Genomic DNA, 57,671 nt, shown 5'->3' with positions numbered 1-57,671 from the left:
AGTTGCTGCAGCTGAACGACTTCGGCACCAAAGGCACGATGAGCGCTCCCGATTACCGGCTGGCGGAAACGTACCGGTACGTGACGGAGGAGAGGGCCGATTACAGTCGGTTCGATGGCAGCGCGATGGCGGGTGTCGTCTTGCCGCATACGGATTTCGATTATTACAAGCCGGAAGAGCTGACGGCCTTGGGCGTCGAACCGGCCGATTACGAGCAGTTCGCGTGGGCCGATATCGACAACATGTACGTGTCGGTGAAGGACGGCGACCTCCGCATCCTCGGCTCTCTTTTCTATCGCAATCGAGGCATGGCCGCGAACGGGCGGCTGCACGTCATTACCGACGAATACGACCATATCGTGCAGATCGCGACGAACAACCGGTTCCGGTATGAGGATTATTATTTGCGGGAGGCCACGATCAATTGGGATTTCCAATCCGACCGCGAAGACGTCTGGAGCGGGGCGCCGCAGGCGCTGGCGGGAGAGGCGCTGCCGTCCTCCTATCAGCCGGGCGTCGGTACCGTGAACCGCGACAATTTCGAGACGGATCATCCTTACGCCGGCTATCCGGAGCTGCAGACGTCGCGATACGAATCGTATTTTATCGTGTTCAATACGACCCGCGCCGAATACGGCAACGAGACGACGTTCGACGTGGAGCTGCCGGCCGATTATTCGGGCAGCGCCGTGCTGGACTTGATTACAGGTGCGTCCATTCCGGTCGCGGACGGGAAGGTGACGATCGCTCCGAAATCCGCGATGGTGCTCAAGCTGGCGACCGACATCGAGCTTGCGCCGAAGCCGTATCATGTCGACTTCGTTCATGCGCTGGCGGGCAACGATTACGTCGGTTTGTCTTGGAAAACGACTTCGGGCGGAGAGTCCTACGCCATCAAACGGTCCGAGTCGGAGGAAGGTCCTTATGAGATCATTGCTGAAGGCGTGACAGGAAACTTCTACAAGGATACGGAAGCCCGGAACGGCAAGACGTACTACTATAAAGTTTCCGCAGTGAACGCGAATGGCTCGGGCTGGGATTCCTATCGCGCAATTACGGATTTGTCGATGCCGGTATCCGGGTTAGATGTCACGGAATGGCGCGACGACCGGATCGGAACGACGGAGGGCAGCGCAACGGTTGAAGGTTCAAGCATCGCGGTCGAGTCGGCCGACGGTACCGGCTTTGGCAGCGGCGACGATTATCACCTCTATCAGCGGGACATTAACGATTCGCTGCATTTCGTGAGCAAGGCCGCGGCCGGCAGCAGCGCGATCAGCGCTAGAATCGACAGCGCTTCCGGCGAAGCGAACGGGCTCATGCTGCGGGATCGGCTTACGCCGGACAAAGCGCGCTACATTTATTTCGGCGCGGACGAGAACGGCAATCTGGTGCTGCAGAACCGGACGCGCGTTTCGATCATCCAATGGTCGAACAAGGTCGCAAGTCCGAAGAAGGCGGACATCGATACGTTAACCGTCGCGGAATACCCGTACGTCAAGCTGGTGCGCGACCATGATTCGCAGACGGCGTACGCCTTCGCGTCCAAGGACGGCACGGATTGGCGTTATGTCGCGAAGATGTCGACGCTGCTCCCTTACGGGTATTATGCAGGGATTGCCGCATCGGATTCGGCGGCGTTCAGCGAGGTTTCCCTAACGGAGACGCCGCAGGGCAGCTTAACTCCGTTCGTGTCGAAAGAGCGGGACCTGGCCACTCTCTATTGGAACAAGCCGAAGCAGGCGTCCTGGTTCCACGTATACCGGACCACCGATGAAGCGGCGGGACTCGCCGATCCGGAGCTGAAGCCGGGCTCCGCGGAGCCGGTGGACGGTTCGCCTTGGGAGCTTGTTCTGGCCGGCACGAGAGCGACCTCCAATGAGGAGCAGGGGCTGAGGTATGGCAAGGTGTTTTACAAAATATTGCCGGTTCACGGCGACGGAACGCCGCAGTCGTTCTATGGCGCGTCAATCGCGGCGGATTCGATCGATGCCGTGCTGGAAACCGCGGAGAGCTTGCCGGCCGCCGAATATACGAAGGCTAGCTACTACCTGTACCAGCAGGAGCTGGCGCGTATCCGGGCCGCGAAGGATGAAGCGGAAGCAGACCTCGAAGCCTTGATCGAGCAAATTTACGACGCAGGCGACATGCTCGTATCCGTCCGGACGCTCCTGTCTAAAGTCGGGATTGAACCATCGATGGCCAGGGCATCCGAGAAATTTTGGGGCAACGACAATATCGGGGAAGCGCAAAATGCCTGGTTCCTGTTCGACGGGAATCCGGACACCATCGCGCATACGAGATCGGCCGTGAGCTGGGTCGACGTCGATTTCGGCGAGGGGAACGGGAAGGCGATCGATACGATCCGCTACCTGCCGCGGAGGACGCATGTGAACCGCGTGAACGGCACCGTCTTCCAGGGCTCGAACGATAAGCAGAATTGGACGGAGCTCTATACGATTCCTTCGACTTCGGCCTATCAGTGGTACTCGGCTTCCAGCGCGGACGGGACGCCATACCGGTATATCCGGATTTATGACGGCCATAACGGCTTCGTTAATTTCGAAGAAATCGAGTTCTACGAGATGCCTGAGGATAGGACGCTGCTGGCGTATTGGCTGAATGAAGCGGGCAGCTTGGACGCCGGGCATTACACAGCCGAAAGCATAGAGCTGCTCGAGCAGGCAGTCGCAAGCGCGGTGACGGTTCATGAGCAAGAGGACGCTTCGCAAAACGATATCGATACGGCGGCCGAGGCGCTGAGGGAAGCGATTCAAGGCCTGCAGTATGCGGACGGCATTCCGGTACTGGCGCCGATCGGCGACAAAACGGTAATCGCGGGGAATGAGCTGGGCTTCACGGTACGCGAGGAAACGGAGCTGATCGGAGCGATCATTAGCGCCGCCGGATTGCCGGACGGAGCTGCCTTCGATGCGGAGACGGGCGTATTCGCCTGGACGCCGGCGCCTTCGCAAGGCGGCGTTCATACGGTCGTGTTCACGGTGACGGCCGGCGAGGCTTCGACCTCGAGAACGGTCGCGATTACGGTCAAAGGAGAGCCTGTATTCGATGCGGTCGGGACAGTAATGGCGGAAGCCAAGAAGGAGCTTGTATACAATCTGGCTGCTTCCGATCCGACGGGAGAGCCGCTGACGTACAGCGCCGGCGTGCTGCCGGAAGGGGCGGCGTTTATGGCCGGAAGCGGTCAGCTCCGGTGGACGCCGGAATATGACGATTACGGCAGCCATCCGATCACGTTTACCGTCAGCAACGGCCGATTCTCGGTGAGCCGGACGATCGATTTCACCGTCACGCTCCCCGAACAGCCGGCGGCCGATTATACGAAAGGCAGCTATTATTTGTACGCGCGTGAGTTGAACCGGATCAAGGAGGAAATCGGAAAGCCGGAGGCCGACCTCGACAAGCTGATCGCCGAGCTGGAGGCGGCGGAGGGAATGCTGGTGCGCAATCCGCTCTCGCTCTATTCGTTCGAGAACAACGCCGACAATGCTTATGGCTCTACGCACGGAGCGGTTACCGGCATCCCGGTATACGCGGAAGGCAAGACGGGGCAGGCGATCGACTTGAACGGCAGCAACCAGCACGTCACCTTGCCGGCAGGTCACGCTTTGTCCGGCTACGAGGAGATGACGGTGGCGGCTTGGGTCAACTGGAGAGGCGGCAATCAGTGGCAGCGCCTCTTCGACTTCGGCAACAGCACGACTCAATATCTGTTCCTGTCGCCGAGATCGGGCAATAACACGCTGCGCTTCGCGATCAAAAACGGCGGTGCCGAGCAGCTCGTGCAAACCTCGCAGCTTGCGGCGAACGAGTGGGTGCATGTGGCAATAACGCTCGGAGACGGCACGGCCAAATTGTACGTGAACGGCGAAGAGAAGGCTTCGGCCGCCATTACGCTGAAGCCAAGCGATTTCAAGCCAAGCGTCTTGTATATCGGCAAGTCCATGTTCAACGACCCTTTGTTTAACGGGCAGGTGGATGACTTCCTCATCGCCGGTTCCGCGTTAAGCGCGGACGAGATCAGGAGTCTCTACGCCGGCGACTCGTTCTGGACGGACGCCAGCTTGCTGGACTACGCGCGGAATGAAGCGATGGCCGTCAATCCGGAGCCGTATACGGCGGAAAGCTATGCCGCTCTGCAGCAGGCGGTTGAGGCGGCGCTGCAGCTGCCGGACGGCGCGCCGCAAGCGCAAATCGACGAAGCGGCGGAAGCTTTATTGGCCGCGCTTGAGGGGCTGCAGCCGATCGGCGGGACCGAGCCGATGGCCGCGACGCTGGAAGGTACGGAGATCTTAACGGCAGGCATACCTATAGAATTGACGATCGGCCTTGGCGAATGCGAGGTTAAACCGTTCACGGTGCTCGATCTCATCGTCCAGTACGATCCGGCACGGCTGGAATTTCCGACGAGACTTGGCGAGGAAGGGCAGCTGTTCTTGGCCGATGAGGCGCTCGAATCGCTCCGCGAAACGTTCCAGCCGATCGGAGCGATCAAGCCGGAGCAAGGCCAGATCCGCATCACCGGCTTCGCGACCGAGGAAATAACCGATTCCGGCGATTTGTTCCGGCTTCGCGGGGCGGTGAAGGGAGACGCGCCGTCAGGCGAAACCACGGTTTCCTTGAACGGCTTCAGCGTCGCGCATGACGGAGAGGCCTATGAGGTCGATACAAGCCATGCGTCGGTTGAGCTGCATGTACACTTGGCCGATAAGACCGCGCTGCGCGATCGAATCGGTCAGGCGGAGCATGTGGCAGGAAGCGCCGTACCGGGCTCCGCTCCGGGGCAATATCCGCAGCAGGCGATCGACCGGTTGAACGAAGCGATCGCGGCAGCCGAAGCCGTTCTCGCCGACGCAAGGGCAACGGCAGAGACGGTATCCGGTGCGGCTGAGTCGCTCCAAGCGGCCATTACGACGTTCTTACAATCCGTTGTACCGACGCCTCACGATCCGCTCGACAAATTGCAGCTAAACGCGGCGATCGCCGAAGCGGAGTCGGTCTACGGAAGCACGAAAGCCGGCAGCAAGGTCGGCCAATATCCGGAGGCAGACCGGACGGCACTGCGGGCCGCTATCGATGCGGCTGTTCAAGCCGGCAGCGCCGCGGTCAGCCAGTCCGCGATCGATCAGGCAGCCGAGACGCTGCGCGCGCAGCTGGCGCAGTACAGGCAGAAGATCGTGACGCTCGTGCCGGGACAGTCCGGTATTACGATTCGCGATCTGTCCATCGTTGCCAGGTATATGGGAACGAAGCTCGGCGATGCCGGTTGGAACGAGATCGAGAAGGCCGACGTTCTGGGTGCGGAGGAAATCGATATTCGTACGCTGGCGGCCATTGCGCGCATGATTTTGGAGGATTGGCTGGAAGGAGAAAAAAGAGAGTAACGGGTATGGAGCGGAGGAAAGCCGAAAGGCTTTCCTCCCGCTTCGACTGTTAGAGAGAGGAATGGAGAGAAGGCATGCATACTCAGACGCATTAATTATCGATTAGGAGGGAAATGAAGATGAACAAGAAAGCTTGGACGATCGCCATCGTGTTCAGCCTTATGGCCGGACTGCTAGGAGGTATCGGAGCGGAGAAAGCGACCGCCGCTCCCGCATTTAACCATCCGGGGCTGCTGCATACGCAGGCCGATTTCGACCGAATGACGCAGATGGTGAACGCGGGGACGCAGCCATATCTGGACGGCTGGAACGAGCTGGTGAACAGTCCATACTCGCAATCCGGATGGACCCCTCGCGCCACCGCAACTATTATACGAGGCGGAACGGGGCAGAACTACGCCTTGTTGTACAACGATATCGCCAGGGCCTATCAGAACGCGCTGCGGTGGAAAATTAGCGGCAGCGCGGCGCATGGCGATACGGCGCGCGATATTTTGAACGCCTGGTCGTCTACGCTGACCACGATTACGGGCAATGCCGACCGATACTTGGCCTCCGGATTGTACGGTTACCAAATGGCCAACGCGGCGGAAATCATGCGGGATTATCCGGGCTTCGACGTGGCCGGGATGCAGGATCTGCTTCTAAACGTGTTCTACAAGCCGCTTAGCGAGCGGTTTCTCATCGGCAATGAATTCGGCGGCGATCATAACGGCGCTTATATCCAGAACTATTGGGCGAACTGGGATCTCGCCAATATGGCGGCCACGGTGGCGATCGGCATCTTCTGCGACCGCCGCGACATTTACGACATTGGCATCGAATACTTTAAGCACGGCGCCGGGAACGGATCGATCTACAACGCGATTCCGTTCCTGCATCCAGGCGGCCTCGCGCAGTGGCAGGAGTCGGGCCGCGATCAGGGGCATACGCTGCTTGGCATCGGGCTCATGGCCACGATCGCCGAGATGGCGTGGAATCAGGGCGACGACCTGTACGGCTGGGCGAACAACCGGTTCCTGCGCGCCGCCGAATACGCAGCCAAGTACAACAACGGAGACGATGTGCCTTTCGCCGCTTATGAATGGGGCAACGGGACGAACGGGGCGGTTCAGACGCAGACGGTTATTTCGGATGCCAGCCGCGGCCAGATGCGCCCGATCTGGGAAATGATCTATAACCATTACGCCAACCGAAGGGGACTGCCGGTTCCGAATATCTCGGCCTGTGCCGGTCTGGGAAGACCGGAAGGCGGTCCGAATTCGTCGCATGCTTCTACCTTCGATCAGCTCGGCTTCGGCACGCTGCTATACACGCGTCCGGCCGGCAGCGGCGGAACGGCGGCTCTCCCGGGCGGCAACATTCCGGACGGCATCTATCGCTTTACCGTGCGGCTGGACGGCAAGGCGATGGAAGCGGCCGGCGCGTCGAACGGAGCCGACGTGCGGAAGTCGACGTATACGGGCGGCGCCAATCAGCAATGGACGGTTACCCATCTCGGCGGCGGGCAGTACAGCATTCGGAACGTGCAGAGCGGATTATATCTGGACGTGGCAAGCGGCTCTCTGGCGCACGGCGCCTCGTTTCAATTATGGAGCGGCAACGGCGGGGACAATCAGCGGTTCGCCTTCATTCCGACGGGGGAAGGGTACTTCCGTATCACGCCCGTACACTCGAACAAACCGGCAGACGTGACGGGGGTCTCCACCGCGGAAGGCGTGCCGATCCAGCAGTGGCGCTACATTCTCGGCAGCCATCAGCAGTGGAGGCTGGAGCCGGTGTCGGTCGCCGTCCGCCTGCAGTCGCATAATTTCGCCGACCGTTACATCCGGCATAGCAATTACCGCGCGCGCATCGATTCCGCCGTGTCGCCTGCCGGGGATGCCCAGTTCAAGCTCGTCCCCGGATTAACCGACGCGAACGGCGTTTCGTTCGAGTCCGTCAACTTCCCCGGCCGCTTCCTGCGCGTGCGCGCGAACGGCGAAGTATGGCTCGATCCGAATGACGGCACAGAGGCATTCAAGAACGACGCGACGTTCCGCCGCGCGGCGGGCTTAGCGGATCCTCGGAAGTATTCTTATCAGATGTGGAGCGATGCCGCGCGCTACTTGCGGCACTCCAATTATTTGCTATACGCCCAAGCAGGCTCCGGCGCGACGTTTAACGGCGATGCGACGTTTCAGGAGGTTTCGCCTTAGGCTCTCCCTGTGCTCAAAATCCGTTGAAGACCAGCCGGTTAGATTAAGCGATAAAGTCAGCTAAGTACTTCTTGCATCGCCATGAACGGAACGGAGAGCCTTTATTTCGGCTATATTCGCCTCATATTAACCCTAAGGGAACGGAGAGCCTCTATTCGCCTGTTTTCAATGTGATTTGATCAGAATCGACAAGAATAGAGGCGCTCAGTTCCGCTACCCTAGCAAAAAGCCCTGTTTTTCGATGAATAAAGTCGCTCCGTTCCGTAAGCTTCAGCTCTATTCGGGATATGAACCGATGGTTCGGGATGTGAATGGACTTCCGTTTCGGTATAGGACCACGGTTCGGCGTTTTAGAAAATCCTGGTTTTTTTCTCTTGACGAACTGGAAGGAATTGCATTACAATCGTTCTATACTGATCAGTACAGAAAGAGTGAATGCAAATGGCAAGACCGCGGGAATTCGATGAACGGGAAGCGTTAACGGCAGCGATGCAGGTATTCTGGGAGAAGGGATACGAGGCGACCTCCATCGGCGATCTCACCGCCCGGATGAACATTCAGCGACCAAGCTTGTATGCGGCCTTCGGCGGGAAGGAAGAGCTGTTCGAGGCGGCGCTGAGAGCCTATTCGCAGATGAGTCTGGCGTACGTCGAGAGGATGCTGGGCAGCGGCGAGTCGACAAAGGCGGCTTTGCAAGCCTTCTTGCAAGGCATTATCGACGGTCCCGGGGGCGGCAATCCGTCCTATGGCTGCCTATGCGTGAATACGATGGTCGAGCTGGGGCCTCATGAACCCAAATTCGCGGCCATCACCAACGATTATCAGGCGAAGCTGACGGATTTGTTCCGTGAAGCGGTGGAGAGAGGCGTTCGTTCCGGGGAGCTGCCGGCTCGATTGAACCCGGCCCTCATCGCGAGCGTGCTGAGCGTAACGGCGATCGGACTATCGGTTTCGATGAAGTCGAATACCGAACGATCGCGGGTTGAACCGGTAATAAAGGAAATCCTTACTCTTATAGAGTAAGGATGACCTAGCGTCTAGTAGTCCTTACTCTAATCGAGTAAGATTTTTTTTCAATATTATGTACCGATAGGTACAGAAAGAGGGAGATCGAATATGGAGAAGAAGATCGCATTGGTTACGGGAGCAGGCAAAGGCATCGGATACGAAATCGCGCGCCAGCTGGGCAAGCAAGGAATGGAGGTGCTGATTGGAGCACGAAGCCTGCCGAAGGCCGAAGAGGCGGCTGCGCGTCTGCAAGCCGAACAGATTGAAGCGAAACCGATCGAGCTGGATATCACGAACGCCGATCATATCCGTTCCGCGGCGGAGTTCATCTCGCGGAAATATGGCAAGCTGGACGTTCTCGTCAACAATGCGGGGACTTTCCTGGATCACGAGGGTACGGACGTCGACGTCATGCGGAGAAGCTTCGAAACGAATTTTTTCGGCGCGTACGCCTTAACGAATGCTCTGCTCGACCTGATCAAGGCAAGCCCGGCCGGACGAATCGTGAACCAATCCAGCATTCTGGGCTCGATGACGACCATCTTAACCAACGAAATGTTCGGGCGGGCTTCAGCTCCGGCCTATACGGTATCTAAAGCAGCATTAAACGCTTGGACGGCGCAGCTGTCCATTACGCTGAGAGGCACTCCGGTTAAAGTGAACGCCTGCCACCCGGGGTGGGTGAAAACCGACATGGGGGGCAAGGATGCGATCATGGAAATCGAGGAGGGAGCGGAGACCGCCGTTTATTTGGCCACGCTGCCAGCCGACGGGCCGTCCGGCGGATATTTCCACAAGACGGAAGCTCTGCCTTGGTAACGCCTGTCCGGTATCCGAACAGACTTATTATATAAACAAAAAAGAGAGCTCCGACAGAATAGTCTCGGTGCTCTCTTTTTGGCTGGAAAGAGGCTTTAAATGGTTATTGTACCGTAACCTGCACGACGTTGCCGTTCCCGGCGGGTCCTATCACTTGCCCGTTCTCGTCGACGCGCTCTAAGGTTGCGAATACGCCGAAGCTGCCGGTTTCCCGTAAGGTTAGGACCAGATTAAAGGTAATTCCGTTCGCGAGCTCTGCCTGAAGCTCCTCGAGCCGGAAGTGCTTATCGAACTGGATGATCTTAACATCGCTGCCGTTAAACGCAATATTAGCGTGGCCGAACTTTGCAAGGTCTTCAATCTGTATGTCGGCGGCGCCGAGGACCTGGCTGTTGTCCAGTATGCGTACTTGCACGGCAGCCAAATCGGATAGCTGCTCGACGCTTACGTTTCCTTGGATCGTGACCGGTATCGTAATTTGCTGGTTCAACTGGGCTGGCCCGGGTTGTCCCATCTGAACGGTAATCCCGGATTGGCTCTTTGGAGGCCCGATCGGAGCAAGCTCACTCGTCAGAATCAGTCCAGTCGATGCAAGACTGGTTGTGGCAGGCCCCGCCGTACGCAGCTCGAATTGAGTGGAATACCATCCCCTATTGTTTAGCTTAATAGGAATTTCAACGAGCATGTTCAAATAAGCTTCGTGTTGCAGCCCCGAAGAAAGTTTCACTCCTTGGGGGGCTCCCCAAGCGACGATAAGCGGCTGTGTGCCGTTGCCTTCCTGGATAATTTCCGGCGCTCCAAGCTCGGAGGCGTTGCCGAACGTAATATCCTTGCTCGTCGCATTGTTAAACGTCGCATAGAGCCGGGTGCGTCGCAGCTGGTCCGCCAGCGTGATGTCGCCGCTAATCCATAGCTTCATCGTTTGTTCTACATTATGCGTAAAGGATCTAAATTCAGGACGCAAGGTCAATTTGGTTTGTTTGACCGCCACGTACCGGTATTCATTCGATTTGGCGGATAAACGTCCTTGCTTGTCCTTCGCTCTCACGTAAAACACGGCATCAGTCATTTGGGGCTGCAGATCTTCGAACGTGAAAGTGGAGGCTGTCGTCGAACCGATCTTGTTATTATCCCCTTCAAGAAAAATATCGTAGCCCGCAATGTTGTCGCCATTCGATGGCGCATTCCACGTGAAGGTTAGGCTATTCTCTGTAAACTCTGAAACGGTAAAGCCGGTTGGAGCCTGCAGCAGCGGCGATGCTTGAGTCCCAGGAGGATCGGACGGCGCATTACCGTCTAATGCTTGCAGCGCATTCAGGAAATTAACGCACATGACGGCCGCCATCTCCCGATTGGCGATGCTCTTCGGATCGAAATTGCCGTCCGGACGCCCCGTAATAAGGCCTTGTTCTTCGGCTATTGCCACGTAGGGGATTGCCCAATCGGAGATGGAGCCGGAATCCGCGAAGGAGGGAGTGGCATACTCATCGAAAGTAATAGCCGAGTTCGAACGAATCAGCGCGGCAACTAGCAGCTTAGCTGCTTGCTCGCGCGTCACTTGTCCGTCCGGATCGAATCGGCCGTCGCCAACTCCGTCGACTATTCCGGCGTCGCGGGCGGAGGCGATGTAGGAAGCTTCCCAGCCGTTCACGTCGGAAAATTCAACAGATGAAGTAATGGCCGGATCGATCGGCAGCTGAAGCGAACGCACAAGAATAGCCGTGAATTCTGCCCGGGTCAACGATCCTTTCGGATTATAATGCGTCTCGTCTACCCCTTGCACGACCCCTTCCTCGACTAGCCGTTTAATGGCGTCCTTGGCATAAGACTGATCAATATCCGTAAATATATATCCGTTTGCTTCCACGGCGGGCGCAGCGGCGTTCAAGCTGCTCGCAAGCAACATGCCGCACAAAACCTTTGCTGCAAAAGTCCTCAAGAGTGATCACCTTCCAATTTATTTTTCCCTATCATTCCTCCCACATCCTACCATAATTCTCTAAAACTATCATTACATTTCTTACTTATGCAGCCGGTGCCCAAGTGAACGGTTTCATTCAGGAAATGTAAAATATATTTGACATTATGTAACTTACGTTTTACTATAAGTAAAACGGAGTGTACTCAACCAAGTGACGGGAGGACGCGCATGAGAGCAGTGGTATATAAGCAGTATGGGCCGCCGGATGTTCTACATCTTGAAGAGGTGAAAAAGCCGATCCCGAAGGACAACGAAGTATTGGTTCGCATTCACGCGACGACCGTTACGCCGGGGGATTGGCGCTTGCGGAAGGCGGATCCGTTTCTGGCGAGGCTGTTTAACGGGCTGACGCGTCCGCGCAAAGTCAACATATTAGGCTTCGAGCTGGCGGGCGTCGTGGAGGAAGTCGGTCCCAAGGTGAGCCGATTCAAGGTTGGCGATTCCGTCTTCGCCTCCTGCGGCACGGCTTATGGCGCTTATGCCGAATACGCCTGCTTGCCGGAGGATGGAGCGGTAGCCGTCAAGCCGGCGGGGTTGTCTTACGAGGAGGCGGCCGCCGTTCCGATCGGGGGGCTGACCGCATTGCATTTTCTGAGGAAAGGCGGCATACGCGGCGGGCACCATGTTCTCATCTACGGCGCCTCGGGCAGCGTGGGCACGTATGCGGTCCAGCTTGCGAAGTGTTTCGGCGCGGAAGTGACGGCCGTCTGCAGCAGCGCGAACGTGGAGATGGTGAAGTCGCTGGGCGCCGACAGGGTTGTGGATTACACCAAGGAAAGCTTTGACCGAGGCGGGGAAGCTTACGATATCATCTTCGACACGGTGGGCAAAAGCGGCTTCCAGGCATGCGTGAAGGCGCTGAAGCCTAACGGCTATTATTTGAGAGCCCAGCACATCGAGCCGGGGGCAATCGTTCGGGGGTTATGGACTTCCTTGACAAGCGGCAAAAAGGTGATCGGCGGAAATGCGGTCATTAACCGTCCCGACGCGCTGCGCGAGCTCGCAGAGCTGATCGATAGCGGAAGGCTGAGACCAGTCATCGACAGACGATACCCCCTCGAACAAATCGCCGATGCCCATCGGTATGTGGAGAGCGGACGCAAAAGAGGGAATGTCGTGATCGCCGTAGAGCGGCCGGCTGCGGAATAAAGAAGCGGTGCAGGGGCAGCCCCTGCACCGCTTATTCGTGTGCGCGGCGCCGAAAGCGGCCGCAAGCACGTTAATGCAGATTACGCTTGGCCGCCCGCCGCATGCTCCGCGCTCTTCTTCGCGAAGACGACGCCTTGCCCGGCGAGCCGCTCGTGCAGCGCGGGAATGGAGATGTCCGCGAGCTCGGCTCCTGACTCGATCGCAAGCGCGGCGGCGGCACCGGCCGCCTGGCCCAGCGCGTAGCAGGTGGCCTGCACCCGCATCGACGACATGGCGACATGCGTGGCGGAGATGCTGCGGCCGGCGACGATCAGGCCTTCCACGCTCTGAGGCAGCATGCAGCGGTACGGAATGTCGTAGCCGTCCAGCTTGCGCTCGTCCGTGTTCGCCCCTCCGGTCGGATTATGAATATCGATTTCGTAGTTCGTCTGCGCGACGACGTCTTCGAATCGGCGTCCGCTTGTCAGGTCTTCCTCCGTCAGCGTGTACCGGCCCTCGATCTGGTTCGTCTCCCTGACGCCGACCTGGCCGGGGACATGGGACAGAATATAATTCGGATGATTCGTCCGCTGCAGATAGTTGGCGACGGACAACGCTTGCCGCAGCGATTCTTTCTCGGCGTAGTTAATATCCTTGATTTTGGCCCCGTTGCCCTTGACGCGCGTCATGTTGACAAGCAGCGTGCCGTCGCCCATGCCTCCCCAGTATAGATGGCGGCCTTGCGGCAGGTCTTGGACCGATTCGTACTTGTAGCAATCATCCGGCAGCTTCTGGCTGACCGGCTTGCCGGTATCCTGCATCATGAACATCAGGGTCATCGGCTGCGTCAGCCCGTCTTCGTCGCGTCCCGAACGGGTCGGCACGCCGGCATCCTGAGCGACCCTCGCGTCTCCCGTACAGTCAATGACGATGCGTCCCGCGAACGCCCGGAGCCCCTCCCGCGTGTTGGCGACGACGCCGGTCACCCGGCTATCCTCCATGACGGACGAGACGAAGCTGACATGGTAATACACCTCGACGCCTTCCTTATCGAGCTTGCCGTTCAAATAATGCCGCAGCTCGAACGGCGAATATTGCGGCCAGATCGATTCGTGATGCGAGCTCGGCAGCGCCTTGGGCAGAAACTCCGAAATAATCTCCCGGTAAATGCCCGTCACGTTGCCGACGCCCATGAACACGCTTACGTTGCCGAGCGTTCCCATGCCTCCCAGCTGCCCCGACTGCTCCAGCAAAATCGTTTTTTGCCCGCTGCGCGCGGCGCTGATGGCCGCCGCCGTTCCTGCGGGACCTCCCCCGACGACGATTACGTCGGCTTCGTCGAATACGGGAACGCTGCGCTCCAGCTTGATTTCGCGATTGGACATCATGACCACTCCTAGCTTCAATTTTGTGCTTCTTGGCTTTTATTGTAGGGAAAATGAAACCTGTTTTATAGTTTCATTTTTGTTACAATTAGAGCAACGATGAAACTCTTAAGGAGGAGCAAGCATGTCCATGAGGAAGCAGGTGACCCTGCAAACGATAGCCGATGAGCTCGGATTGACGATCCATACGGTATCCAAGGCGCTGCGCGGCTTGCCCGGCATGTCGGAGGCGACGCGCAAGGCGGTGGTCGAGCTTGCCCGCGAGCTGGGCTACCGGACGAAGGAGCAGGAGGCGGGCATCGCGGCGGAACGCATCCCTTGGTCGAACGCGAAGCCTCGGCGGTTCGCGATGCTGATCGTCGGCGACTCGGCCTTTCACCGCATCCAGCTCGAAGGGGTGCGCGTTCGCCTGAACGAGCTGGGGCATTCGCTTTATCCGCTGCTTGTTCCCGCCGGGATATCCGAGGCGGACGGGCTTCGGGATTGGCTGGACGGCAACGGGCTGTTTTTTGCGGACGGATTGTTCCTGACCGCGGTCATCCCGGAGTGGATGGAGTCCGTCCTGCTGGAGCTTCCGATGCCCAAGGTGCTTCTCAATTATCCGCCGGACGTGACCGCGGTCGACAGCGTCATCTGGGATGTGGAATTCGCGATCCACCAGTCGATGGATGAGCTGTACCGGGCGGGGCACCGCGATATTTTATATATTGGGGAGATCGGGCGGCTAAGAGGGTTTCGCTTAAGATGGAGCGCGTTCGCGGCGGCGGCGGAACGGCTTGGGCTGCACGGTCTGGCGAATCATGCAGAGCACGTGACGGGAGACTTCTCCGACCGCGCCGCATGGATGGAGCAGCTGAGCGCGAAGCTTGGCTCTGGCAGGTACACGGCCGCCATCGCCGCAATCCCGGGCACGGCGGAATGGGTATACGTCGCGGCGGGGTTTCTGAAGCTAAGCATTCCGGAGGAGCTTACTCTGGTTGGGATGGAGAACGAAGCGCATCCCCGCTATGAAAGCATGTCGCGCCCGCTTCTGCTCATCCGGGAAGCAGGCGAGCGGGCGGCGGAGCTGATGCTGCGAAGAATAGCGAACCCGCTGCTGCCTTACGAGCAAGTGAGGCTGAGGGGAGCCTTCCATTCGGGGGAGACGATTATTAGGCGCAAGCCATAGAGGTGCTTAAAGTCATGATTGTTCGCATGGAGGTCATGACTGTCCTCTAACGATCAGTAAAGTAAGCGTTTACAATTGGAGGTGGACGATCGCGGGGGAATCCCTGCTTCGTCTGCCTTTTCAGTGCTTCATGATTCATGATTACAGCTCGAAAGGAGGGAGGGAAATGATGGTTGCCGGTAAGCGCAAATCGGCCGTCGTAATGGCGGCGGCCTGCTGCCTAGGGGGGCTGCTGGTATGGTTCGGGTATGCGGCATGGCACGCCGAACGGACGGATGCGAGGCCGGATAACACCGTCGTCGCCGAGGTCGACGGCGAGCCCGTGACGGAGGAGGAATTCCGATGGGCGCTCGGGAGGGAGCGGACCGCCGTCATCGAGCAGTTCAAGCGGAAGCGCGGAGCTGTCGTCGACGAAGAGTTCTGGCAGCGCGAATATGACGGCGCAACGCCGCTGGAGACCGTCAAGAAGAGGGCGATGGATACGGCGGTGCGCCTGAAGGTCCAGCTTCGGCTGGCCGAACGGTATGGCTTGATTGCCGACGCTTCGTACGAAGGCGTCTTGCTGGAGATGGAGCGGGAGAACGTCAGAATGGAAGAGGCGCTTGCGGCTGGGCTTCCGGTGTACGGCCCGGCTCGGTTCGAAGCGGATGACTTCGTCGACTTCTATCTCGGACGGCTGGCAGTCGAGCTGAAGGACAGACTTCTCGAGAATGAGCTGGCGGTGACGGACGAGAAGCTTAAACGCCATTACGAGGAGGTAAAGGGGGAGCTGTTCCGACAGGAAGGCGAGACGCGGTTCTATGCCTTTTCCGCCGCGTATCGCAGGGGCGGGGTGGAAGAGAAGGGGCTGAAGCGGGAAGCGGCAGCCGCGATCGAAGAAGCGAGCCGCCGTCTGGCCGCGGGCGAATCGGTGGGCGCCATTGCGGCGGAGTGGAACGCCGGCGAACGGAGCGGCGAAGACAGCGAGGGAGCCTCCGCCGCGCAAGGCGGTACTACGGGCACGCCGGACATTGCCGACGCAGGTCCTCTGCTGCAAGCTGCCGAGGAAAGCTTCGATGCCGAGTCGGCGCGCTATTACTACCGAGCGCTCCCGCCCTTGTACGACCTGCTGGCCCGTCAGCCGGAGTCCGGCCTGATTGGGCCGGTCATCGACGACGCGGCGAACGGCCGGTACGTACTAGCCGTCGTCATCGGCAGCAAGGAAGGGAGCTACGCCGGCTTCGAGGAGAGTAAGGCTATCGTGCGCCAGCATTATGCGGAGTTCGCCTATGCGGATTACGTGAACAGGCTGGCGAAGAATGCTCGGGTTGTTACGGTGGACGAGGTCTACGATGACCTGACAATGAACTAATGGGGAGGTTGAGGAAATTGAATAGAAGGAACAAGCTGGGCGCTAAGCTGGCCGTTATGGTGCTGGCGTGGACGATGCTCGTTGCGCTGATCGCGCCGATGGCGCCTGTCGGGGCAGCCGCGGAGGAGACCAGCGCGGATTCGGCTGTCAACGAACCAGTTGCAATCGCTGCAATGGGAACGGTGTATTACGTCGACGATTTGGCCGGCGACGACGCCAATACGGGAATGAGTCCGGAGGAAGCTTGGCAGACGCTCGGCAAGGTGAACACGGTCCAGTTCCAGCCGGGCGACGCGATCCTGTTCAAGGCCGGCGGCTCCTGGTCGGGTATGCTGAGCCCGCAGGGCTCGGGAAGCGACGGGCAGCCCATCGTCATCGACAAGTATGGCGAAGGGGAGAAGCCGCTGATCGCGGGAGACGGCGCGGACGCGGCGATCTACTTTTACAATCAAGAGTACTGGGAAGTCCGGAACCTGGAGATTACGAATTACGCCGAGCTGCCGGGGCAGCGGCGGGGCATTCACGTGTCCGGCGACAGCGGCAATGACTGGAACAACATGCGGGAATACAAGCATTTCGTGTTCGAATATTTGGACATTCACAGCGTGAAGGGGCAGCAGGGCGGCGGCTGGCACAGCGGCGGTATTATCGTCTGGGGGCCCGCTTGGAATTATGCCGTATCTGACGTCGTCGTACGCAACAACAAAATTTATTCCTTGGACAGCGTCGGCGTCTACTTGAACGGAGCGACGCGCAATTTCTCGTCCAATAACAAGATCGAGAACAACATGATTTACGATATTTCGGCGGACGGGGCGATCCTGCTCAATACGACGAACGGCATCATTCAACATAACGTCGTGTTCGACACGCACAAGCGGGCGGGCGGCTACCACGTGCCGCTCTGGACATGGGGCACGCAGGACGCGCTCATCCAATACAACGAGGTGTTCAACACGTATCCGGGCGGCGACGCGATGGCCTACGATTCGGACTACAACAGCGTCGGCACGATCATACAGTACAATTACAGCCATAACAACGCGGGGGGCTTCGTCCTGGCGATCAACGACGGCACGAACGCCGCCAACTACAACAAGGATACGATCATCCGCTACAACATCAGCCAGAACGACAAGCACACCGTGTTCACGATCGGCGGACCGGTGCAGAATACGCTGATCCACAACAACACGGTCTATTTGCCGGAGCATTCGACGACGAGGGTGGTCGGCAGCGGCGAATGGGGCGGCTACGCGAAGGACACGTATTTCTACAATAACCTGCTGGTCAATCTGGGATCGGGCGGATATTCGTTCGGGCAAAGCACGAACAACGTCTTCGACAGCAACCTGTTCTACGGGAATCATCCGGCGAGCGTGGTGGCGATGGACGCGAACGCGGTCACGGCGGATCCGCTGCTCGCGTCGCCCGGCTCGGCCACGATCGGCCGGGATACGACGGACGGCTACCAGCTGCTGCAAGGCTCTCCGGCGATCGGCGCGGGGCGGGTTATCCCGGGCAACGGCGGGCTCGATTATTGGGGCAACCCCGTGTCGGCCGCCGCGAGTCCCAATATCGGCGCTTACGAGGGTCCCGGCCTTGATCCGGCCAATCTTCCGCCGCTGCCGCCGACGCCGGAGGAAGCGAACCTTCTCGTCAATGCCGGCTTCGAGAGCGGGGACTTCACCGGCTGGGGCTACCATTACAACGGCGCGGAGATCACGGACGCGGACATTCGCTCCGGCGCCTACTCGGCGAAGCTTGCGAACGCCGGCTCCGGCATGGAGCAGCAAGTAACCGGACTTCAGCCGAATACGATGTATATTTTGTCGGGTTACGGGAAGGGCGTCGGCGGCGGATCCGCCGTATTAGGCGTCAAAAACTACGGCGAGACGTTCCAGGACGCGCATCTGAACTCTTCGTCCTACGGCTATGAGGACATCGTCTTCCGCACGGGAGCGACGAACACGAGCGCGACGGTCTACCTGTATAAGAGCGGCGCGACAGGAGAGGTAATCTTCGACGATTTGTCGCTGATCGAATATGGCGAGGTGCCGGGCTCCGCGCCGGCTGTCGTCATACCGCCGCCCGTCTTCACCGAAGGCTCCAGCGACGCCTTCAACGCCGGCGAGCTTGACGACCAGTGGAACTTCATTCGCGAGAACAGCGCCAAATGGTCGCTGGACGACCGACCGGGCTACATGACGATCGGCAGCGAAGCCGGAGACATCGTCGACGGGCAGGCGACGGCGAGGAACATTCTGCTCACCGGGGCGCCGGAGGGCGACTGGACGATCGATACGCGCATGGTCGGCAAGCCGACGTCCCAATGGTCGCAAGGCGGCCTGATCGTCTACGAAAGCGACCAAACGTATTTGCGGTTGACGCGGCTGTTCGGCAGCGGCAACCAGCTTCAGTTCACGAAGCAGATCGACGCCGCCCGGCAGCATGGGGAAATTCCCGATCCGATCGCTTCGGAAGTGACGTACCTGCGGATTGTGAAGGAGGGCAATAGCTACACCGGCTACTACTCGGCCGATGGCATCACGTATACCCAGGTGTGGACGACGCAGACGGCCGATCTCGCGGAGCCGAAGATCGGGCTCATCGTGTGCGCGGGTACCGGACTGACGGCATCGTTCGACTACTTCCACATTACGCCTGCGGACGCGTCCAATCCACCGGCGGTAACCGGCGTCTCGCTCGATGCGGCTGAGCTTAGCATCCATGCAGGCGAAAGCGCCGTGCTGTCGGCGACGGTTGAGCCGATCGAGGCTGGTAATAAGTCGGTCGCTTGGAGCTCGAGTAATGCGGGCGTCGCGCAAGTGGATGCCGGCGGTAAGGTGACCGCTGTAGGAGAAGGCGCGGCCGTTATTACGGTGACGACCGCGGACGGCGGGCTGACGGACACGGTCGCCGTGGAGGTGCTGCCGCCGAAGCCGGGCAACATCGCTCCGCTGGCCGTCGCGAGCGCGAGCTCCAGCCACGAGAACGGCAGCTTCCCGCCGGCGCTGGCCATCGACGGAGTCAAGAACCAAGACGCCAGCCGCTGGATTTCGAACACGACGCTCGCCGGCCCGCATTGGCTGGAATTGACATGGGATTCGTACTACGAAATTAACCAGGTGAATGTCTACAGCGGCTACAGAAGCCTGAACGACCGCCAAATCGCCGATTTCGCCATCCAGTACTGGGACGGCGCCGCTTGGCAGACGGCCGCGACGGTAGCGGACAACACGCGGGACGGACGTTACGATCAATACAACGAGCTGACGTTCCCGGCTGTTGTCACGAACAAGCTGCGCATGTGGATTACGGCGGGCAGCGGCTACGATAACATCGCGAGACTGTTCGAGCTTGAGGCGTTCGGGGTCGAGACGGAGGTAGAGCCGGTTCCGGTGAGCGGCATTACGGTAACGGGCGCGGGCGGAGCGACAAGCCTGCCGGTTAACGGCACGCTGCAGCTGACGGCGGCCGCGCTGCCGGCGAACGCCACCGACAAGACGGTGACGTGGAGCGTAACCGGCACGGACGGCAGCGCGACGACTCTCGCGTCTATCGATCAAACCGGGCTGCTCGCCGCTCAAGGGACGACCGGCACCGTGAAAGCGACAGCCGCGGCGAACGACGGCTCGGGCGTATATGGAGAGCTGCTTGTTTCGATCGTTCCCGTTCCGGCGGAGCCGGACAATATCGCGCCGCTGGCGACGGTGACGGCAAGCTCCACGCACGAGAGCTTTGTGAAGGAGCACGCAACGGACGGCATGAGGACGAACGCCAGCCGCTGGATCTCGGCGTCCGGACTGATGGAGCCGCAGTGGCTTGAGCTCGGATGGAGCGCTCCGCAGGAAATAACCGGCGTTAAGGTATATAGCGGCTTCCTTAGCTACAGAGGGCTCCATATCGAGGACTTCCACATTCAATATTGGGATGGTTCGGCTTGGCAGACGGCCGCGAGCGTCGCGGATAATACGAGCGACTATTTCGATGGGGACTTTAACGACCTGACATTCCCGGCCGTAACGACCGAGAAGCTGCGGCTATACATTACGAAAGGCAGCAAAAACGACAACATGGCCCGGTTATTCGAGCTTGAGGTATGGGGGATGGAGGCGCCTCCCGCCCATACGCCCGACACGGCGCCGCCGGTTATCGAGGCGCCGGCCAAGCTGGCGTTCTCGCGAACCGAACCGATTGAGGTGCGGCTGGCCGCTTCGGATTTGGATTCGGGCATTCAGTCGCTTGCGGTCCTGTTCAACGGCGAGCCCGCTAATAATCCGATCGTATTCGATGCCTTAGCCCTCCCCGCCGGGAAATATTCGGTCCTCGTCACGGCGACCGACGGCGCAGGTAATGCCGGTGATGCTTCTTTTACGCTGAGCGTTACGGCCGGCATCGACGAGCTGGACGACATGATCGCGCTCGGCGCCGATCGGGGCTGGATCGAAGGGCGCGGCGTGAGCATCGCGCTATCGGCGCTCGCGCAGACGATCCAGCATGCCCGCGATGACGAGAAGAAGCTACGGCTCGCGGTCGCCGCCATGGAAGCCGCGGTCAAGGCACTGCGCGGCAAGAAGCTCGACGAGAGCTTCGCGGATAATCTTCTCGCCGATTTGCAGGCTATTGCGGCAAGCGCGATCAGCGCTTAGACTTCCAGCCGCGCGTCGATAGGGAATGAGACCGGTTCCGCTCAAAGCGTAAAAAAGCCGTCTCGACCATCGCTAGTTGGTCGAGGCGGCTTTCTGCGCGTCGGCATTGCCTTACTCCGCGGCAACCCTTCTATTATCACGGAGTAGTTTCTGCTCCTGTTTGGTCTTGCTCTGGAGCAGCTGGGGTTCGACTCCGTATCCCAAGTCGGAATCTTGCGGGGCGATCGATTTAAACTCCAATAAGATCCCGCCATCGATGGGGGTAAGCGTGCCTTGGAAAAATAACGAGTTAATAAATTCGTTGACATTAACGACTTTGCTGCCATCTTCCGGAAGTTGCTTGAGTTCGTTCAGTTTGCGGTCGATAAGCAGCTCAACCTCGGGTTCGAGCAGCTCCTCCGTAATGGCATCGACCGGCGGATCTTTCCAGAAGGTATTGGTAGCCTGCACGTCGCCGATGAACGTCGGGATGTAATGCCGATCGTAAATATGCTCCCAGCAGGAGACCGGGATCGTAGCCGTTACCTCGATCTCCTTCTGCTCATGCTCGATCGTAACCTGCGGGGGCTGATTTTTTTTCCTGCTCTTGACGCTAGTTTTCTTGTATTCCGGAAAATGGTAGCTGAACGTATATTCGACCTCTTGCAAGTCCGGATATTTCTCCGTCTCGTTTACGTCGACTCTGTCGTCAAGCCATTCAGCGGGAACGCGCTTGACCTGTTTGCCATTGAAGCCGTACCACAAATCCGGGTCGTACGTCGGAGCTGCTCCCTTCATCACTTCCGTCAGACAGGCCGTGATGGCCGTAATCGAAGCTGATATCGCCGTATCGAGACCTTCGTCTTCGTTATGCAAGGCCTCGTTCTGCTCCAATAGGGGGAGTCTGCGCAGCTTGCGGATTTCGGTATCTACCTGCATCAGGTAGCCGCTGCTGGCGCTCTGCATGGAAATATTGCCGTCCATTTCGATTTGCGGATCGAAGCTGGAGCCGGGATTGCCTGCCGTTAATTGAAAGCCTGGCGTTATATTGTTCGTGAGGTTTAGCAGCGTCTTCGTAAGGCCTTCGGGTCTCCCGTTACGCTTTTGAATTCGCCGTAGGCCGCTTTGGTCTTCGTGAATTTCGTGCCGGACGGCTGGATCATCGTGCCGATCTCGCTCATGCATTTGGCCAGCGTCTTCATGGAGTCCTGCGAGACGGAGTGGTCCAGCTGCATATTTGCATCTCCCGAGTCCGTACGAGATTGCTTCAGCCTGTTCTCGTTATCATTATCCATGTCCTTGAACAGCTGCACCGTAGGCGATGCGGGAGAGGCTGCCGCAATGGCAGTCAAACCGGAAGACGCCCCGGCAATAGAGGCGGCTCTTGTCCCCATCTCATCCGCTTCCCTTTCCAGCGCAGGACTATCGTTTAGGCCAACGTGTTTGAACTGCATCGTCGGGCTAACCCGTCCTTGCTTCTGCTGCACGACATGCCAGGCTTCATGCGGCAAATGCTTCTCCTGACCGGGTCCGACATGGATGTCGTTCCCCTCAGCATAGGCCAAAGCGTTAAGCTTGACCGGCTCCGAGGAATTGTAATGAACCCGGACGTCGTCCAGCGATATCCCCGACAGGCTCTCCACTCCCGCCTTCAATCCATCGGGCAGGCCCGTCCTATTGCCGCCGCTTCCGCCGGCAGACGCGGCAGGCTCGGCCGTCTGTTTCATCAACTGCATGACTGCCCGATTGCCAGCCGACTGCTGCAGATGAATCATCGCGGACTGCGCATTGGTCAGGAGGCTGGCCGATTCCGGCGCATGTCCCCGTTCCACGTGTTTTTCTCCGGCCGTTTGATGCTGCTTCGCCGCTTTTTCGCTCAAAGACGAAACCCCTTCCTCATCCGAGATGGCTATCTTGTAGCATTGTACCACATGATGGATAGTTGCAGGCGGCGACGAAGGTCATCATTTTACGGATGATGGTCATCGCTATGGTCTAACGGCCGCCGCGGACATCTCTTACAATGAAGGTATCCGGAAGCGTTCAACCAACAACAGCAGCAGCTGCTTAAGAAATGGATGGAGGGAGTGGTGGGCATGTCCGCGATCGACGCGGCTGAGGCGACAGAGCTGAACTTGAATGTCGTCGATCCGAAGAAAAAAAGGTTTCGCAATATTCGATCGTATTGGGATTTATATTTGATCATGCTGCCCGGCATTTTGTATTTTTTGGTGTTCAAGTACCTGCCCATGTGGGGAGTCGTTATCGCCTTCCAGGATTACAGCGTGTTCGCCGGCATCTGGGACAGCGAATGGGTCGGCTTCCAGCACTTCCGGGACATGTTCGCGGACGACGATTTCTACACGATCTTCCGCAACACGCTGCTGATCAGCGTCTACAAGCTGGTCTGGGGCTTCCCGGGACCGATCATCCTCGCGATCATGCTGAACGAAATTCGGCACATGCTGTACAAACGTTCGATCCAGACGCTGGTGTATCTGCCTCACTTCCTGTCGTGGATCATCGTGGGCGGCATTCTGATCAACGTGCTGTCGCCGTCGTCCGGCATCGTGAACAAGGTGCTTGGCTTGTTCGGCATCGAACCGATCTTCTTCCTGACGAGCGAGGACTGGTTCCGAACCGTCATCGTCGCCAGCGATATATGGAAGGAAGTCGGCTGGGGCGCGATTATTTACCTGGCGGCCATCGCGGGCATCGACCCGCAGCTGTACGAGGCGGCGATCGTGGACGGCGCGGGCAAGTGGAAGCAGATTATCCACATTACGCTTCCATCGATGATGGGCGTCATCGTCATCCTGCTTCTGCTCCGGCTGGGTCACGTGCTGGACGTCGGATTCGAGCAAATCTTCGTCCTGTACAATTCGCTGGTCTACGACGTCGGGGACGTGATCGAGACCTATGTGTACCGCGAAGGCATTCAGCAAGCGAAGTTCAGCTTCACGACGGCGGTAGGCTTGTTCAAGGCAGTAATCGGCTTGGTGCTCGTCGCGCTGGCCAACAGAGGCGCCAAGAAGCTCGGTCAAGAGGGAATTTGGTAGAGAGGAGGCGAAGCCATGAGATTAACCAGAGGAGAGAAATACGCGTCAGTCCTAAACTATATATTCCTGGGGGCATTCGCCTTGCTCGCGCTCGCGCCGTTCGTTCATGTCCTGGCGCAGTCCCTCAGCAGCCACCAAGCCATTACGTCCGGGAAGGTGTCGCTGTGGCCGGTGGACTTCACGCTGGAGTCCTACTCCCGGGTGCTGGGCGAGCAGGAGTTTCTGCGGTCGTTCCAAATCAGCTTCCTGCGCACCGTAGCCGGCACGGCGGTCAACGTCGTTCTGACCTGCCTGCTCGCTTATCCGATCGCCAAGCCTTATATTAAGGGAAGATCCGTCATCATGTTCTTGATCGTATTCAGCATGATGTTTGGCGGCGGCATGATTCCGACCTTCCTGATCGTCAAGGAGACGGGGCTGCTCAACACATTCTGGGCGTACATTATTCCCGGCGCGATTAGCGCGTTCAACGTGATCATCATCCGCAACTTTTTCCAGAGCGTGCCCGCGGAGCTGGAGGAATCGGCCAAAATCGACGGAGGCTCCAATCTCGGCATTTTGTTCCGGATCGTCATCCCGCTCTCCATGCCGGCCATCGCGACGATCACGCTGTTCCACGCGGTCGGCCATTGGAACTCGTTCTTCGACACGGTCCTGTACGTGACGGACCGGAAGCTGTTCCCGCTGCAGGTATACCTGCGCGAGCTCATTATGTTCAACCAGTCGGGCATCGACAATAATTCGGGTTATTCCGCGAACATGGACAGCACGCTGCTGGCGCTGGAGTCCATCAAAGCGGCGGCGCTTATTGCCAGCACGGTGCCGATTCTGATCGTGTATCCGTTTCTTCAGAAATATTTTGTCAAAGGCATCATGCTTGGTTCGGTGAAAGGGTAATCGGCAACCAATATAAGAACGACCATTCGAGAGGGGATCACAACCAATGGCGAAATGGAAAAAAACGATATCGCTGGCGTTAATCGCCGTTATGGCGGGACTCACGGCTTGTTCATCGAACGGAGGAGGCGGGAACGCGGATCCGTCCGCGTCGCCGAGCGCGACCAATGCCGGCTCCGGCAACGAGGCTCCCGCGGAGCTGGAGAAGAAGTCGATCCGGGTCGTCTTCAACAACGGCGGACGCAAGTTCCCGGACGGCATGGACGAGAACAACAATCCGTATATCGATTATATTCGTGAGAACACGAATCTCGACATCACGCTGCAGCTGCCGCCGGCCGACGGCTACCAGGACGCGCTTAACGTGATCATGGCATCGGGCGACCTGCCGGACTCCATCTACACGTGGGATGCCAGCTGGTTCGAGAGCTACGTGAAGCAGAAAGCGCTTCAGCCGCTCAACGAGGCGCTTGAGCAATACGGACAGGATCTGCTGAAAAACATTCCCGAGGATGCCTGGAAAACCGTGACGATCGACGGCAACATCTACGCGATTCCTTCCATGAACGCGGTTCCGGGCAACGAGCTGATGTACGTCCGCAAGGATTGGCTGGACCATCTCGGCCTGCAGCCGCCGAAGACGCTGGAGGAGTACCGCGAAGTGATGCGGGCGTTCAAAGAGGATGATCCGGACGGCGACGGCCAGGACGATACGTACGGCTTCATCATGGCGGAGAATCTCGCGAGAATGGCGCCGTTCGTCGGAGCGTTCGGCATCCAGAAGGGGATGTGGACGGAGCGCGACGGCCAGCTGGTGAATGCCAGCACGCTGCCGGAAATGAAGGAAGCGTTAGCGTTCATCGCGGGTCTGCACAAGGATGGACTTATCGATCCGGAGTGGATGCTCAACAAGGAAGCGAACTTCAGCGAGAAAATCGCGAGCGGCCAGGTCGGCTTGTTCTCGGCCTTCTGGTACGATACCCGCGGACCGATCCTGACGAGCAAGCAGAACGATCCGAAGGCGGAGTGGATTCCGCTGGAGTTCCCGACGGGACCGCAAGGCAAGCAAGGAACGACAGGCTACGGCTACATCGCCGGCTACAACGTCGTTCCCGTGACAAGCAAGAACCCCGACGCCGTCGTCCGCATGCTCAACTTCATGAACGGCGAAGGCTACAAGACGCTGCTGCTCGGCTTCGAGAACGAGGTTTGGAAGACGGAGAACGGCAAAATCGTGACGGACTTCGAGAAGCATAACGAGCACATCTACCGCCAGACGCTGGGCGAGTCCATTCGTCCTTACGGCGCCGAAGAAGAGCGTGCCCGCCTCGACTCGCTTGGCGTGGAGTTCAAGCTGAACGACAATATCGACCGCATCGCGGCCGTGGCGATCCGCGACCAGTACCTGGGCGTGCCGACGCCGGGCATGGGCAAGCACCAAGCGGATCTGACCAAGCTGGAGACGGAATATTTTACGGAAATTATTGTAGGCAAGCAGCCGATCGAAGCGTTCGACGAGTTCGTCGCGGAGTGGAAGAAGAAGGGCGGCGACACAATAACCGAGGAAGTCAACGCTTGGTATGCGGAGAACAAATAAACGGTCGTTATAAGAAGGATAGTGGCGCTCCCGGTGGGCGCCATTTCCGCATTTCGCGATGCGGGTTATAATCGCTGTAGGAGACAACGAGCGGAGGTAGGCGGGGATGAGGCGGCTGAGAGATGTACGGGAGTTGTTCAAGCAATCGATCCAGTTCAGGCTAACCTGTTATTTCATCATGATTCTGCTGCCGCTCATTGCGTTCAGCCTGTACGCCAACGACCGTTCGCAGCGCATTCTGGAGCAGGAGCTTGGCGAGCGGACGATGAGCGCGATGGGCTCGGCGCTGGAGTACGTCGATCTGACGATGGGCGGGATCAAAAATTTATCGACGCTTCTCTCCACCGATCGCGGCTTAACCTCGCTGCTGGAGCATAGCGGCGAGGAACGGCTGTCCGCGGAAACGCTGCTCGACTTCTCGGAGGTCTTGCAGCAAATTTCGAACATCGCGGCCGTTAATCCGAGCTTGTCCAGCGTCGCCGTCTATCATGGGGACACGGGCAGGCTGCTGTCGAGCCATATCGGCTCGCTGCATCGGCCCCAGGCGGCGGAGGAGCAATGGTACCGCGACGTGATGAGGGCGAGCGGCTCGTATGTGCTGTATCTTCCCGACCGCCACGAGGAATCGCTGATGGGCTGGGCGGATCCGGTCTACGACGAGGGACAGATCGTGCTGATGCAGCGGATGGACCTGTACAGCCGGGCCAAAGGCAGCAACGTCCTGATGCTGTCCATGCCGAAGAGCCAGCTCCTCGGATATTTGATGAGTCTTGTGCCAAGCGATAGCTCGCATGTCTATTTGCTGGACAATACGGGCCGGCTGATCGTGACGAACGCGCCTGCCGACCGGCAGATGGACCTTGCGAAGCTCTCGGACAGAAGTCTGACGGTGCGGGAGACGCCGGATTCCGCGGAGAAAAGCATGGTGCTGCGCGTCGATTCGTCCGTCAGCGGCTGGTCGCTGCTACTTGTGCAGCCGGAGAAGGAAATTTACAAAAAATCGAAGCCGCTGGAAGTGTTCTCGTATTGGATGATCCTGATCAGCTGCCTGCTGGCCGTGTGGATTTCCTGGCTGGTCTACAGCGGCATCGCTTCGCCGATCTCCTCGCTTGTGTCGGGCATGAAGCAGCTGCGTCTCGGGAACCTGGACACGAAGCTCGCGAACAAGCGGCAGGACGAGCTGGGTTATCTGACCGACGCGTTCAACCAGACGGTGGAGCAGCAGCGGCACTTGATCCGGGACATCTACGAGCAGCAGCTGCTGCTGACGAAGACGGAGCTTAAGTTTCTCCAGTCGCAGATTAACCCGCACTTTCTGTACAACACGCTGGATTCCATCTACTGGTCGGCCAAAAATTACGACGCCGAAGAGATCAGCGAGATGGTCCTGAATCTTTCGAAGTTTTTCCGGCTTAGCTTAAGCAAAGGCAGGGAGGCGTTCACGGTCGAAGAGACGTTCTCCCATCTCGGCTATTACATTCGCGTGCAGCAGCTGCGGTTCGTCGGACAATTCACGGTTCGGTATGATGCCGCTTCGGATAGCAGCGGTCTTTATATTCTGAAGCTGATCCTCCAGCCTCTTGTCGAGAACGCCATCCTGCATGGACTGGAGAAGAAGAAGCGGGACGGCGAGCTGCGCATTTCGGCGGAGCTTAGGGACGAGCGGCTCATTCTGACCGTGGCGGACAACGGCAAAGGGATCGGCGAGGAGAAAATGGGACGTATACGCGCCGCTCTGGCCGGCTTCTCCGGCGGGGAGGCGCATGCCGACGCGGAGCGCAGCGGCGAGTTTTTCGGCCTGCGCAACGTGAAATCGAGAATCCGGCTGTATTATGGCGACACTGCCGAATTCACAATAGACAGCCATGAAGGAGCGGGCACGACCGCGCGCATCGATCTGCCGGCGGATCGATGCCGGAGCGAATGGGAGGGGGAAGAGTCGCATGAATCTGATGATCGTCGAGGATGAAATCCGCATACTGAACAGTCTTGTTCACAACATTCCGTGGGAGCAGCACGGCATCGAGGTCGTGGCGACGGCCGAGAACGGCAAGGACGCGCTCGCCATTCTGGAGCGTCGAATGCCTGAAATCCTGCTGCTCGATATCGAAATGCCGGAGATGGACGGTCTTACCCTGGCTGAAGCCGTTCTGGAGCGCGAACCTGGTACGAGGATCATTATTCTGAGCGGGCACGACGACTTCGGCTTCGCGCAGCGGGCGATCGGTCTCGGCGTGGCCAAATATTTGCTGAAGCCGGCGGGAGACGAAGAGGTGCTGAAGGCCGTCGTCGAGGCGGCGGACGAGATCCGGAGCGAGCTGTCGGAGAAGCATAATCTCCATGAGCTTCAGCGCATGTGGCGCGTCCGGCTTCCTCAGCTTCAGAGCGAATTTCTGCGCGGATGGGTATCGGGCAGGTACGCGGATTGGGAGCTGCGCAAGCATTCGGCGGAGCTGGAGCTGGAGCTGCGGGACCACTCGCTGTACGCGGCAGCGGTTTGCGAGATCGACCCGCTGTCGGAGTCGGAGACGAGGTTCGGCGCAAAAGATTTGCCGCTGCTGCAATTTTCGCTGGAGAGTATCGCCAAGGAAGTGCTGCCTTCCGAGGAAGGCATGGTGTTCGGCGATGCGAACGGCTCCACCGTTCTCTTGTTTAGGAGCCGGGAGGAAGAGGCGGCCAGCGACATGACCAAGCGGATCAACGTCCGGCTGACGCGAATTCTGAACGTCGTGAAGGAATGCTTAAAGCTGACGGCGAGCGCCGGCATGGGCTCCGCGGGGGAGCTCGCCGGCGTGCCCCGCTCCTATCAGCAGGCTTGTCAGGCGCTTCAGGAGCGGGCCATCTACGGCAACGGCATCGCCATCCCGTATCCGGAAGCCGGGAGAGGCGAAGGCGCAATTCTGCTCGATGCCGACTTCGAGCGGCAATTGGAGATCGCCGTCTATACGGGCGAGCGGGAGAAGGCGAACGTCCTGATCGACGGCTATGTGGAGAAGGCGTACGCGCATGCCGATTCCTCGGTACTCATCTACGAGCATTTGCTGTACTTAAGCGGCGTGTTCACCCGTATTATTCAGACGCAAGGTTGGTGGCTGCGGCGGGTGCTGGAGGGCGACTATGCTTATTTCCTGTCGCTGGAGACGCTCGTGTCCAAGGACCAGATCGTGGAGTGGGCGAAGCGGGTGAACCAGCATATTGCCGCCTACATGGAGAGCGAGAGGCAAAGCTCCAGCCACCGGCTGGTCAAGCAAATCGTCGAGCTGGTGGACCGGAATCTGGAGAGCGATCTGAGCCTTCATACGCTGGCCGAGCGCATGTATGTCAACCCTTCTTATCTGAGCCGCTTGTTCAAGAGGGAGACGGGCGAGGTGTTCTCCAGCTACGTGCAGGCCAGGCGGATGGAGAAAGCGAAGGAGTTGCTGCTCGCCGACGCCAAAGTATTCGACGCATCGACCGCCGTGGGATACCACGACATCAGCTACTTCGCCAAGGTGTTCCGCAAATATTGGGGAGTCGCCCCGAGCGAGTTGAAGAAGTAGGGGAGCTGAAGCGGAAACGGTAGCTTTTGGATAAAGTAGACAGGCGGTGTGCGGGCGGATAGGTAGATTAATAGATTGTGAGTTGCTTACGGAACTAAAAGACCTTATTCGCTGGAGAATAAGGTCTTTTAGATGACTAGCGGAACTGAGCGCCCTTATTGCATTGGATTTGGGTCAAATCATCATAGAAACTGTGGAATAACGGCGCTCAGTTCCATTAACCACTGCAAAAATGCTAAATTACGCGTATTAACGTCGCTCAGTTCCGTTGCGAAAGCTTGGGCTGTGGTTTGTTCAAGAGAGACGGAAGGCGACCTGTCATGTCGTCATCAACAGTTTGTTAGTATTGAGCCAAATTGGGAGGTGCTCCGAACAAATGTCGCGGCCTAATGGTTGTTTTAACTAATATCTAATCCCTTTGCCAGCCAAAGGTTCATCCTCAAATCTTGGAATAACATGCAGATGGGCGTGAAAGATCTCCTGTGCTCCTGCATGCCCGAAATTTCCAATATGCATTAGAATGGATAGAGTTAACAATTGGAGTTGAGATAATGACAATTAGCAAAAATGGTGATTTAGAGATGCAAGAGTTTTTAGCCTTTCGGTTAACGAATGAACAACGGCCTTATTTCGGCTTAGATCCGGTGCGTGAAGAGTGGGAAGAGGTTGAAATTAAATCAGGAACGACTGTTTATTTTGATCAAGAGGATGTAATACGAAAAGTAATCAAGTTTGATCCATTCTATCGGTTCCACTATACGGAGTTCGATACGGTCATGGCTACAAGGAATCGTACCACCATTCTACCGAAAACGGAAAAAGGTAAGGAAAAGAAAATTACGCCTACTCATATCATTGCTCCAACCCCATCTGGATGTTCAGTTAGCTTTTGTCTGACAAGCGGAAAGCAAGGTTCTAGCATACATGCGTTTAACCCTAGGAATCATATCAGCCTGCCGATTGATTCGGAGGATAACCTTCATACTCTGGATGAGCTTCGGCATTGGATTACGAATTATATTGAAACCTGTCCGCCAGATTATTTCAATAAAGTGAATCGGATGAGAACAATGCCACATCGAACGATCAAATACAAGCCAGGGGATATTTTCAGATTTGAGATCGATCGCGTGCATTACGGATTTGCTCTAATCATAGGCGAGAAAAACAAAATGTCTCCTTTATTACCTGCTGAACACAGCTGGAACTCTCTGTTGACAGTACCGTTACTCTTTCGATTTTACGAACTAAAGACGACAGTTAAAGATCTATCCATTGAAGAAATTTGCTCTTACCCTTTATTGCGTGCAGAATTTATGTCTGACGGGGATATTATTTGGGGAAGGCATGACATTGTGGGACATAAGCAACTAGAAGATAATGATATTGATTTTCCCATGCACCTGAGTTTCCTAAGAGAAAACCATGGTCCCTACGTACTGCGCTTCTCATGGGGATTCGGCACGGCAATCGCGGACAAGCCCTTAGATGAGGAAGAAGTAAAAACAATTTTAGAGGATATGCCGGAGAGTGATTTCAGCAACTGCGGGGTAGCACTAAGCCCTCCCATGCATGAGTTGTTACAGGTGCTCGATAGTGAGCCTCAATTCGGTGAGTGGAGTGACCTGCTGCACCCGAACAATTTTCGGAAAAGACAAAAGGTTTATGAATGGTTTGGATTTCCGTTAAATCTGGATCTCGATTCGTTTAACCTGCAGCATAATGGCTATACTCGGCGACAATACGTTGACTGGGTAGCTTCAAACTATAAGTTGCTTTAGAGAAGCTTACTGAAACTTGAGCTAATCTTGATTCAACGAATCAGTTATGCAAAGTCCAAAAACGGTAGTCTTCCATATAAGCAATAACTAGGCGGAACTCCGCCATTCAGACGCCAAGCAAAACGAGGCTGCCGGTAAGACGGGCGGCCTCATTGGGCAGATAAAATAGTTATAACGAAAGTCTCCCATAATTAGGGATTTACGTTTGATATAATCATTTCCAATGTAGGAAGTTAAAAATAACTGGTTAGGAGGAAGGCCATGGTAGAGGTTTACGAATTAAAAGAAAAGCCCGAGTATTTCGAGAGAGCTGTACAATTTTTTTGGAATCAGTGGGGTACTGAAAAAAACTTTACTTTTTATCACGATTGTATGCTTCATTCCTTACACACGAATAGTGATTTACCTAGCTTTTATATAGCACTAGAAAACGAATCCATTATCGGTACATACGCTATATTGCGTAATGACTTGATTTCTCGGCAGGATCTATTTCCGTGGCTAGCTTGTTTATACGTATCTCCGGAACAAAGGGGACGGAAAATCGGGTCGCATTTATTGAAGCACGCTCTTCAAGAAACGGAAAAGAAGGGTCACAGCAAGCTGTATCTTTGTACAGATTTAAACGGATATTACGAGAAATACGGCTGGATTCATATGACTAATGCGTTCATCTTTACCGGTGATGAGTCAAAGGTGTATGAATCCCCGCCGCTCAGCTCCCGGTGAATGGAAAGAGCTTGGGAGCTTTATGAACCCGATAAAAAAAGAGGAGCAGATGCCTTGGCAATCTGCTCCTTCCTCTACTTATGCATCTTATTCTCCCAATTGAGTTGCGCCTGGAAGCGATGCTTCTTCTGCTCATCCGGTGACAGAACAAGCGGATTTCCATCGCTTGAAACGAGCACAAGGCGGGATTCTTTATTCCAGCCTACATGTAATCCAAACGTCTCAAGTACAAGCCTCGCCGGGATATAGGTTCGACCGTCCTTAAGGATGGCGGGAGCTTCCAATTTTTGTTCTTTGCCATTGATTAAGGTGGTATCAGAATCAATCGTCAATTCGATTGTTGTGGAATTTTTACTGGCCGTTACCTTCCTAGCGACAGGATCCCAGCTAATCTTAGCCCCTAGCTTCGTCAGCAATTCGCGGAACGGAACAAGCGTATAGCCGTTCTTGATGAAAGGTTCATTCTGTAACTGCAGCAGTTCATTATCCCATACAATCGAGGCAGCATATTCGATTTTACTTTCCGGCGCCGCGTGGATTAACCACTCGCCTGCGGGTGAGAACGGCTTATTGAGCGGCCGATTCAGAAAATCGAGCCATTCGCCTGTATTTGCATCGATTACTGGATGCAGATTTTCCATAAAAAGAGATATTTCCGGTTTAAGTCTCAGCTTGTAAGCGAGCTTTCCGTCTATATATTCCAAGCCTAGATCGTACATCGTCAGCAATCGCTTTTTTACTAGCTCTCTGGAATAGGAGGGATTGATTTTTTCTGTGATTATAGGATTTTCCCATTGATATTCAATAGGAAACTTGCCATCAAACGTCATCACATACCGTTCATGAAGTGCATATACGAGCCTCGGCTGTTCTGGATCATATATAGCCTGCCACTTAAGGAATGGTTCAATGGCATCATAGAATAGTTTGCCTGCTTCATTTAAGCCGATTACATCTGCTTCGCTCACTTTATTTGGAGTATAAGTGCGTTCTTCCCAATCGACGTAAAAGGAATCAACTTCGCCTGTCCAGCGGTCAATCGTTACACCTACCCCATCTGCACCATCGCGGATACCTTCATGAGAACGACTGAAATTGACGCCATGCAGTCGCCCGATATCGAATCGCGTATCGTATTCGTACGCAACGGGATACGGATAGAACATCCAGTTTACATCAAGCTTCCAGTCTTGCTGTTTTATAAATTCGAGTGCGATGTCTTGCGCTTCTACGGTGGATATCTTCATCAAGTCTTCATCAAAAGGATCCTCGCCAACTTTTCCAATGAAATTTGAGCGTAAGCTTTCGCGATACTTTACCACTTTCCCATTTTTAGCATACATGACAACCTGCCCCACATGCAGCGGACTGCCGTTTTCGTCCTTATCATCGGTCCTGAACGTAACGTCCCACTTCTCGCCATCCAGCTTAACAGTAGGCCTTGCGCCTTCGGGGAGGAGATTTAGAGCCTTAGCTCGGTTGATCGCTTGTGTTGCGCTTTCGATTTTTGTTTCGACGGAGTCTTCGGCTTGGGCTGGCACCAGCCCGACGGTCATGATCGCGCCGAAAGCTAGCGTTGCAGCAAGAAGCAGCTTTGCAGTAGTTGCTCTCATTTTGTTCCCACTCCTTCCATAAATGAAAGTATTTATGAAGATATAAACGTGATAAACGAAATAATGTTGCGTTCTCTCTACTAACGAGGATTGAAGTCCATTGCCAATCATAGGAGTCTATGTTGGCTACAGTTGTCTTATAAGTTTTTTTACAGTTTTCGCAACGATTACATTTCTACTAACGTTAATTGTGTATTATGGATGGGGTGTAAGAGGAAAGTGGAAAAAAAACGATTGCTTTATGGTTGTCTGCTTTTGTTCGCAGGAGCTGTGCTTTTAGCATTTTGCTTGATTCCACCAGACCGTTTAACTCAAAACAAAGCGAAAGAGCATAAATCGATGGAGACAACATCCTTCTCTGAAACTCCTTATGTGCATACGCTCGAGGTGCAAACGATGCCGGAGGATATTGTGTTAAAAACGGCTGTTTATAATCAATCTATACTTGCCGATGGTCAAGCTTCTAGTCTTTTTGAGTACAAGGCACGTCTTGATGGCAAAGATGAGACATTACAGTTATACGTTTATAACAAGGGATTAAAAAATTTAAATGTTCGACTAAGTTCTCCGTTAAAGAACAATTGGATCGAAGACTCCGTTCCACCAGGAAGCATCTATGTGAGTGAAATGCAGTGGGGACTCTCGCAAGAAGGCAACTGGAAGATTAAATTCGACAATTCTGATGGTTCTTCTATATCAACTGAATTTGCTTTAATAAAAAGTAAGAAAAGAGGAGACCCATGACATTCGAAATCGGTGAAGCCAACATCGAGTATCGCGACGAAAAACATTACATGGGCATACGAGTACAGACGCCATTTCAAGGGATGTTTGGCGTGGTCGACAAACTACGCAAGGAGCTGTATGCCTGGTTCAAGGTACAGGGGATTCATCCAGAAGGCCCCGCATTCTTGAGATATCATGTCATCGATATGGCCGGAGAGATGGATATTGAATTTGGTATTCAGATGAACAGGACCCTGCCAGGTGACTCGCATGTCACTCCGGGAGTGCTTCAGGCAGGATATTATGCGAACTTGACTTATCGTGGCTCAGGTATGAGAGGAAATAAAGCGCTCATCGAATGGGCCAAAGAAAACGGGATTCGCTGGGATCGCTGGGATGATGCGAAAGGCGATGGATTTCGCTGCCGCTATGAAGCCTACTTGACCAATCCCCAAATTGAGCATCGAAAGTCAAAATGGGAAGTCGATCTGGCAATTAAAATTACAGATGATCACGGTGGGTTAGTTAGGAGGTCAGTATGAAAACCACTATCTATATGGTTAGGCATGCCGAATCACCATATGATGAAGGAAATGAAAGAACTAGAGGCCTTACCGCAAAGGGGAAGGCTGATGTTGAAAAAGTAACGAAGTTGCTCATGGGTGAAGGAATAGACATCATCATTTCCAGTCCATATTCCCGGGCTGTACGAAGTGTTGAGGGATTGGCTCAACACTTAAACTTAGAGATCGAAACCTTTGAAGATCTAAGGGAACGCCATTTTTCTTCAGATGAAATTGTTGATTTAATGTCCAATATTAGGAATAACTTCTACAACCCTGAATATGCCTTGCCAGGCGGCGAATCTAACGCGGATTGTCAGAATAGGTCAATCGCGGTCCTCAAAACCGTATTAAAAGAACACAAAGGGAAGAAAATTGCTATTGGAACGCACGGTCTTGTCATGACTTTGATGATGAATTATTTTGATTCCAATTATGGCTTGGATTTTCTAGACCAATTAAAGAAACCGGATATCTATAAAATGCAATTTGAAGACCTGGAATTAAAAGAAGTAATAAGAATGTGGAATGAATAGATTTCTTGTGAAGCTGCCGGCTCGACCGGCAGCTTCATTGTGTTTATGGGCTGATGAAAATAAAAGTTTCGCAGCTCATGCACCCTGACATAATGTTGTCAGGGTGCATGGATTAGTATAGGTATTGTAAGCAAAACAATCGAACCCATCTCAAGGAGGATGTTCCCATGACAAATGCAAAGCCAGTTAATTCCGAAGCGAGCACAGAAATTCAACCGTTCCATATCTCCGTCACGCAAGATGATCTGAATGACCTTCGGAATCGTTTGTCTCGCACTCGTTGGCCGGAATCGTTAGACGGAGCTGGCTGGAAATATGGAGTTTCGCTCGATTATGTGAAAGAATTAGCGGCTTATTGGGAGAAAGAATATGATTGGCGCAAATACGAAGCTCGTCTGAATGAGTACCCGCAGTTCACTACGAATATTGATGGCGCCAGCATCCATTTTTTGCATGTTCGTTCGCCTGAGCCTGACGCGTTCCCGCTGCTGCTTACCCATGCATGGCCTAGTTCAATTGTTGAGTTCTTGGAGCTCATCGGTCCGCTCAGCGATCCGCGCAGTCATGGCGGCGATCCGGCCCAAGCGTTCCACCTGGTTATTCCTTCTGTTCCTGGGTTCGGCTTCTCGGGACCGGTTCTTGAAGCCGGATGGGATATCGCTCGCATTGCCAGAGCATGGGATGCCCTAATGAAGCGCTTGGGATATACGGAATACGGCTCGCACGGCAGCGATTGCGGCGCGCTTGTGTCCAGAGAGCTTGGCATTCAGAAGCCGGAGGGACTACGCGCTATTCATGTGCTGCAGCTGTTTTCATTCCCTTCCGGGGATCCGGCGGAGATGGCTGACTTAACGGAAGAAGATCAGCGGAAGCTTCAATTTCTGGCTAACTTTCATGAACGGGCGGGTTTTAACTCGATTCAATCCACACGCCCGCAAACGCTCTCCTATGGGCTGGCAGACTCGCCGTCAGGACAGCTTGCTTGGATTGCCGAGTTATTTTGCGGCTTTGGCGACCATGTGGATTTTATCGACCGGGATGCTTTCCTGACCAACGTCACTTTGTATTGGCTGACCAATACGGCGGAATCGTCCGCGCGCTTATATTACGAGAATGCGCATAACAACGGGCAGGAGCCGCAGGGACCGAATACGACTCCAACAGGAGTTGCGATATTCGGAGATGATTTCAAATCGATAAAGCGTTTTGCCGAACGCGACAATACGAACATTGTGCAATGGTCGGAATTTGAACGAGGAACCCACTTCGCGGCAATGGACGCGCCGGATCTTCTAATCCCTGACATCCAGTCTTTCTTCCGAAGATTCCGTTAACCCATGAAAATACTCAGTAACCGCGAGTTGAACCGCGCGCTGCTAGCAAGGCAACTGCTGCTTCGCCGTGTGAATCTCCCCGTCTTGGATGCCATTGAGAAGCTGGTTGGGATGCAGGCGCAATCCTCGCTCGCCCCTTATTACGGTTTGTGGTCGCGTATAGAAGATTTTCGGCATGAAGAACTATCCGGGCTTTTGAAAAATAAGCAGGTTGTACGCATGGCGCTGATGCGTTCTACCTTGCACCTTGTCTCTTCCCGCGACGCATTGCAGCTGCGTCCCTTGCTGCAGCCCGTCATGGACCGCAGCCTGAAGGGAGCCTTTGGCAGGCAGTTAAATGAAATAGATCAAGAAGCGCTTGCTGCTGCCGGAAGGGAGCTGGTTGAGAAGGATCCCATGACGCTTCGTGAAATGGGCATACGACTATGCGAGCTTTGGTCGGGGCTCGATCCGGAGGCGGCAGCGGGAGCGGTTCGGAATAGGGTGCCGTTAGTGCAGATTCCGCCTCGGGGCATATGGGGGGAAAGCGGCCAGGCTGTACATACCTCAGTTGAAGCATGGCTCGGCCAGCCTTTATCCTCATCGCCCGAGCCGGAATGGCTCATTCGGAGTTATTTGTCCGCTTTCGGGCCGGCTACGATCAAGGATATTCAGGTTTGGTCAGGACTTACCAGAATAAATGATGTTATACGAACTCTACTTCCGTATCTGATCACATTCCGAAACGAACGAGGCGAGGTGTTGTACGATCTGCCGGACGCTCCTCGGCCAGAAGCCGATACGCCGTCTGCACCAAGGTTTCTTGGCGAATTCGATAATATGCTGCTGTCCTATGCGGACCGCGGCCGAATCATGGATGAGGTGTACCGGAAACGCGTATTCACATCGAATGGCATCATCCGTGCAACCTTTCTGATCGACGGCTTCGTCGCCGGAACCTGGAAGCTGACGAGCGGGGGGAATAACGCTGAACTGCATATAGAACCTTTTCGCAAGCTTACTCAACAGGAGCAGGACGCTCTGTCCGAGGAAGGGGCTCGTATGCTGCAATTCGCCGTTTCGGATGCAAAGCATAGAAAAGTTGGGTTTTCAAATGTAGAATAAGAGTATAGATGATTGGAGGTCGTTCCATGAAACTGGATCGTTTGCTTGCGATTACCATGACGTTATTGAATCAACCTCGCGTCAGCGCTATTGACCTAGCCAAGCGATTCGAGGTTTCTCTGCGAACGATCTATCGCGACATGGATGCGATTAATCAAGCTGGGATCCCTATTGTGTCTTTCGCCGGATCGGACGGCGGATATGAGATTATGCAGGGCTATCGATTGGAAAAGCAGGTATTATCAATGGAAGATTTCTCGTCCATCTGCTCAGCCTTGCGCGGAGTAAGATCCGCGACGGATCAACTCGAAATCGATCGATTAATAGAACGAATTGGCGCGTTAATGCCGGAGCAGAACACGGCTAGGGACCAGAATATTGTAGATTTCGATTTCAAACCGGCGCCGAACGATAAAGCGCATATGGGGCCATTACGCCAGGCAATCAAAGACCTTCAACACGTTTCATTTACCTACTTGGATAACAAAGGCGCGGAAACCGAACGCAAGCTGGAACCGATGGGTCTTTTCCTCAAAGGATATGTTTGGTATGTATACGGTTATTGTTTAACGCGTTTGGACATCCGCGTATTTCGCTTGTCCCGTATTGGAGAGTTGAAGGTTTTGCCGGAACACTTTGCAAGACGGGATTATACGCTGCAGGATGTCGAGAAACAATTCATGAACAGAACCGATTTCAAAAGAGTGCAAGCGGTATTACTCTTTCAACCGGAGATGAAAACCCGGGTGCGCGATGAGTTCGGTTTCGACCAAGTCCTCGTGAATGCCGACGGAACCTTGTCGCTTATCACCTATTTTTCATCCAAGGAACGAGCGATCCAGAAGATTCTGAGCTATGGCAGCATGGTGAAAGTGCTGGAGCCCCCGGACTTAATTATGAATATGCAGCTTCAAATCCAGAGGATGGTTGAGCTTTACAGGCTATGAACGTGAACGTCAAGGCGTAACAGTCCACTCTGAACATCGTATAGCGAAAAAGATTCAGCCCGATCGATAAGATCGGGCTGATTATGTATCAATTATTCGATAAAAGCTGTTTAAGCTTGGGGATCGTATCATTATCATTTGCCGGTATATTAATCGTGACCGTAAGATGGGGAGAATCAGATACAAGAAACGAAATTTGGTCAAACACAAGTAGTCCGGCCGTCGGGTGATGATTCATTTTCTTTCCTTCGGGTCCATTGAGAACATCGTGCTGTGGCCACCATTCTCTAAATTCCGCGCTTACTTGCTTCAGGTCCTCAATGAGTTCCATCCACCATGGATCACCTGCGAATTTACCGTAGCTGGCGCGAAAATGAGCTAAACGATGCCGGGCGTGCCTTTCCCAGTTTCCTTGAAGCAATTCACGCACGTATGGCGAAGTGAACGTCCGCCAAACCGTATTACGCTCGCGTCTCGACATGGCTCCATAATCCCCATAAATCAAATTTGCAGCCTTGTTCCATGCAACAATATTTAGGCGCTGGTCGGTAACATAGGCTGGACTTGTCTCTTGGAGGTCAAGAAAGTTCTGAAGCGTAGGACTAATGGAATTTTCGACAGGCGTAAGATCGGCAGGCAGCTGCTGAAGTGCCAGTAAAAATAAATGCTTGCGTTCATTCGAATCAAGCTGAAGAGCGCGGGCAATGTTTTCTAGCACTTGAGCCGACACCTGTATGTTTCGCGCTTGCTCTAACCATGTATACCAGTCCACGCTGACGCCCGAGAGCTGCGCCACTTCCGCGCGTCTTAGTCCCGGCGTGCGCCGACGGCCTGCATTCGGCAGACCGGCATGCTCGGGTGAAATACGGGCGCGGCGCGTTCTCAGAAACTGTGCTAGCTCATTAAGCCGCGTATTGCTTGATTGGTCCATCAATTTGCTCCTCCTCTCCTTGCAAGACTTATATCGTAGGAGAATTTCTCCTATGATAAACTCTCATCTTATTCTAGTATCTCATTCATTATACACTTTCAACGAGACGAAACGATGAATACTAAATATTGCAATGGAGGGAACTGACTTTGGAGAAAGCAATGCAGGTAAAGTCCATCGGTAGAGGGAAGCTGGCCAAAGGGCTGTTGCTACTCGGGCTTTCGCTCGGATATTTTATGGTGCTCTTGGATATGACAGTGGTGAGCGTCGCTCTGCCCGCGATTCGCGCCGAGCTGGGTGGGGGGATATCCGGTCTTCAATGGGTGGTTAACGCTTACACAATCGTGTTTGCCGGTTTATTGCTATCAATGGGTGCCTTAGCCGACAGGCTTGGAGCCAAACGTGTCTATACGGTAGGTCTTTTCCTATTTCTCGCAGCATCCGCCATCTCGGCTGCCGTGTCGACGCTAGGCGCGTTTATCGCCCTGCGTGCGATTCTCGGTATAGGAGGCGCAGCTCTAATGCCAGCTTCGCTCACCTTGCTTGCCCATGCTTACCCAGCACCGATTGAACGTGCCCGGGCGCTTGGCATTTGGGCAGCGGTTACCGGGGCAGCAATGGCGGCAGGACCTGTTGTTGGCGGGGTATTAGTGGACTCGTTCGGCTGGCGCAGCATCTTCCTAATCAACGTGCCGCTCGCAGGCATTAGCTTACTCATGACTTTCTTGCTCGTTAGGGAGACGGACCGTAAAACGTGGAAAGGCTTTGACTTGTGGGGCCAAATTACGGCAATTGTCGCCATAACCGCATTGTCATTCGGACTCATGGAGGGGGAGACGTACGGATGGAATTCTCCGGTTATTATCACGGCATTTAGTCTGGCATTGCTATCCGCCATCATATTTTTGATTGTTGAAGCGCACGGCAAGTCACCGTTACTTCCGTTGCGGATATTTAGGAATGCGACCGTATCGGCTGGAATGCTTGCCGGGATGGCGATTAACATCGGCCTGTCGGGAATTCTATTTATATTACCATTATTTTTTCAACAAACGCGGGGATTAACGGCCCACATAGCCGGACTTGCGCTCCTTCCTATGATGATTCCATTAGCCTTCAATCCCATTCTGACCGGTCGGATTGTTGGCAGAATCGGGGCGCGTATACCGATGACAGCCGGCTTTGTCCTAGGTGCAGCGGGTACATTGCTGCTAGTGCGGACGGAAGTGAACACGAGTTATGTCATGACGATGGTTGGATTGCTGTTGATCGGTTTCGGAGTATCCTTTACGATTCCCTCATTGATGGCGGCCGTCATCTCTTCCGTCCCCAAGGAACAGACTGGTTCAGTATCAGGCGCCCTCAATTCTAGCCGCCAGCTTGGAGCGACGCTGGGGGTCGCCATCCTCGGCTCCATTCTGAGCGGCAGCAAATCGTTTATCGCCGGAATGCATATGTCGCTTATCGTTATAACTATTATATTATTCGGCGGCAGTTTACTATCCTACGTGTTTATCGGCAGAAAACAATAACGGTATTTTAACCTAATAGCCTTTTTGTCTCCGAAGGTGTGACTCCCTTAATTTTTTTGTAAAGCTTCGTGAAGTAGTTCAAATTATCGCATCCGACTCGGCTTGCCGTTTCCGTGACCGAGAAGCCTTCGCGTAACAACGTCGCGGCCTTATCGATTCTGAGTCGGTTGAGATAGTCTACGAACGTAAGTCCTGTCGCGGCCTTGAATAGTTTGCAAAAATGATTGGGTGTTAAATTGACGATCCGGGCAGCTTCAGATAACGGCAATTTCTCTCCGATGTGCTCCTGAATATAAAGGATTAAGTGTTTAAACCTCTCCATGCGTTTTTCATAGGAGTCAGAGAAACTGACCTCCTCATCTTGTAAATAGTTGCGCGCGAGAATTGCGAACATCATATAGATTTTAGCCTTCACGATCAACTCGTAGACATGCGCCCTCTCCTCGAATTCGGCAATAATATCATGGAAGATATCACGTATGGGAGCGAGCAGTAAGGAATCATTTATTTTGACCGGGAATCGAAGCTTGCCCTGCAAATATGGATGTAAATAACGACCATGAATAGGGTCGCTAGCAGCACCTTCCAGAAGCGTTCGGTTAAAGACGAGCGCCCAATACTGGATTTCTTCGTTCGAAGCCGCATATCCAACATGAAGGACTCCGCTAGGCACGATTAAAATGTCGCCCGGAGATGCGTCATATTGCTGGCCGTCAATGTGAAAGGTTACATTTCCTGCTGTCACGTATATGAATTCGAAGTGGTCGTGCCAATGCAAATATAACGCGGTTCTGCCAACCTCACCTACTTGACATCGATTTAGAAATAAATTCAATGGATAGTGATTGTCGATAAGATAAGTGTTTTCGCGCAATTCGATGGGATGGGTCATTTATTATTCACCTCTTCTTAATAATCGTAAGATAAGACGATTAAGTCGTAGGATTATATAGAGAAGGACTGTTATCGTGCGGTTATACTCATTTTATCAATTCTATTTTGAATAAGATAGGAGTGTAATCGTATGAATGGGAAGCATGCAGGTATTCGAGTCGGAACGATGGTAGGTGGAGGAGATGCGGCGCGAGTCATTCCGCAAATTAAAGAACATGGCTTCGAATCCTTTAACCTAAGCTTTTGGCAAACCACGGGGAAGCTCGACTTAGCCGAGACGGCGGAGCGAGTGCGAGAGGCAATCGGGGACGATGATATCGTTATTTCTGCTCTAAGCGTTTTTGGAAATCCGCTGACAGGAACCGGCGATAATGCCGACACATTGGCCAGCTGGGAAAGGCTGATCGATCATGCGCATCTATTCGGCGCCAATCTTGTCTCGGGGTTTACGGGAAGACTTACGGGCTTATCCATAGATGAATCTATCCCGCGTTTTGCCGAGGTATTCGGCGAGCTGGCGAGAAGAGCGGCGGACCGGGGCGTACGACTAGCCTTCGAAAATTGCGATATGGGAGGGACATGGCAGTCGGGGGATTGGAATATAGCCCACAACCCATCGGCATGGGAGAGGATGTTCAATGCGGTTCCGGCCGATAATATTGGCCTGGAGTGGGAGCCTTGTCACCAGATGGTCAGTTTAATTGATCCCATTCCGCAGCTGCGCAAGTGGGTGGACAAAGTGTTCCATGTTCATGGCAAGGACGCTTCTATAGCTTGGGATCTTGTTCGGGAGAACGGCATACATGGTCCTGGTCAGTTTGTGTGGCATCGTACGCCTGGCTTTGGCGACACGAATTGGACGGATGTTATTACCATCTTGCGACAGGCGGGTTATCAAGGAACGATAGATATCGAAGGATGGCACGACCCTGTATATAAAGGCGAGCTGGAAATGACCGGGCAAGTCCATGCTTTGCATTATCTTAAACGATGCCGCGGCGGCGATTATATTCCTAATCCGAAATAATACAATTCGAAAAAGGAGGTTTCGTACAAATGAGGGAGTTTACTATCGTTGTCGCAGGCTGCGGCGGCATGGCGAACGCTTGGGTGAAGGATGCATTGCAGCGATCCAATGCGACGATCGTTGGATTGGTCGATATCAAGCTGGAATTCGCTCAAGCGATGGCTGAACGACATGGTTTGAATTGCAAATTATATACGGATCTCGCTGAAGCAATAAAGGATACGGGCGCTAATCTGGTGTATGACGTCACCATTCCGGCCAGCCATTTCCATATCTGTTCGACTGCCATGCGTTTAGGCGCAGATGTGTTCGGCGAGAAGCCGATGGCCGAATCCATGGAAGAAGCTCGCGAACTTGTAGCCTTATCAGAGAATACAGGCCGTACTTACACCGTTATGCAGAACAGGCGTTTTAACGCGCCGATAAGGGCTCTGCGGGGCGTAATCAAGGAAGGTAAAATTGGCAAGGTGGGTTATATTGGAGCTGATTTTTTCCTTGCTCCGCACTTTGGCGGGTTCAGAGACATGATGGATAGTCCGCTCATTCTTGATATGGCGATCCATACTTTTGATCAGGCTCGGTATTTGACGGGAGCCGACCCTGTTTCCGTCTATTGTCATGAATTTAATCCTCAGGGGTCATGGTATGCGGGCAACGCAAGCGCCATCTGTATATTCGAGATGTCAGACGGCTCGGTGTTCTCCTATCGCGGCTCTTGGAGCGCCGAGGGCAAGCCAACTTCATGGGATGCCGAGTGGCGCGTTAATGGAGATAAAGGAACTGCGCTATGGGATGGGGCCGACAATCTGCACGCAGAGGTTGTAGCGCCAGGCGATCAGAACGGGAAGTTTATTCGTGATTATACTCCTTTGGACATTGCGAGGAGCTGGACAGGCAGATCGGGCCATGAAGGCTGCTTCGATGAAATGTATTCGGCTTTGATTGAAGGCAGGACAGCAGAGACGGATTGCCGGGATAACATTAAAAGCATGGCGATGGTTTATGGCGCCATCCATAGCGCGAGAGAAGGACGAAAGATTGATTTGCGCAACTATTATTGAGAAATCCTATATCGAGGCCATTCAAAGATGAGCGACCGCGTCTAGATGTAGGATTTATCGCCAAATAGAATTTCCGTTTTCGAAGGCTCGAAAACTTATAAATTCTATTGTGGAAAAAAGTATGACCCTAACAATGACAGCGCATTGTTGGGGTCATACTTTGCATGGCGGCCTCAGAGCAAAATTTATGATGAATTAATTGCCTCGAATCTGGCTCCACATGGTGACCATATCGATCCAGCCCCGATGCTCGGCGATCCTGCCATCCACGACTCGATATTGACGGTAAAGCGTCACATCAATCGTATTGCCCGTGGGCGCGGTCCCAAAGAACACGCCTTGATGTGTCCCTCTCACAGTCATTCTAACGAGCACCTTTTCCCCTTGGCCGATGATCTCTTCAACGGTGTAGCGTTTATCGGGAAATGCTTCTAAGATCGTTGCGGCGAATCGTTTCAGTCCTTCCTTCGATTGATAAGAAAGCTCTCGGTAATCGTCGGACAGAAATCGATCGACAGAGTCGAATTCACTCTGATTCCAAAATGATTCGATAAATTGGTTTACCGTTTCCACATTGTTTTGCTCCAGCGTCTTCATTCCGAACAACTCCTTATGAATGGATGATGAGACATTGACTTAATTGGCCTGAATTTGTGGTAAAAGCGTAGCCGTATCGAACCAGCCGCGATGCTCGACGATGTTCCCTTCCATAACGCGGAATTCTCGGAACTGTGTAGCCTTCACGACCTTGCCCGTAGGTGCATTTCCTGCAAAATGGCCTTCATGCACGGCCGTCATGAAGATTCTAGCGATGACTTTTTCCCCTTGAGCCAGTATGTCGTCCACGGCAAATTGCCGATCCGTAAAGGCCTCCGTTATTTGCGCGGCAAAAAATTGATCGGTTCTCTCCAACAGGCACCGATTCTTACCATCCTCGATAAACGCAGTCACCGCTTCCGCATTTTTTTGTTCCGTCGTTTTCATGCAACACATCTCCTCTTTAACGATTTTTGTCGGTGTAGATGGATATGGATGCCGCCGGCTGACAAACAGATCCGTTTGTGATAATATGTGACTATTGAGTCACTTGTTGTGGTTTTATAATACGTTACTATTTGGTAACGTGTCAAGTGCATGCAAAGCTCTTTTTTTGTAAAAGTTGGGGAGGCGGTGTTTAGAATGGAGAATGACATATTCAAAGCGCTTTCGGATCCCAGCCGCCGCATGCTTTTAGATTTGCTTCACGCTTCTGACGGACGGACGCTGATTGATCTCTGCGAACCGCTGGATATGTCCCGATTCGGCGTGATGAAGCATCTAAAAATATTGGAGGAAGCTGGGCTTATTACCACGAGAAAAGTAGGCCGTGAGAAGCTGCATTATTTGAATTCGGTACCCATCCGGCAGATCTATGAACGATGGGTGAGCAAATACGCCGAACCATGGGCGACGGGATTAACATCCCTTCAAAACGAATTGGAGCGTGATACAAGGATGGAAATAAAGCCTTCTCGTGTGAACCGGATAGCGATCAAAGCAACGCCTGAACAAGTGTGGCAAGCACTCACGGATCCGATCAAAACGTCGAAATTTTGGTTCAATTGCGCCATTCGCTCCTCCTGGAAGGTGGATGAACCATTTGAGCTGTGGAACGGAGAGGAGAAGAAAGCGGAAGGGATCATTCTCGAGCTGGAGCCTCCGAACAAACTTGTGATGAGCTGGCGGTTTCTTGCGGTTCCGGGTACGGAGGGGGACACCCCGTCACGCATAACGTGGGAGATCGGCTCGCATGCCGAGCTTCAAGACGTAACCCTCGTAACCGTGGTGCATGATGAGTTTGAACAGGCGGCGAGCACGGCGAAGATTCTTGAGAACGGGCTGCCAATCGTGCTTTCCGGAATGAAGACGTTGCTTGAAACCGGCGAGATGCTCGCTAGCAGCAAATTTAATTAAGGAGCGTGAACAATAGATGACCTATGAAGAAATTATGCAGGCATTAGCTGGCATGGGCAGTGAACAGACGAAAAACACTTATATTCGCCATGGCGCGAAAGAGCCATTCTTTGGCGTCAAAATCGGGGACATGAAGAAGCTTGTTAAGCATGTGAAAAAAGATCAAGCTCTCGCTCTGCAGCTGTATAAATCCGGCAACTACGATGCGATGTACCTGGCAGGACTTAGCGTCAATCCGAAGACGATCACCAAAGAACAGCTGCAGCATTGGGTGGCGGGAGCCAACTGGCATTCACCCGCCGAATATACGGTTGCGAGAGTGGCCGCGGAAAGTCCTTACGCGCGCGAATTGGCGGTGGAGTGGATGGAATCGCCGGAGGAACTGGTCGCTGTAAGCGGATGGAGCACGTATGCGAATTATGTATCGGTTGCGCCGGACGAAGCGCTCGACATGGAGGAGATACGCGGTTATTTGACCAGAGTGCGCGACACCATCCACAGCGAACGCAACTGGGTCCGCTATGTGATGAATTCTTTCGTTATTTCGGTAGGCACATACGTTGAGGCATTAACGGAGGAAGCGAAGACAGTCGCAGAGACGGTTGGCAGCGTACAGGTGGATGTCGGCAATACGGCGTGCAAAGTGCCGCTTGCAATGGATTATATCAACAAGATCGAGGCGATGGGCAAAATCGGCAGCAAGAAAAAGACCTGCATTTGTTAACCCAACTGAAAGCTGCCTGATTGTAGCACTCACAATGCGTCCTTTAGAAACCGAAAAACTACATAAAGCTGTGTAAAATCCGAGGTGAGCAACACGCAATTTTCAAAACATCTAGAAAAACTACATCAGGGAGGAAGATGGGACATGGTTGTAATAGATGCGGTAGTAGGTGCAGGTAAGAGTACACTGATGAATATTCTGGTCAAAGAGAGAGGCTTTACACCGTTTCAGGAACCAGTAGTAGACAATCCGCTTCTGGACAAGTTCTACTATGACCGTGAGCGATATAGTTTTAGTCTGCAGATCTTTTTTCTGAATCAACGTTTCCGGCATATTAAAGAAGCTTCGCAGACCCGGAATGCGGTCTTGGATCGTTCGATTTACGGGGATCTGATCTTTGCGCGGATGCTTCACAACAGCGGTGAAATGACGACCGAGGAGTTCAATCTGTATATCGACTTGTTCGAGAACATGATTGAACACTGCAAAGCTCCAAAGCTGATGGTATACCTGGAGTTGTCGGTAGATAGCGCAATCGAGCGCATCAAAAAGCGTGGCCGGGACTATGAGCAGATCGTGGAACGCGGCTATTGGGAAAAGCTGAACGAGTATTATACCGAATATTTTGAGCAATACCATTCATCGCCTATTCTAAAAATCAACGTTGATGGCATTGATTTTGATAACAACGAAGAAGATCGCAATTATGTTCTTGCCCTAATAGACGCAAAGCTGGCGGAGCTGGAATAATTCTTTCGACAGACTGCCGGCGCTACGTTAAGCAATCGGCAGTCTTGTAGAATAATGTTGCTCTTATAATCAGTGCCTCATCTACCCCAACGACCGAGTGGAAAGCTCCGTTACACTTCGAATGAAAGACTGCAATTCGCTTATGAAAAGTTCTGCAGCTTGCCCCATAAATTTATCCGTTCGATACAAGATGCAAATATCCTGGCTTGGTGTAGGATTGAGCAGCGTTACGGCTGAAATGTTATCGCGTTTCAGGTAATCAAGCAACAGTCGCGGAAGAATGGCCGCTCCGATCCCTTGTTCGACTAAGGACAGAAGCGTCGATAACGTAGAGGTTTCTATGGGGTTGTCTATTGAAATCCCTTTTTCTTTGCAACAAGATAGGATGACCTTCGTAATCTGATGCTCCGGACTGAACATGACCATTTTTAGCTGCTGTAATTGTTCAAAGGAGATCGCCTTTGACTTCGCAAAGGGGTGATCGGAATGGATGGCCAAAGCAAACTCCTCGTGGAACAAATGGATGATCGAGATGCGATGATCAGGATTCTCAGGCACAATGGTAACTCCAAGATCCCTTGTGCCGTTGACAACTTGTTCATACACGTCGACGGACTCCGTAACACGTATGGAAAGCTTGGGATGTCTTCGGTGGAAATCAATCAACAGTGCATCAAAAAGTAAATCTCCGTCTCCAGGAAGAATCCCGATGTCGAGCCTGGCGCCTTCCATTCGCTTCAGATCCGTAATCGATCCCTTTATATAGTCGATCCGTTCGAAGATGATATGGCTTTGTTCCAGCAAGATTTTACCCGCATCCGTTAAAGCGATCCGTTTGCCTATGCGATCGAACAGAGGCATCCCGAGCTCGTTCTCCAAAAACTTGATCTGCTGACTCACGTTCGACTGTGTCGTGCATAGATTCTCGGCAGCCCTTGAGAAATGCATTTCCTTACAGACGGCGGCAAAATACTCAAGCTGTCTTAATTCCACTCTTCACTCCCCCTTTAAATAAGTGGTCCCCGTTCATCATTATAAAGGGTAATCCCGTAAATCCGAACCCCCATTTAATCATTACTAAAACCGATCATTTGAATCGGAATCTCGTGATTGTTGCCATGTAGTGAGAAAGGTACACTTTGGATATGAAAGCAAAACACTTACAGCAACTTAATTTGGAGGCGGTATACAATGGGTAAATCGATTATTACTACCGGAAAAGTTCTGCGTCAGATCGTCATTGGGCAGCTACAGGGCGTTTCGGAGGATAAATTCGATATTCAGCCGAAAGGCTTCAACAACACGATTCGTTGGAATGTGGGTCATATGGTGTATTGGATGGATAAATATCTCACACTATCTTTTGGATTCCCATGCGCAATTTCTCCTCAATATGAAGTTCTGTTTGGTTCGGGAACAAAACCTGCGGATTGGACGGTTGCACCGCTTTCGAAGGAAGAGTTGACCGAGATGTTAATGGCACAGCTATCCCGTCTCTCCGAGCTGACGCCCGAAACGCTGGACATCAATCTGCAATCGCCGTTTATTATGGGCCCGTTCGAATTCACTACCTCCGGGGAGTTGTTCAACTTCGCGCTGATGCACGAAGCCATACACCTTGGCATCATTTCGGGCCAGCTTAAAGCGATGCAATAAGCTTTAGCATGAACAAACACTAAAAAGGAGAACGATGCGATATGAAACCGAATGAAATTTTGCAGCAGTATTTTCAAAGTTTAATCGATGTTGATAAAGCCCTTAGTTATGTGCACCAAGATGCTACGTTTATCGCGGCATTCGAGAAGGAGACGGACAGACATTACTTTTATGGAACCTATCATGGGATAGAGGGCGTAAGGACGCTATTGTCTAAATTCCAGACAGATCTCATTACCCAAGAATTCGTGATCCATAAGATCCTTGCTGATAAAACCACTGCTATGGCTTGGGGAAGGTTTAAACATCGGATTCGGCCTACAGGTAAAATTTTTGAAAGCTATTGGGCGGTGGTTTGCGAAGTGGAAGACGGCAAGATTAAGTATTTTCGGGGCTTTGAAGATACAGGCGCCTTGGAGGCTTCTTTTAGAGAGGATTGATTGTTTCTCGAGAGCGTATTCCACGAGGCTGTCGCATTCGTACGGCCGCCTCGTTACGGGAGACGATAGTTGAATAAATGAACAAGAGAGGGTGCCGGTGTCGATAGGCAGCCTCCTTACGTTAACTGGCAATTTAGCACAACCAACATGACGTGCTGAGCGTCTTAAGTAGGAATAAGTAACAAAAGATATCTTTTGAATGTTACGTTAACTGGGAACGTTACGGCAGCTGGCTTCACATTCGGTTGCCGTTGTGCGTTGAAGTAACGGGAGTTTAATTTAATGGGAAATATACGATAATCACTGAGCTTTGATGTATCAACTTCGCTTGTTGTGCATGGCATAGAAGATTTCGAGATGGATGATTTAGATATTATGATTCAGTGGGATTGCTTTGAAACTGCCCAATCAATTCATTTTTATCGTCGACATACGAAGAACCCCCATCTTATTGAATTAATTGATAATTACATTATCACTAAGGTATGACTGGGTTATTTACGCTATAGGGGAACGATAGCTCAATAAAGACATGAAGACAGCCGATCTGCGCGATAGGCTGTCTTTGTTGAACTCCCTCGGGAGGTTAATTCGAATAACCAGGCAGGTTATTTGGGGAATATATTGAATCCTATTTGTAAATTGGAACAAATTGGAGGGCCTTCATCGATGAATATGGATGAAAAACTACTTAATTATTACCTTGAACTTAAAAGTCCTGAAGCTGGAGAATGGAATTCATCCCCACAATGCATACATACAGAATTGATAACAAGGGATTTCGTAAGAAAAACTTTTTCAGTTACTGATGGAATTCAGGTATGTAATGTTGGGATTGGAACAGGAGATTGGGATGATTACCTTGGATATTGGCTAAAAGGCAAAGGGAACATAACAAGTATTGATATTAACAACGAAATATGCGAAATATTCGCTTACAGACAACAACGGGAAGGTCATCCTAATCCCTCTAAAGTGTTGTGTAAAAGTATTTTCGATTCTGACCTACCAAAAGAAAACTTTGATATTGTGACCTTAATAGGCTCTGCAATTAACGAGACTGGTGACTTCAAGAAGTGTTTAGATTCGTGTTTAAGCTTATTAAACCCTGATGGATACCTTATGTTTATGGCTAACTTAAAATACTCTTCGTTAGAAATGTTAGAAGAATACCTGAAACAAACGAATTATCAGTTAGAAGAAAAAAACTTGTACAATGCTTTTCCTGAGTACCCTTTCTTCATATGTAAAATCAAAAAATGATTGAGCGGAGAACGATCGCTCAACGATCACAGAGAACATGCAGCCTTCCGCATAAGGAGCGGCTTCAAAAGAACTTAAATATACTAATCTGATCTAAGTCGACATTAACCAGACAGTAATTCGAATGCGATCATGGTTGTCGCAGCTGACAAAGGAGAGCGAACCAATGAAAAAGTACATACTCTTTGATCATGATGGTGTTCTGGTTGATACTGAATTCTGGTATTACAAAGCGGGAGAACGCGCTCTGGCTGACATTGGATTTACCTTGGATAAAGAACAATACCTCCACGACATGACCCAGTCATTGGGCACTTGGGCCCAAGCAAAGGCTGCAGGTATTGATGAACAAACTATCAGCAAGCAGCGTGAGGTCCGCAATGCCTATTATCAGGATTATCTAAGAACAGAAGCCATAGAGATTGAAGGCGTAGTTGAAACTCTAGCCGAACTGTCAAAGTACGTCCGCATGGCCATCGTGACGACTGCAAAGCGTGCGGATTTTCAACTTATTCATGAAAATCGCCAGATTACACAATTCATGGAATTCGTCCTTGTACGTGAAGATTACGATCGTACCAAGCCGCACCCGGAACCATACTTGACCGGCCTAAAGCGGTTCGGAGCAACCAAAGAAGAGACCTTGGTTGTAGAGGATTCAAACAGAGGGTTGAACTCAGCCGTTGCGGCTGGTATCGATTGTGCGATTGTCCATAACGACTTCACAAATACACATGACTTCTCACAGGCCAGCTATCGGATCAAGACTTTGATCGAACTAAAAGACATTATCCTGAAAGTAACCTGAGAGAGCATTCGCCAGCGCGTCCCGTACTCGACTGGATTAAGCTCGAATGGGAGTCGATAGCACCATGACATGACGGCAGCCGACAGCCGTTTTCTTGTGGAAGGGTAAATGAAACTTAACCTTGCACCGCTCCGAATTCCTATTGCTTGGAAGTCTGACTTTATTTCCTGGCCCGGACGATACTCCATCATTAAGCTAAAGAGCGGCGTGGCGGCCAACCAACTAAGTAGTTGCTTACTCTCAATTGTTGGAAGGAAAGTTCATTTCTTTCGCGAATTCATTAGACATACCGAAGTTTCGTATCTCATAAAATCTATTTGTTCATAGAAAGGTGATTTAGCCATGAATCAAAGACCGTCAGAAGAAGAATACGCCGGGAACGTCGGCGAGTATATCCGGTTAGTGCCGGAAGGCAACATCATCGACATTCTGGTCGCCCAGGAAAAGCAGATGTCCGAGCTGTTGGCATCGTTGAGCGAAAGCCAGAGCGCCTATCGGTATGCGGAAGGAAAATGGACGCTGAAAGAAGTCGTGGGCCACATCGCAGACAGTGAGCGCGTCATGACCTACCGCCTTCTCCGATTTGCAAGAGGTGATCAGACGCCTCTGCCCGGTTTCGATCAGGAATTGTTCATTCCTCCTTTCGGAAGCTGGACAACCGCGCAATTGGCAGAAGACTACCGGGCCGTACGGCAATCGACGATCACGCTGCTGTGCGGGTTGCCGACGGAGGCGTGGTCCCGCAAGGGTATAGCCAACAATGCAAGCATTACGGTTCGCGCCCTCGCTCACGGCATCGCAGGACACGAGCTTCATCACATGGAGGTCATCCGAAATCGTTATTTGAGTTAGTCGTTCTTTCGTTATGGCACTTGTTCGTGTGATAGACATGGTTCAATAAAAACAGCGACCGCCAAGGACTTTGTTTCTCGTCCCTAGCAGTCGCTGTTTGCATTTCGGCGGTCAGTCTAATTCTTTACTTTACCAACTTTCCTTTGCAACCCTTATCATTCTGCTCCTACCCCAGAACGGAATGAATGAACTTCTCGAGCGAAGCCGCATCCGTCATGTTGCTATTGCACGTATGGCCGTCCGCGCATACATAATGGCCTACCGATTTGTAATAATCGGAGGAAGCCTGCGCAGGGCGCTTCTTCGTGACGGCCGAGTATAGCACCAGCTCCTCGTAGCGGTTGCAGGCGAAGCAGTAGCTCTTCTTGTTCGTTGCCGTGAACCGTCCTTCAATACCCAGGAATTGTTCGCCGTTATGATAGACGATGAACTTCTTGCCTGTGGCAATATCGTTCCAGCTCAAGTAGGTGAGATAACGCCAATCGAAGTCCGACAGGTTGGGAAGCTTCAGCTTCTTATTCTTGGGAAACAGCTTCCGAATCTGCCCCTCGGTCAGGGCGGGGAACGGAATCAGGTACGGCTCGAGCGATTGCAGATAAGAATGAAGCTCTTCAGCCGTTCTAAGCTCGGTAATGGCTTCCAGCAGCGTTCGGTTCTCGGTGCTTAAGTCTTGGAACAGCTCCTTCACTTTAAGCTCGGCCCCGCAGCGAACGGAGTCCACGATCTTGGGATCCCCGACCGACCGAAGAGCGCGAAGAACGGACTCGGCCTGCTTTCTAATTTCATTATATTGATAGTTTCTAATAAACGGTTGGCACATACAACTCAGCCCCTTATATAAATTGGATAAGCCAATTAAGGTGCAAAGCCCGCTATTAGAAACGATAAATGCTTATTCCGGCGATTAGCGCCCGATCCATGCAAAGTATCGCCTCCATCTCAGGCTTTGCATGAGGCTGTGCCAATCCGGCAATCTCGAATTGCCACGAGTACCACCTCCGAGTTTTCAGATCCTTCTATTATAATCGCGACCGCGGAAAAAGGAAACGGGAAGCGTCGAAGCCTCCCTAGTTGGCGCCGTTCTTCGCATGCTGCTTCGGCGTAATCCCGTACGTTCGCTTGAACATCCGGATAAAATAACTGGTGTCCATGCCCAGCTTCTCGGCGACGCGATCGACCGTAATGCCCGGATAGTCCTCGAACAGCTGCAGAGAGCGCCTCATTCTCAGCTGAAGGATGTATTGCTGGGGAGTGACGCCGTAGTTCGCGACGAACAGCCGGTGGAAATGCTGCACCGAATACCCGGCGGCTCTTGCGACGTTGGACAGCAGCAGCCTTTCGTCATAGTGGTCGTGGATGAGACGGACGGCCGATTGCAGAGCCGGGTTCGGCTGGTCCGCCGGATACACCTTCTTTGACGTTCGGCTTACCGGGTGCTGCCCTTCCATGAAGGTGAGCAGCATGTCGTACATGCGGCGGGAAGCTTCATACGCTTGCTCGCTGCCTTGATTAATTACATGCCAGATCGCTTCGAGCTGATGCCATAGCTGATCGAAGTTGGGAGCCTCCACGGCATTCAGCGCTAAATCGCCCAATTGTGCCATTAGCGCGTCCGCCGCGCCGCCCTGGAACGCAACGAATCCGAGATCCCATACGTCCTCCGACTCGTCTGGCCGGTAATGATGCCCCGAATGGGCCGGCAGCAAAAAAGCCATTCGCCGCGTAAGCGTGAATTCCCGGCCATCGTCGAAACGGAACGTTCCTTTGCCGCGGCGCGTCAGGAACAGCTGGTGGGCGGGATATCCGTTCTGCCGTCGGTCAATTTCCTTCTGCTCGTGACTGCCTACGCAGAACACATACAGCGGGAGGGGTTTCTCTATATTGGCATGTTCGGCTAGCAGGAAAGGCATCATACAAGAGTTCACCCCATGTCCATGTTAAGATCGGACGATTTATTGGTCATTCTGTTCTATGATTATAATCGTATTTTCGTCTATGATCAAAAGTAGAATAAGCGAATATGACGATTAAGAGGTGCAAATAAACGATGACACTCAAACATGCTCCAATCAGCGCAAAGCTGCCCGTTCTCATGCACGGAGCCGACTACAACCCCGACCAATGGCTGCATGACCCGAAGGTGCTCGAGGAAGACATCAGGCTAATGAAGCTCGCCGGCTGCAACGTGATGGCGATCGGCATCTTCTCTTGGGCCGCTATCGAACCAACAGAAGGACAATTCCGCTTCGATTGGCTGGATCAATTGCTGGAGCGGTTCCAGCAGAACGGCATTTACGCCTGGCTCGCCACGCCGAGCGGCGCGCGGCCAGCTTGGCTGTCCGCCAAGTACCCGGAGGTGCTGCGCGTCGAGAAAAACCGCGTCCGCAACCTTCACGGGATGAGACATAACCACTGCTACACGTCCCCGGCTTACCGCGAGAAGACGTCGATCATCAACGGCAAGCTGGCCGAGCGTTACGCTCATCATCCGGCCGTGCTGGGCTGGCATATCTCGAACGAATTCGGCGGGGACTGCCACTGCGACCTATGCCAAGATGCATTCCGAGCATGGCTTCAGAACAAATACGGATCGCTCGAAGCTCTGAACAAGGCTTGGTGGACAAGCTTCTGGGCGCATACCTACACCGATTGGAGCCAAGTGGAGTCTCCGGCGCCGCACGGGGAAAATATGGTGCATGGCCAAAATCTGGACTGGCGCCGGTTCGTGACGGATCAGACAATCGACTTCTGCAAGCACGAGATCGATTCGGTGAAGGGGGCCAATCCCGACCTGCCAGCTACGACGAATATGCATATGATCGAAGGACTCGATTACCGCAAGTTTGCGGACGTGCTGGATTTCATCTCATGGGATGCCTATCCGACCTGGCACCAAGGCAACGACGATATCGAGCTCGGAGCCTCAATCGCTTTCTACCATGACTTGTACCGTTCGATCATGCGCAAGCCGTTCCTGCTGATGGAGAGCACGCCGAGCCTCACGAACTGGCAGCCGGTCAGCAAGCTGAAGCAGCCTGGCATGCATCGCCTTTCTTCGCTGCAAGCGATCGCTCACGGCTCGGATTCGGTGCAATACTTCCAATGGCGCAAAAGCCGGGGCTCGAGCGAGAAATTCCACGGGGCGGTCGTGGACCATGCCGGTCACGAGCATACGCGCGTGTTCAAGGACGTCGCCGAATTAGGACAAACGTTGGCGGATATCTCGGAGATTACCGGCACGTCGACGCCTGCGGAGACGGCGATTCTATTCGATTGGGATAATCGTTGGGCGGTGAAGGACGCTCAGGGACCTCGCAATATGGGAATCCACTACGAAGAGACGGTGCTGAAGCATCATCGCGCGTTCTGGGAGCAAGGGGTGCCGACGGACGTCATCGGCAGCGAAGACGACTTTGGACCGTACAAGCTCATTGTCGCGCCGATGCTGTACTTGTGCCGCGAAGAAACGGGGCGCAAGCTCGAGCGATTCGTGGAGAACGGCGGCACGTTGGTCGCGACGTATTGGTCGGGCATTGTGGACGAGCATGACCTCTGCCATCTCGGAGGCTTCCCGGGACCGCTGCGCAAGACGCTCGGCATCTGGGCTGAAGAAATCGAAGGCCTGTACGATGAAGACCGCAACGGACTGGCGCTGCTGCCAGACAATGCGCTCGGACTGTCCGGCACGTTCGAAGCCCATGAAATTTGCGAGCTGATCCATGCGGAGCAGGCCGAGGTGCTCGGCACGTATACGGACAGCTTCTACGCGGGACGTCCGGCACTGACCGTTAACAAGCTTGGCCAAGGCAAAGCGTATTACATGGCAGCCCGCCATAAAGAAGACTTCTTGCTCGCGTTCTATACTTCCATTGTGAACGAAGCGGGAATCGCGCGGGCGCTTGAGACGGAGCTTCCTTCCGGCGTTACGGCCGCGCTTCGAACGGATGGAGAATCGGATTACGTATTCCTCATGAATTTCAGCGGCGAAGCGAAGCAAGTGAAGCTGGACGAGCAGAGCTACACGGATGTAGAGACCGGCGAGATGGCGGAAACGGTTGTCGGCCTTCCGGTGAGCGGCATATCGGTTCTGAAACGCAAAGCGATTCGAAAATAATGAAGGAAGAAAGAGCAGCATGCATGTGCTGCTCTTTCGTTTTTTGTACGCCCAGCATGGGCGTCATCTCTAGGGTGAAAGTCCCGAACGGGGGCTGGCGAACGCCTACCGTTAGCCAAGAGCAAGGGTGTCCGTCGCGAGGCGGAATCTGAAGGAAGCTGGAGGCA

The 57,671-nt window shown here is 53.6% G+C and carries 44 protein-coding genes and 1 pseudogene (1 of these 45 running past the window's edge); 33 read left to right on the top strand and 12 right to left on the bottom strand.

The window, feature by feature from the left end; genetic code table 11:
* From NQZ67_RS27270 to NQZ67_RS27255, 4 genes are all read left to right on the top strand, one after another.
* Positions 1-5,405, top strand: the 3' portion of a protein-coding gene (locus NQZ67_RS27270) for a LamG-like jellyroll fold domain-containing protein (RefSeq protein WP_257452208.1). The gene continues 1,975 nt to the left of window position 1, outside the view; 5,405 of the gene's 7,380 nt are visible here — the last part of the coding sequence; the start codon falls outside the window, past its left edge; its stop codon occupies positions 5,403-5,405.
* Between the two features lie 119 nt (positions 5,406-5,524).
* Entirely contained in the window at positions 5,525-7,603 is a 2,079-nt protein-coding gene (locus NQZ67_RS27265; protein WP_257452207.1) for an RICIN domain-containing protein, read from the top strand.
* A 441-nt stretch (positions 7,604-8,044) separates the two neighbouring features.
* The gene (locus NQZ67_RS27260) at positions 8,045-8,626 is read left to right on the top strand and encodes a TetR/AcrR family transcriptional regulator (RefSeq protein ID WP_257452205.1); all 582 of its coding nucleotides are present in this window, start codon (positions 8,045-8,047) and stop codon (positions 8,624-8,626) included.
* 93 nt (positions 8,627-8,719) lie between these two features.
* Complete coding sequence (locus NQZ67_RS27255) at positions 8,720-9,430, top strand: SDR family oxidoreductase (RefSeq protein ID WP_257452203.1); 711 nt, start codon at positions 8,720-8,722, stop codon at positions 9,428-9,430.
* Between the two features lie 103 nt (positions 9,431-9,533).
* On the opposite strand, the gene NQZ67_RS27250 is transcribed toward NQZ67_RS27255, so the two are convergent.
* Complete coding sequence (locus NQZ67_RS27250) at positions 9,534-11,336, bottom strand: S-layer homology domain-containing protein (RefSeq protein ID WP_257452201.1); 1,803 nt, start codon at positions 11,334-11,336, stop codon at positions 9,534-9,536.
* A gap of 243 nt (positions 11,337-11,579) precedes the next feature.
* On the opposite strand from NQZ67_RS27250, the gene NQZ67_RS27245 reads away from it, so the two are divergent.
* Positions 11,580-12,560 carry an NAD(P)-dependent alcohol dehydrogenase gene (locus NQZ67_RS27245; RefSeq protein ID WP_257452198.1) on the top strand — a complete coding sequence of 327 codons (981 nt, stop codon included), beginning with the start codon at positions 11,580-11,582 and terminating at the stop codon, positions 12,558-12,560.
* An 80-nt stretch (positions 12,561-12,640) separates the two neighbouring features.
* Here NQZ67_RS27245 and NQZ67_RS27240 read toward each other — a convergent pair whose 3' ends face one another.
* Positions 12,641-13,924, bottom strand: a complete 1,284-nt coding sequence (locus tag NQZ67_RS27240; protein ID WP_257452196.1) for an FAD-dependent oxidoreductase — start codon at positions 13,922-13,924, stop codon at positions 12,641-12,643.
* A gap of 124 nt (positions 13,925-14,048) precedes the next feature.
* Between NQZ67_RS27240 and NQZ67_RS27235 the strand changes: the two genes are divergently transcribed.
* From NQZ67_RS27235 to NQZ67_RS27225, 3 genes are all read left to right on the top strand, one after another.
* Positions 14,049-15,092, top strand: coding sequence for a LacI family DNA-binding transcriptional regulator (locus tag NQZ67_RS27235; RefSeq protein WP_257452193.1), 1,044 nt, complete (start codon positions 14,049-14,051; stop codon positions 15,090-15,092).
* A 166-nt stretch (positions 15,093-15,258) separates the two neighbouring features.
* Entirely contained in the window at positions 15,259-16,443 is a 1,185-nt protein-coding gene (locus NQZ67_RS27230; protein WP_257452190.1) for a hypothetical protein, read from the top strand.
* A 17-nt stretch (positions 16,444-16,460) separates the two neighbouring features.
* Positions 16,461-21,095, top strand: a complete 4,635-nt coding sequence (locus tag NQZ67_RS27225) for a discoidin domain-containing protein (RefSeq protein WP_257452188.1) — start codon at positions 16,461-16,463, stop codon at positions 21,093-21,095.
* Positions 21,096-22,135: 1,040 nt separating this feature from the next.
* Here the strand turns inward: NQZ67_RS27225 and NQZ67_RS27220 are convergent.
* Positions 22,136-22,954 carry an eCIS core domain-containing protein gene (locus NQZ67_RS27220; RefSeq protein ID WP_257452186.1) on the bottom strand — a complete coding sequence of 273 codons (819 nt, stop codon included), beginning with the start codon at positions 22,952-22,954 and terminating at the stop codon, positions 22,136-22,138.
* Positions 22,955-23,170: 216 nt separating this feature from the next.
* On the opposite strand from NQZ67_RS27220, the gene NQZ67_RS27215 reads away from it, so the two are divergent.
* The 5 genes from NQZ67_RS27215 to NQZ67_RS27195 all read left to right on the top strand — a co-directional run bounded on the left by NQZ67_RS27215 (position 23,171) and on the right by NQZ67_RS27195 (position 30,166).
* Positions 23,171-24,133, top strand: coding sequence for an ABC transporter permease (locus NQZ67_RS27215; protein WP_257452184.1), 963 nt, complete (start codon positions 23,171-23,173; stop codon positions 24,131-24,133).
* Between the two features lie 15 nt (positions 24,134-24,148).
* Positions 24,149-25,030, top strand: coding sequence for a carbohydrate ABC transporter permease (locus tag NQZ67_RS27210; protein WP_257452181.1), 882 nt, complete (start codon positions 24,149-24,151; stop codon positions 25,028-25,030).
* Positions 25,031-25,076: 46 nt separating this feature from the next.
* Positions 25,077-26,627, top strand: coding sequence for an extracellular solute-binding protein (locus NQZ67_RS27205; RefSeq protein ID WP_257452179.1), 1,551 nt, complete (start codon positions 25,077-25,079; stop codon positions 26,625-26,627).
* A 106-nt stretch (positions 26,628-26,733) separates the two neighbouring features.
* Positions 26,734-28,596 carry a sensor histidine kinase gene (locus tag NQZ67_RS27200; RefSeq protein WP_257452176.1) on the top strand — a complete coding sequence of 621 codons (1,863 nt, stop codon included), beginning with the start codon at positions 26,734-26,736 and terminating at the stop codon, positions 28,594-28,596.
* Positions 28,571-30,166, top strand: coding sequence for a response regulator (locus NQZ67_RS27195; RefSeq protein ID WP_257452173.1), 1,596 nt, complete (start codon positions 28,571-28,573; stop codon positions 30,164-30,166). The genes NQZ67_RS27200 and NQZ67_RS27195 overlap by 26 nt, the downstream gene beginning before the upstream one ends.
* 402 nt (positions 30,167-30,568) lie before the next feature.
* Here the strand turns inward: NQZ67_RS27195 and NQZ67_RS27190 are convergent.
* Positions 30,569-30,670, bottom strand: a pseudogene (locus NQZ67_RS27190) (HIT family protein); the annotation flags it as partial.
* Between the two features lie 47 nt (positions 30,671-30,717).
* Between NQZ67_RS27190 and NQZ67_RS27185 the strand changes: the two are divergent.
* Complete coding sequence (locus NQZ67_RS27185; protein WP_257452169.1) at positions 30,718-31,947, top strand: immunity 26/phosphotriesterase HocA family protein; 1,230 nt, start codon at positions 30,718-30,720, stop codon at positions 31,945-31,947.
* Between the two features lie 261 nt (positions 31,948-32,208).
* Entirely contained in the window at positions 32,209-32,676 is a 468-nt protein-coding gene (locus tag NQZ67_RS27180) for a GNAT family N-acetyltransferase (protein WP_257452167.1), read from the top strand.
* 74 nt (positions 32,677-32,750) lie between these two features.
* Here the strand turns inward: NQZ67_RS27180 and NQZ67_RS27175 are convergent, their stop codons facing one another.
* Positions 32,751-34,289, bottom strand: coding sequence for a copper amine oxidase N-terminal domain-containing protein (locus NQZ67_RS27175; protein ID WP_257452165.1), 1,539 nt, complete (start codon positions 34,287-34,289; stop codon positions 32,751-32,753).
* 219 nt (positions 34,290-34,508) lie between these two features.
* On the opposite strand from NQZ67_RS27175, the gene NQZ67_RS27170 reads away from it, so the two are divergent.
* The 6 genes from NQZ67_RS27170 to NQZ67_RS27145 all read left to right on the top strand — a co-directional run bounded on the left by NQZ67_RS27170 (position 34,509) and on the right by NQZ67_RS27145 (position 39,499).
* Positions 34,509-35,033: a hypothetical protein gene (locus NQZ67_RS27170; RefSeq protein ID WP_257452163.1), complete on the top strand. Its 525-nt coding sequence runs from the start codon at positions 34,509-34,511 to the stop codon at positions 35,031-35,033.
* The gene (locus tag NQZ67_RS27165; protein WP_257452162.1) at positions 35,030-35,557 is read left to right on the top strand and encodes a GyrI-like domain-containing protein; all 528 of its coding nucleotides are present in this window, start codon (positions 35,030-35,032) and stop codon (positions 35,555-35,557) included. The genes NQZ67_RS27170 and NQZ67_RS27165 overlap by 4 nt, the downstream gene beginning before the upstream one ends.
* Positions 35,554-36,114, top strand: coding sequence for a histidine phosphatase family protein (locus tag NQZ67_RS27160; protein WP_257452159.1), 561 nt, complete (start codon positions 35,554-35,556; stop codon positions 36,112-36,114). The genes NQZ67_RS27165 and NQZ67_RS27160 overlap by 4 nt, the downstream gene beginning before the upstream one ends.
* Before the next feature lie 167 nt (positions 36,115-36,281).
* A complete protein-coding gene (locus NQZ67_RS27155) occupies positions 36,282-37,448 on the top strand; it encodes an epoxide hydrolase family protein (protein WP_257452157.1) in 1,167 nt (388 codons plus the stop codon).
* Between the two features lie 3 nt (positions 37,449-37,451).
* On the top strand, positions 37,452-38,552 hold the full coding sequence (locus tag NQZ67_RS27150) for a winged helix DNA-binding domain-containing protein (protein WP_257452155.1): 1,101 nt from the start codon (positions 37,452-37,454) through the stop codon (positions 38,550-38,552).
* Between the two features lie 26 nt (positions 38,553-38,578).
* On the top strand, positions 38,579-39,499 hold the full coding sequence (locus NQZ67_RS27145; protein ID WP_257452153.1) for a helix-turn-helix transcriptional regulator: 921 nt from the start codon (positions 38,579-38,581) through the stop codon (positions 39,497-39,499).
* Between the two features lie 88 nt (positions 39,500-39,587).
* On the opposite strand, the gene NQZ67_RS27140 is transcribed toward NQZ67_RS27145, so the two are convergent.
* Positions 39,588-40,430, bottom strand: a complete 843-nt coding sequence (locus tag NQZ67_RS27140; RefSeq protein WP_257452152.1) for a helix-turn-helix transcriptional regulator — start codon at positions 40,428-40,430, stop codon at positions 39,588-39,590.
* A gap of 149 nt (positions 40,431-40,579) precedes the next feature.
* Here NQZ67_RS27140 and NQZ67_RS27135 point away from each other — a divergent pair, with 149 nt between their 5' ends.
* Positions 40,580-41,962: an MFS transporter gene (locus NQZ67_RS27135; RefSeq protein ID WP_257452150.1), complete on the top strand. Its 1,383-nt coding sequence runs from the start codon at positions 40,580-40,582 to the stop codon at positions 41,960-41,962.
* 7 nt (positions 41,963-41,969) lie between these two features.
* Here the strand turns inward: NQZ67_RS27135 and NQZ67_RS27130 are convergent, their stop codons facing one another.
* Positions 41,970-42,854 carry an AraC family transcriptional regulator gene (locus tag NQZ67_RS27130; protein ID WP_257452149.1) on the bottom strand — a complete coding sequence of 295 codons (885 nt, stop codon included), beginning with the start codon at positions 42,852-42,854 and terminating at the stop codon, positions 41,970-41,972.
* Between the two features lie 132 nt (positions 42,855-42,986).
* Here NQZ67_RS27130 and NQZ67_RS27125 point away from each other — a divergent pair, with 132 nt between their 5' ends.
* Together NQZ67_RS27125 and NQZ67_RS27120 are read left to right on the top strand one after the other, a co-directional pair.
* Positions 42,987-43,883 (top strand): sugar phosphate isomerase/epimerase family protein, encoded by an 897-nt coding sequence (locus NQZ67_RS27125; protein ID WP_257452147.1) that lies wholly within the window; start codon positions 42,987-42,989, stop codon positions 43,881-43,883.
* Between the two features lie 29 nt (positions 43,884-43,912).
* Positions 43,913-44,944, top strand: coding sequence for a Gfo/Idh/MocA family protein (locus tag NQZ67_RS27120; RefSeq protein WP_257452145.1), 1,032 nt, complete (start codon positions 43,913-43,915; stop codon positions 44,942-44,944).
* Between the two features lie 195 nt (positions 44,945-45,139).
* Here NQZ67_RS27120 and NQZ67_RS27115 read toward each other — a convergent pair whose 3' ends face one another.
* Together NQZ67_RS27115 and NQZ67_RS27110 are read right to left on the bottom strand one after the other, a co-directional pair.
* A complete protein-coding gene (locus NQZ67_RS27115) occupies positions 45,140-45,541 on the bottom strand; it encodes an ester cyclase (protein ID WP_257452142.1) in 402 nt (133 codons plus the stop codon).
* A 39-nt stretch (positions 45,542-45,580) separates the two neighbouring features.
* Positions 45,581-45,928, bottom strand: coding sequence for an ester cyclase (locus tag NQZ67_RS27110; RefSeq protein WP_257452141.1), 348 nt, complete (start codon positions 45,926-45,928; stop codon positions 45,581-45,583).
* Between the two features lie 195 nt (positions 45,929-46,123).
* On the opposite strand from NQZ67_RS27110, the gene NQZ67_RS27105 reads away from it, so the two are divergent.
* The 3 genes from NQZ67_RS27105 (at position 46,124) to NQZ67_RS27095 (ending at position 48,371) form a co-directional block, all read left to right on the top strand.
* Positions 46,124-46,897: an ArsR/SmtB family transcription factor gene (locus NQZ67_RS27105; protein ID WP_257452140.1), complete on the top strand. Its 774-nt coding sequence runs from the start codon at positions 46,124-46,126 to the stop codon at positions 46,895-46,897.
* A gap of 16 nt (positions 46,898-46,913) precedes the next feature.
* The gene (locus NQZ67_RS27100) at positions 46,914-47,621 is read left to right on the top strand and encodes a DNA alkylation repair protein (protein WP_257452139.1); all 708 of its coding nucleotides are present in this window, start codon (positions 46,914-46,916) and stop codon (positions 47,619-47,621) included.
* A gap of 144 nt (positions 47,622-47,765) precedes the next feature.
* Positions 47,766-48,371 (top strand): deoxynucleoside kinase, encoded by a 606-nt coding sequence (locus NQZ67_RS27095; RefSeq protein ID WP_257452137.1) that lies wholly within the window; start codon positions 47,766-47,768, stop codon positions 48,369-48,371.
* 81 nt (positions 48,372-48,452) lie between these two features.
* On the opposite strand, the gene NQZ67_RS27090 is transcribed toward NQZ67_RS27095, so the two are convergent.
* Complete coding sequence (locus NQZ67_RS27090) at positions 48,453-49,364, bottom strand: LysR family transcriptional regulator (protein WP_257452136.1); 912 nt, start codon at positions 49,362-49,364, stop codon at positions 48,453-48,455.
* A 198-nt stretch (positions 49,365-49,562) separates the two neighbouring features.
* On the opposite strand from NQZ67_RS27090, the gene NQZ67_RS27085 reads away from it, so the two are divergent.
* The 5 genes from NQZ67_RS27085 to NQZ67_RS27065 all read left to right on the top strand — a co-directional run bounded on the left by NQZ67_RS27085 (position 49,563) and on the right by NQZ67_RS27065 (position 53,390).
* Complete coding sequence (locus tag NQZ67_RS27085) at positions 49,563-50,027, top strand: DinB family protein (RefSeq protein ID WP_257452135.1); 465 nt, start codon at positions 49,563-49,565, stop codon at positions 50,025-50,027.
* 41 nt (positions 50,028-50,068) lie between these two features.
* Positions 50,069-50,467 (top strand): nuclear transport factor 2 family protein, encoded by a 399-nt coding sequence (locus tag NQZ67_RS27080; RefSeq protein ID WP_257452134.1) that lies wholly within the window; start codon positions 50,069-50,071, stop codon positions 50,465-50,467.
* A 669-nt stretch (positions 50,468-51,136) separates the two neighbouring features.
* Positions 51,137-51,730, top strand: a complete 594-nt coding sequence (locus NQZ67_RS27075) for a class I SAM-dependent methyltransferase (RefSeq protein ID WP_257452133.1) — start codon at positions 51,137-51,139, stop codon at positions 51,728-51,730.
* Positions 51,731-51,896: 166 nt separating this feature from the next.
* Positions 51,897-52,538, top strand: coding sequence for an HAD family hydrolase (locus tag NQZ67_RS27070; protein WP_257452132.1), 642 nt, complete (start codon positions 51,897-51,899; stop codon positions 52,536-52,538).
* 342 nt (positions 52,539-52,880) lie between these two features.
* A complete protein-coding gene (locus tag NQZ67_RS27065; protein WP_257452130.1) occupies positions 52,881-53,390 on the top strand; it encodes a DinB family protein in 510 nt (169 codons plus the stop codon).
* A gap of 166 nt (positions 53,391-53,556) precedes the next feature.
* On the opposite strand, the gene NQZ67_RS27060 is transcribed toward NQZ67_RS27065, so the two are convergent.
* Positions 53,557-54,210, bottom strand: a complete 654-nt coding sequence (locus NQZ67_RS27060; RefSeq protein ID WP_257452127.1) for a FusB/FusC family EF-G-binding protein — start codon at positions 54,208-54,210, stop codon at positions 53,557-53,559.
* A 247-nt stretch (positions 54,211-54,457) separates the two neighbouring features.
* Positions 54,458-55,303: a helix-turn-helix transcriptional regulator gene (locus tag NQZ67_RS27055; protein ID WP_257452125.1), complete on the bottom strand. Its 846-nt coding sequence runs from the start codon at positions 55,301-55,303 to the stop codon at positions 54,458-54,460.
* A gap of 134 nt (positions 55,304-55,437) precedes the next feature.
* On the opposite strand from NQZ67_RS27055, the gene NQZ67_RS27050 reads away from it, so the two are divergent.
* Positions 55,438-57,504 carry a beta-galactosidase gene (locus NQZ67_RS27050; RefSeq protein WP_257452124.1) on the top strand — a complete coding sequence of 689 codons (2,067 nt, stop codon included), beginning with the start codon at positions 55,438-55,440 and terminating at the stop codon, positions 57,502-57,504.
* Positions 57,505-57,671 lie beyond the last annotated feature (167 nt).

Source organism: Paenibacillus soyae (assembly GCF_024623455.1).
Lineage (GTDB): Bacteria > Bacillota > Bacilli > Paenibacillales > Paenibacillaceae > Pristimantibacillus > Pristimantibacillus soyae.
Note: the sequence above shows the minus strand (reverse complement) of the source record. Positions and strands in the feature narration are given on the sequence as shown.

Coding starts and splice junctions, on each gene's coding strand:
- NQZ67_RS27065 (WP_257452130.1), top strand. CDS start 52,881: ATGAATCAAAGACCGTCAGAAGAAGAATACGCCGGGAACGTCGGCGAG.
- NQZ67_RS27260 (WP_257452205.1), top strand. CDS start 8,045: ATGGCAAGACCGCGGGAATTCGATGAACGGGAAGCGTTAACGGCAGCG.
- NQZ67_RS27130 (WP_257452149.1), bottom strand. CDS start 42,854: ATGACCCATCCCATCGAATTGCGCGAAAACACTTATCTTATCGACAAT.
- NQZ67_RS27255 (WP_257452203.1), top strand. CDS start 8,720: ATGGAGAAGAAGATCGCATTGGTTACGGGAGCAGGCAAAGGCATCGGA.
- NQZ67_RS27175 (WP_257452165.1), bottom strand. CDS start 34,289: ATGAGAGCAACTACTGCAAAGCTGCTTCTTGCTGCAACGCTAGCTTTC.
- NQZ67_RS27250 (WP_257452201.1), bottom strand. CDS start 11,336: ATGTTGCTTGCGAGCAGCTTGAACGCCGCTGCGCCCGCCGTGGAAGCA.
- NQZ67_RS27070 (WP_257452132.1), top strand. CDS start 51,897: ATGAAAAAGTACATACTCTTTGATCATGATGGTGTTCTGGTTGATACT.
- NQZ67_RS27180 (WP_257452167.1), top strand. CDS start 32,209: ATGGTAGAGGTTTACGAATTAAAAGAAAAGCCCGAGTATTTCGAGAGA.
- NQZ67_RS27210 (WP_257452181.1), top strand. CDS start 24,149: ATGAGATTAACCAGAGGAGAGAAATACGCGTCAGTCCTAAACTATATA.
- NQZ67_RS27060 (WP_257452127.1), bottom strand. CDS start 54,210: ATGTGCCAACCGTTTATTAGAAACTATCAATATAATGAAATTAGAAAG.
- NQZ67_RS27085 (WP_257452135.1), top strand. CDS start 49,563: ATGGGTAAATCGATTATTACTACCGGAAAAGTTCTGCGTCAGATCGTC.
- NQZ67_RS27195 (WP_257452173.1), top strand. CDS start 28,571: ATGAATCTGATGATCGTCGAGGATGAAATCCGCATACTGAACAGTCTT.
- NQZ67_RS27050 (WP_257452124.1), top strand. CDS start 55,438: ATGACACTCAAACATGCTCCAATCAGCGCAAAGCTGCCCGTTCTCATG.
- NQZ67_RS27105 (WP_257452140.1), top strand. CDS start 46,124: ATGGAGAATGACATATTCAAAGCGCTTTCGGATCCCAGCCGCCGCATG.
- NQZ67_RS27165 (WP_257452162.1), top strand. CDS start 35,030: ATGACATTCGAAATCGGTGAAGCCAACATCGAGTATCGCGACGAAAAA.
- NQZ67_RS27265 (WP_257452207.1), top strand. CDS start 5,525: ATGAACAAGAAAGCTTGGACGATCGCCATCGTGTTCAGCCTTATGGCC.
- NQZ67_RS27245 (WP_257452198.1), top strand. CDS start 11,580: ATGAGAGCAGTGGTATATAAGCAGTATGGGCCGCCGGATGTTCTACAT.
- NQZ67_RS27080 (WP_257452134.1), top strand. CDS start 50,069: ATGAAACCGAATGAAATTTTGCAGCAGTATTTTCAAAGTTTAATCGAT.
- NQZ67_RS27215 (WP_257452184.1), top strand. CDS start 23,171: ATGTCCGCGATCGACGCGGCTGAGGCGACAGAGCTGAACTTGAATGTC.
- NQZ67_RS27185 (WP_257452169.1), top strand. CDS start 30,718: ATGACAATTAGCAAAAATGGTGATTTAGAGATGCAAGAGTTTTTAGCC.
- NQZ67_RS27200 (WP_257452176.1), top strand. CDS start 26,734: ATGAGGCGGCTGAGAGATGTACGGGAGTTGTTCAAGCAATCGATCCAG.
- NQZ67_RS27150 (WP_257452155.1), top strand. CDS start 37,452: ATGAAAATACTCAGTAACCGCGAGTTGAACCGCGCGCTGCTAGCAAGG.
- NQZ67_RS27205 (WP_257452179.1), top strand. CDS start 25,077: ATGGCGAAATGGAAAAAAACGATATCGCTGGCGTTAATCGCCGTTATG.
- NQZ67_RS27145 (WP_257452153.1), top strand. CDS start 38,579: ATGAAACTGGATCGTTTGCTTGCGATTACCATGACGTTATTGAATCAA.
- NQZ67_RS27095 (WP_257452137.1), top strand. CDS start 47,766: ATGGTTGTAATAGATGCGGTAGTAGGTGCAGGTAAGAGTACACTGATG.
- NQZ67_RS27055 (WP_257452125.1), bottom strand. CDS start 55,303: ATGATGCCTTTCCTGCTAGCCGAACATGCCAATATAGAGAAACCCCTC.
- NQZ67_RS27115 (WP_257452142.1), bottom strand. CDS start 45,541: ATGAAGACGCTGGAGCAAAACAATGTGGAAACGGTAAACCAATTTATC.
- NQZ67_RS27230 (WP_257452190.1), top strand. CDS start 15,259: ATGATGGTTGCCGGTAAGCGCAAATCGGCCGTCGTAATGGCGGCGGCC.
- NQZ67_RS27075 (WP_257452133.1), top strand. CDS start 51,137: ATGAATATGGATGAAAAACTACTTAATTATTACCTTGAACTTAAAAGT.
- NQZ67_RS27140 (WP_257452152.1), bottom strand. CDS start 40,430: ATGGACCAATCAAGCAATACGCGGCTTAATGAGCTAGCACAGTTTCTG.
- NQZ67_RS27240 (WP_257452196.1), bottom strand. CDS start 13,924: ATGTCCAATCGCGAAATCAAGCTGGAGCGCAGCGTTCCCGTATTCGAC.
- NQZ67_RS27100 (WP_257452139.1), top strand. CDS start 46,914: ATGACCTATGAAGAAATTATGCAGGCATTAGCTGGCATGGGCAGTGAA.
- NQZ67_RS27125 (WP_257452147.1), top strand. CDS start 42,987: ATGAATGGGAAGCATGCAGGTATTCGAGTCGGAACGATGGTAGGTGGA.
- NQZ67_RS27120 (WP_257452145.1), top strand. CDS start 43,913: ATGAGGGAGTTTACTATCGTTGTCGCAGGCTGCGGCGGCATGGCGAAC.
- NQZ67_RS27155 (WP_257452157.1), top strand. CDS start 36,282: ATGACAAATGCAAAGCCAGTTAATTCCGAAGCGAGCACAGAAATTCAA.
- NQZ67_RS27110 (WP_257452141.1), bottom strand. CDS start 45,928: ATGAAAACGACGGAACAAAAAAATGCGGAAGCGGTGACTGCGTTTATC.
- NQZ67_RS27235 (WP_257452193.1), top strand. CDS start 14,049: ATGTCCATGAGGAAGCAGGTGACCCTGCAAACGATAGCCGATGAGCTC.
- NQZ67_RS27160 (WP_257452159.1), top strand. CDS start 35,554: ATGAAAACCACTATCTATATGGTTAGGCATGCCGAATCACCATATGAT.